At 64.2% G+C, this 57,671-nt stretch carries 42 protein-coding genes and 2 pseudogenes (1 of these 44 only partly in view); 19 read left to right on the forward strand and 25 right to left on the reverse strand.

Annotation, left to right across the window (positions count from 1 at the left end):
- Window positions 1-265, reverse strand: the 5' portion of a protein-coding gene (locus tag AS850_RS16360; RefSeq protein ID WP_123955560.1) for a hypothetical protein. 239 nt of this gene lie to the left of the window's left edge; only the first 265 of its 504 coding nucleotides appear in the window; it begins with the start codon at window positions 263-265; its stop codon lies beyond the left edge, outside the window.
- A gap of 614 nt (window positions 266-879) precedes the next feature.
- On the opposite strand from AS850_RS16360, the gene istA (AS850_RS15945) reads away from it, so the two are divergent.
- Together istA (AS850_RS15945) and istB (AS850_RS15950) are read left to right on the forward strand one after the other, a co-directional pair.
- Complete coding sequence (gene istA / locus AS850_RS15945) at window positions 880-2,190, forward strand: IS21 family transposase (RefSeq protein WP_442856894.1); 1,311 nt, start codon at window positions 880-882, stop codon at window positions 2,188-2,190.
- 12 nt (window positions 2,191-2,202) lie between these two features.
- Window positions 2,203-2,934 (forward strand): annotated as a pseudogene (gene istB / locus AS850_RS15950) (IS21-like element helper ATPase IstB); the annotation flags it as partial.
- 1,041 nt (window positions 2,935-3,975) lie between these two features.
- On the opposite strand, the gene AS850_RS15955 reads toward istB (AS850_RS15950), so the two are convergent.
- The 6 genes from AS850_RS15955 to AS850_RS15980 form a co-directional block, all read right to left on the reverse strand.
- Window positions 3,976-5,808, reverse strand: a complete 1,833-nt coding sequence (locus AS850_RS15955; protein ID WP_119870011.1) for a phosphoenolpyruvate carboxykinase (GTP) — start codon at window positions 5,806-5,808, stop codon at window positions 3,976-3,978.
- A gap of 58 nt (window positions 5,809-5,866) precedes the next feature.
- Complete coding sequence (leuD, locus tag AS850_RS15960; protein ID WP_119870012.1) at window positions 5,867-6,463, reverse strand: 3-isopropylmalate dehydratase small subunit; 597 nt, start codon at window positions 6,461-6,463, stop codon at window positions 5,867-5,869.
- Window positions 6,464-6,493: 30 nt separating this feature from the next.
- A complete protein-coding gene (locus AS850_RS15965; protein WP_119870013.1) occupies window positions 6,494-7,984 on the reverse strand; it encodes an aldehyde dehydrogenase in 1,491 nt (496 codons plus the stop codon).
- 89 nt (window positions 7,985-8,073) lie between these two features.
- The gene (locus AS850_RS15970) at window positions 8,074-9,171 is read right to left on the reverse strand and encodes a zinc-binding dehydrogenase (protein WP_119870014.1); all 1,098 of its coding nucleotides are present in this window, start codon (window positions 9,169-9,171) and stop codon (window positions 8,074-8,076) included.
- A gap of 8 nt (window positions 9,172-9,179) precedes the next feature.
- Entirely contained in the window at window positions 9,180-11,384 is a 2,205-nt protein-coding gene (locus tag AS850_RS15975) for a hydantoinase B/oxoprolinase family protein (protein WP_119870015.1), read from the reverse strand.
- Between the two features lie 12 nt (window positions 11,385-11,396).
- Window positions 11,397-13,475, reverse strand: coding sequence for a hydantoinase/oxoprolinase family protein (locus AS850_RS15980; RefSeq protein WP_119870016.1), 2,079 nt, complete (start codon window positions 13,473-13,475; stop codon window positions 11,397-11,399).
- Between the two features lie 250 nt (window positions 13,476-13,725).
- Between AS850_RS15980 and AS850_RS15985 the strand changes: the two genes are divergently transcribed.
- From AS850_RS15985 to AS850_RS16615, 3 genes are all read left to right on the forward strand, one after another.
- The gene (locus AS850_RS15985; RefSeq protein WP_119870017.1) at window positions 13,726-14,385 is read left to right on the forward strand and encodes a FadR/GntR family transcriptional regulator; all 660 of its coding nucleotides are present in this window, start codon (window positions 13,726-13,728) and stop codon (window positions 14,383-14,385) included.
- Between the two features lie 575 nt (window positions 14,386-14,960).
- Window positions 14,961-15,173 (forward strand): three-helix bundle dimerization domain-containing protein, encoded by a 213-nt coding sequence (locus AS850_RS16365; RefSeq protein ID WP_123955561.1) that lies wholly within the window; start codon window positions 14,961-14,963, stop codon window positions 15,171-15,173.
- Between the two features lie 215 nt (window positions 15,174-15,388).
- Window positions 15,389-15,544, forward strand: coding sequence for a hypothetical protein (locus AS850_RS16615; RefSeq protein ID WP_164088494.1), 156 nt, complete (start codon window positions 15,389-15,391; stop codon window positions 15,542-15,544).
- Window positions 15,545-16,548: 1,004 nt separating this feature from the next.
- Here AS850_RS16615 and AS850_RS15995 read toward each other — a convergent pair.
- The 5 genes from AS850_RS15995 to AS850_RS16015 form a co-directional block, all read right to left on the reverse strand.
- Window positions 16,549-17,487: an AI-2E family transporter gene (locus tag AS850_RS15995; protein WP_236940776.1), complete on the reverse strand. Its 939-nt coding sequence runs from the start codon at window positions 17,485-17,487 to the stop codon at window positions 16,549-16,551.
- Between the two features lie 274 nt (window positions 17,488-17,761).
- Window positions 17,762-19,975, reverse strand: a complete 2,214-nt coding sequence (locus tag AS850_RS16000) for an MMPL family transporter (RefSeq protein ID WP_119870020.1) — start codon at window positions 19,973-19,975, stop codon at window positions 17,762-17,764.
- Between the two features lie 145 nt (window positions 19,976-20,120).
- Entirely contained in the window at window positions 20,121-20,792 is a 672-nt protein-coding gene (locus AS850_RS16005) for a response regulator (RefSeq protein ID WP_119870384.1), read from the reverse strand.
- A complete protein-coding gene (locus AS850_RS16010) occupies window positions 20,789-21,760 on the reverse strand; it encodes a sensor histidine kinase (RefSeq protein WP_164088495.1) in 972 nt (323 codons plus the stop codon). The genes AS850_RS16005 and AS850_RS16010 overlap by 4 nt, the downstream gene beginning before the upstream one ends.
- Before the next feature lie 238 nt (window positions 21,761-21,998).
- A complete protein-coding gene (locus AS850_RS16015; protein ID WP_119870385.1) occupies window positions 21,999-22,991 on the reverse strand; it encodes a LacI family DNA-binding transcriptional regulator in 993 nt (330 codons plus the stop codon).
- Between the two features lie 165 nt (window positions 22,992-23,156).
- Here AS850_RS16015 and AS850_RS16020 point away from each other — a divergent pair, with 165 nt between their 5' ends.
- The 6 genes from AS850_RS16020 to AS850_RS16045 are packed head-to-tail and all read left to right on the forward strand — an operon-like array spanning window position 23,157 to window position 33,979.
- Window positions 23,157-25,649 carry a glycoside hydrolase family 2 TIM barrel-domain containing protein gene (locus tag AS850_RS16020; protein WP_236940777.1) on the forward strand — a complete coding sequence of 831 codons (2,493 nt, stop codon included), beginning with the start codon at window positions 23,157-23,159 and terminating at the stop codon, window positions 25,647-25,649.
- 32 nt (window positions 25,650-25,681) lie between these two features.
- Window positions 25,682-26,992, forward strand: a complete 1,311-nt coding sequence (locus AS850_RS16025; protein WP_119870022.1) for an MFS transporter — start codon at window positions 25,682-25,684, stop codon at window positions 26,990-26,992.
- Between the two features lie 53 nt (window positions 26,993-27,045).
- Entirely contained in the window at window positions 27,046-28,227 is a 1,182-nt protein-coding gene (locus AS850_RS16030) for a glycoside hydrolase family 1 protein (RefSeq protein WP_119870023.1), read from the forward strand.
- Between the two features lie 31 nt (window positions 28,228-28,258).
- Complete coding sequence (locus tag AS850_RS16035; protein WP_119870024.1) at window positions 28,259-30,694, forward strand: glycoside hydrolase family 3 N-terminal domain-containing protein; 2,436 nt, start codon at window positions 28,259-28,261, stop codon at window positions 30,692-30,694.
- Window positions 30,691-31,521, forward strand: coding sequence for an SDR family NAD(P)-dependent oxidoreductase (locus AS850_RS16040; RefSeq protein ID WP_119870025.1), 831 nt, complete (start codon window positions 30,691-30,693; stop codon window positions 31,519-31,521). Before AS850_RS16035 ends, AS850_RS16040 begins: the two co-directional genes overlap by 4 nt.
- A gap of 7 nt (window positions 31,522-31,528) precedes the next feature.
- A complete protein-coding gene (locus AS850_RS16045; protein ID WP_119870026.1) occupies window positions 31,529-33,979 on the forward strand; it encodes a glycoside hydrolase family 2 TIM barrel-domain containing protein in 2,451 nt (816 codons plus the stop codon).
- Window positions 33,980-34,324: 345 nt separating this feature from the next.
- On the opposite strand, the gene AS850_RS16370 is transcribed toward AS850_RS16045, so the two are convergent.
- Window positions 34,325-34,990: a hypothetical protein gene (locus tag AS850_RS16370; protein ID WP_123955562.1), complete on the reverse strand. Its 666-nt coding sequence runs from the start codon at window positions 34,988-34,990 to the stop codon at window positions 34,325-34,327.
- A 221-nt stretch (window positions 34,991-35,211) separates the two neighbouring features.
- On the opposite strand from AS850_RS16370, the gene AS850_RS16050 reads away from it, so the two are divergent.
- Window positions 35,212-35,520 (forward strand): hypothetical protein, encoded by a 309-nt coding sequence (locus AS850_RS16050; protein ID WP_119870027.1) that lies wholly within the window; start codon window positions 35,212-35,214, stop codon window positions 35,518-35,520.
- A gap of 224 nt (window positions 35,521-35,744) precedes the next feature.
- Here the strand turns inward: AS850_RS16050 and istB (AS850_RS16055) are convergent, their stop codons facing one another.
- Complete coding sequence (gene istB / locus AS850_RS16055) at window positions 35,745-36,560, reverse strand: IS21-like element helper ATPase IstB (protein WP_119870028.1); 816 nt, start codon at window positions 36,558-36,560, stop codon at window positions 35,745-35,747.
- Window positions 36,557-38,234 (reverse strand): annotated as a pseudogene (istA, locus tag AS850_RS16060) (IS21 family transposase). Before istA (AS850_RS16060) ends, istB (AS850_RS16055) begins: the two are co-directional and overlap by 4 nt.
- A gap of 315 nt (window positions 38,235-38,549) precedes the next feature.
- Here istA (AS850_RS16060) and AS850_RS16065 point away from each other — a divergent pair.
- Entirely contained in the window at window positions 38,550-40,577 is a 2,028-nt protein-coding gene (locus AS850_RS16065; RefSeq protein WP_164088496.1) for a P-loop NTPase fold protein, read from the forward strand.
- Window positions 40,578-40,943: 366 nt separating this feature from the next.
- On the opposite strand, the gene dnaB is transcribed toward AS850_RS16065, so the two are convergent.
- From dnaB to AS850_RS16095, 6 genes are all read right to left on the reverse strand, one after another.
- Window positions 40,944-42,344 (reverse strand): replicative DNA helicase, encoded by a 1,401-nt coding sequence (gene dnaB, locus AS850_RS16070; protein ID WP_119870387.1) that lies wholly within the window; start codon window positions 42,342-42,344, stop codon window positions 40,944-40,946.
- A 520-nt stretch (window positions 42,345-42,864) separates the two neighbouring features.
- Entirely contained in the window at window positions 42,865-43,317 is a 453-nt protein-coding gene (gene rplI / locus AS850_RS16075) for a 50S ribosomal protein L9 (RefSeq protein ID WP_119870030.1), read from the reverse strand.
- An 18-nt stretch (window positions 43,318-43,335) separates the two neighbouring features.
- A complete protein-coding gene (gene rpsR / locus AS850_RS16080; RefSeq protein ID WP_055964231.1) occupies window positions 43,336-43,596 on the reverse strand; it encodes a 30S ribosomal protein S18 in 261 nt (86 codons plus the stop codon).
- A 40-nt stretch (window positions 43,597-43,636) separates the two neighbouring features.
- Window positions 43,637-44,209 carry a single-stranded DNA-binding protein gene (locus AS850_RS16085; protein WP_119870031.1) on the reverse strand — a complete coding sequence of 191 codons (573 nt, stop codon included), beginning with the start codon at window positions 44,207-44,209 and terminating at the stop codon, window positions 43,637-43,639.
- A 3-nt stretch (window positions 44,210-44,212) separates the two neighbouring features.
- Window positions 44,213-44,623, reverse strand: a complete 411-nt coding sequence (gene rpsF, locus AS850_RS16090) for a 30S ribosomal protein S6 (RefSeq protein ID WP_119870032.1) — start codon at window positions 44,621-44,623, stop codon at window positions 44,213-44,215.
- A 126-nt stretch (window positions 44,624-44,749) separates the two neighbouring features.
- On the reverse strand, window positions 44,750-46,174 hold the full coding sequence (locus AS850_RS16095) for a CCA tRNA nucleotidyltransferase (RefSeq protein ID WP_119870033.1): 1,425 nt from the start codon (window positions 46,172-46,174) through the stop codon (window positions 44,750-44,752).
- A gap of 105 nt (window positions 46,175-46,279) precedes the next feature.
- Here AS850_RS16095 and AS850_RS16620 point away from each other — a divergent pair, with 105 nt between their 5' ends.
- The 6 genes from AS850_RS16620 (at window position 46,280) to AS850_RS16120 (ending at window position 54,184) form a co-directional block, all read left to right on the forward strand.
- Window positions 46,280-48,535, forward strand: coding sequence for a DUF6049 family protein (locus tag AS850_RS16620; protein WP_164088497.1), 2,256 nt, complete (start codon window positions 46,280-46,282; stop codon window positions 48,533-48,535).
- The gene (gene murJ, locus AS850_RS16625; RefSeq protein ID WP_164088498.1) at window positions 48,532-50,229 is read left to right on the forward strand and encodes a murein biosynthesis integral membrane protein MurJ; all 1,698 of its coding nucleotides are present in this window, start codon (window positions 48,532-48,534) and stop codon (window positions 50,227-50,229) included. The genes AS850_RS16620 and murJ overlap by 4 nt, the downstream gene beginning before the upstream one ends.
- A gap of 112 nt (window positions 50,230-50,341) precedes the next feature.
- Window positions 50,342-51,328, forward strand: coding sequence for a thioredoxin-disulfide reductase (gene trxB, locus AS850_RS16105; protein ID WP_119870034.1), 987 nt, complete (start codon window positions 50,342-50,344; stop codon window positions 51,326-51,328).
- Window positions 51,329-51,383: 55 nt separating this feature from the next.
- Entirely contained in the window at window positions 51,384-51,710 is a 327-nt protein-coding gene (trxA, locus tag AS850_RS16110) for a thioredoxin (RefSeq protein WP_119870035.1), read from the forward strand.
- Window positions 51,711-51,811: 101 nt separating this feature from the next.
- Window positions 51,812-53,116: an aminotransferase-like domain-containing protein gene (locus tag AS850_RS16115; RefSeq protein WP_119870036.1), complete on the forward strand. Its 1,305-nt coding sequence runs from the start codon at window positions 51,812-51,814 to the stop codon at window positions 53,114-53,116.
- 90 nt (window positions 53,117-53,206) lie between these two features.
- Entirely contained in the window at window positions 53,207-54,184 is a 978-nt protein-coding gene (locus AS850_RS16120; protein WP_119870037.1) for a D-alanine--D-alanine ligase family protein, read from the forward strand.
- A 250-nt stretch (window positions 54,185-54,434) separates the two neighbouring features.
- Here AS850_RS16120 and AS850_RS16125 read toward each other — a convergent pair whose 3' ends face one another.
- From AS850_RS16125 to AS850_RS16140, 4 genes are all read right to left on the reverse strand, one after another.
- Entirely contained in the window at window positions 54,435-55,388 is a 954-nt protein-coding gene (locus AS850_RS16125) for a ParB/RepB/Spo0J family partition protein (protein ID WP_119870038.1), read from the reverse strand.
- Complete coding sequence (locus AS850_RS16130) at window positions 55,388-56,233, reverse strand: ParA family protein (RefSeq protein WP_173795240.1); 846 nt, start codon at window positions 56,231-56,233, stop codon at window positions 55,388-55,390. The genes AS850_RS16125 and AS850_RS16130 overlap by 1 nt, the downstream gene beginning before the upstream one ends.
- Window positions 56,234-56,424: 191 nt before the next feature.
- Window positions 56,425-57,063 (reverse strand): 16S rRNA (guanine(527)-N(7))-methyltransferase RsmG, encoded by a 639-nt coding sequence (gene rsmG, locus AS850_RS16135; RefSeq protein ID WP_119870040.1) that lies wholly within the window; start codon window positions 57,061-57,063, stop codon window positions 56,425-56,427.
- Between the two features lie 33 nt (window positions 57,064-57,096).
- Window positions 57,097-57,654, reverse strand: a complete 558-nt coding sequence (locus AS850_RS16140) for a Jag family protein (protein ID WP_442856913.1) — start codon at window positions 57,652-57,654, stop codon at window positions 57,097-57,099.
- Window positions 57,655-57,671 lie beyond the last annotated feature (17 nt).

Below are 57,671 nucleotides of genomic sequence, written 5' to 3' on the forward strand. Positions count from 1 at the left end.
GGTGATCGTTGATTCCGGCGTTTTGCAGGTCGACCAGCGTCGCCGGAGGCCTACCTACCGAGCCAGCCCAAGCGTTATAGGCGACCCAGGCTCGCCCCCATGCGATGCGCCTGCTATCGTCTGCCGAGTTTTCGAAGGGCGCTGCCTCCGCGATCCATTGCCAGGGCTCTAACTGGAAGTCATTGCCGCGGGTCGCTTCAAACAAGCTCCATCCATCGCCGTCGAAGTTGGCAACAGCGCGAAAGTCATCAAAGGTCCCCGTCATGTCTCGACCCTACAGACCCAGCTGCTCAGACGAACTGCACCCTGGTCGTTCCGCCTCAGGCTGCAAGAAGTTCACGCGAGGGCCGGTGGAGGTCGACGAGGAGATCGGCAGCGGACTCGGACAGCCCAAGCGAAGGCGCTAGGGCACGAATGGATTTGCCACCGGCCATGGCAGCCCAGAGGTCGTCGATAGCTGACCCTCCGGACATGACTTCACTTAGGCCATCCGGCACTGACGCCGGAAGGGGCGGCTCCCAGAGGACTGGTTCGCCTTGGACGCCGCGCTCGAGGAGAAAATCGAGCGCTATAGAGTCAAGAGCCTTTTGGGTTTCCAGGCTCAGTCGGCGCCGGAGTTGATCGTCGTACTTGCTAGCACGACCCGGTTGTACAGGTTCGATGCCCGTGCCACCTGAAACACGCGCCTTCAAGTACTGCTCCGCCCACCATGCATCCCACAGTGATGGTGCTCACTGAGTTTCCTCAGTTCTGCTCACTGAATTTCCCCACTCCGGGTCGCTTCCGCTCATGAGAGCGGGCCTTTCTCGACGCTGGTGGTCTCTGACCACGCACCAGTACGAGAAAGGCCCTGTTCTCATCATTTCAGAGGAGGACGACGTGGATATCCACGCCTTGAAACGGCAGGGAATGACGATCAGCGAGATCGCCCGCCGCACGAACCACGACCGCAAAACAATCCGCTCGTATTTGACCGGTGATCGCCAGCCCGGGCAACGTGACCGGTCCGCCCCGGACCCGTTCGAGGTGTTCGTCGATTACGTCACGGCGCGGCTGCTGGAGGACCCGCACCTGTGGTCGATGACACTCTTCGACGAGTTGAAGCCACTGGGGTTCTTTCACTCGTATCCGACCCTGACGAGGCAGATCCGGGCCCGTAATCTGCGGCCGGCGTGCACCGCGTGCGCTCACGTCACCGAGCGTCCGAACGCGGTCATCGAGCATCCGCCGGGCGAGGAGACCCAGTTCGACTGGGTCGAGTTGCCGAATGCACCGGTGTCGTGGGGGTTCCCGACAAAGAGAGCGTTCCTGCTCGTGGGGTCCCTGCCGCACTCGGGCTGCTGGCGAGCGGTCCTGTCGCCCTCGATGGAATTGCCGCACCTGCTGGCCGCGATGACCACCGTCGTCCAGGGGCTGGGCGGGGTGAGCAGGGATTGGCGGTTCGACCGGATGACGACGGTCGTGAAAGCGGGCAGCAACGACCTGACCCCGATGTTCGCTGCGTTCGGGAAGCACTACGGCGTCCGGGTGATCGCCTGCCGGCCACGGTCCGGGAACCGGAAAGGGGTCGTGGAGAAAAACAACCACACCATCGCGCAGCGCTGGTGGCGGACCGTCCCCGACGAGGTCACCCTCGAGCAGGCGCAAACAAGCATCGACCTGTTCGCAGCCCAGCAAGATAACCGGCGCCGGAACACCCCGACCGGAACATCGACCGCCGCCGCCATGCGGGCCGCCGAACGGTTGCGCCCGCTGCCCGCTGTCCCGTTCCCGGTGGTCGTGACCGAGGAACGACAAGCGACTAGGCAGGCGCTGATCAGTTGGCGGGGGAACCGTTACTCCGTCCCACCCGAACTCGCTGCCGCGACCGTTGTCGTGTCCTACAGGCTCGGCTCGGACCTCATCGACATCAGCACACCCGGCGGAACGGTCATCGCTCGGCACCGCACCGCCGAACCAGGCCTCGGGGCCACGATCCGTGACACCGGTCACGTCACCGCGCTCGAGCAGATCGCGATGATGTCGGCACCTCCCGGTCGCCCGCACCGACACAAGGAACGCATCCCACCCGGTGTCGACGCCCGCCATGCCGCCGACACCCTCTGCGGCATCCCGGCAGCCCCGTCGACGACCGTCATCGATCTGGCCGCTTACGAGAAAGCCGCGAAGAACAGGAACACCCTCGCATGAACCCGACACCCCGACGCCGCCGACGCTCTCCCGAAGGTCCTTGACCAGGCGCAGGCCGAGGGCTGGTCGCTGACCCAGGCGCTGGAACGGCTCCTCCACGTCGAAGTCACCGCGACCGACATCCGCCGCCTCACCGGAAGACTCCGCTTCGCGAACCTCCCCACCGACGCCCGCCTCACGGACTTCGACCTCGACACAGCCTCCGGCATCGACCGATCACTCGTCACGGAGCTAGGGACCTGCCGGTTCATCACCCCCGCGACGAACGTGCTGTTGATCGGACCACCCGGTGTCGGGAAAACACACCTCGCGACCGGCCTCGCCCGCGCCGCGGTCGAGGCCGGATACCGAACCTACTTCACCTCTGCCGCGGAACTCGCTGCCCGCTGCCACCGGGCCGCGATCGAGGGCCGCTGGTCCACGACCATGCGCTACTACGCCGGCCCCACCCTCCTCGTCATCGACGAGCTCGGCTACCTTCCCTTGCCCGCCGAAGCCGCGTCAGCCCTGTTCCAAGTCATCAACCAGCGCTACCTGAAAACCTCGATCGTGCTCACCACGAACCGGCCCGTCGGCGGCTGGGGAGAGATCCTCGGCGACACGACCGTCGCCGCCGCGATGCTCGACCGGCTCCTGCACCGCTCCGTCGTGATCACCCTCGACGGACCCTCCTACCGGCTCCGCAACCACGCCGCCGCAGCCGACGAACTCCGCCGCATCACAACCGGCACCAACACCCGCTAACCTGACCCCGCGACCCGGGGAAAACCAGCGAGCACAACCGAGGAAAATCGGTGAGCGCCATCACTGCTTCGCGGATGGTTACTGAGCCGGCCCGACATCGTTGGTCGAAGATCGGAGCGCCTTCAGCATCTCATCGACATCGTCGAAGGAGACACCAGTTCCCGCTTCAGACTCTTCGATCGCCGCCCTGATCTCGGGAGTGATCCAAGTGGATTTGTCGCTCGTGTCTCTCGGCATGCCCTGATTTTGAACCACGGCGCGTTGAGCCACAATGCCACCCACGATGAGACGTGAAAGCGGCACTGACGCACGATTTATTCACGGACGGGGCCTGATGGTTTGCAGAGATCGATTCGGATGACTTCTTTGCGGCGCGAGAAGACTTTCGAGCCCTCGGGTTGAAGCTGGCTGCGTGTTTCAACCACCATCGGGAAGTACCGCGCCGACATGCCTCGGCGAACCGTTCTGACCTTTCAGTCTTCGGATGGGCTGTTCATTGTCGAGTCAGAGTTTGCCCTTGAAGCCTCAAACGGTGCCCAGTCGGTCGGGTCCATTCGGACGATCGTTGGGGAGCCGCTTGAGTCGACTCGTCGAGTCGATGTTAGCTCTGCGCCATTATCGCGATGTGCTCGAGCGGGCCGACCTTCGAGCCCGCAACTGGTGCGCAATGACGATCCATGTCGGTGCCGCTTTGACTGCCAACGCTCCGCCCTCTAGACGAGAGTCGGCGCCGTGGCTACTGAATATTGGGGGCATTCCAGATCTTTTCGCATGTCAGTCGGCAAACTAGTCTCGGTCCACTCGCGGGGGAAGTCTTTCTGCTGGCCGTCGAGGTAACGAAAGCTCTGCGGTGGTTCGACGCCGCCGCGGACGCGCAGCTCTCTCAGAGGCATTGCCGTGACCCATCCACGGGGTGCACTCACGTGCGGGATCGTCCGTGCGAGCTTCGAGCGGGGCCAGGACGATCGGGCCATGACACCGGTGGTTATTCCGATCACTTCACACCTCGCGTCGCTCGTTCGGCCGACAAGCAGGGACTGGCTACATAGGCGAGGTCAGGTCGTGGGCGATCGATTCAGAACCGCTAATGTGCCGTTTCAACAGCAGCAGTTCGTCCCGCAGTTGAGTTGGCAGGCGAGTCCCGAAGCCGTCGAAAAAGCTGGAGATTGATCTAGCCTCGTCGTGCCAAGAGCCGAAATCGATGTCGAATAGGCGCGTGAGATCTTCTGCCTGAACGTCTAAACCGTTGAGGTCCAGGTCGTCGGTGCGGGGCAAGGTGCCGAGCGGGCTGCTTAGTCCCGATACAATCCCCTGAATTCGGCGGACGATCCACTCTAGAACCCTTGCATTCTCGCCGAATCCGGGCCAGAGGTAGTTGTCGTCAGCTCCCTTCCGAAACCAGTTGACTTGGAATACGGCAGGTGCTTTCGGGCCCAGGAGAGTGCCAATGTCGAGCCAGTGACGCCAGTAGTCGGCCATGTTGTAGCCGCAGAAAGGCAGCATCGCGAACGGGTCGCGGCGAAGATCACCGATGGTCCCTTCGGCAGCTGCGGTCTGTTCGGAGGAGACCGTAGCCCCCATAAAGACCCCGTGGGACCAGTCGCGTGCCTGCGCGACGAGAGGGACGTTGGTGGCGCGGCGCCCACCGAAGATGATGGCGTCGATAGGCACGCCACGGTCGATGTCGTCCGCCAGCGTGGGGCACTGGTCGATCGGGGTGGTGAAGCGGGAGTTTGGGTGAGCGGCCGGCTTTCCCGAGGTCGGATCCCAGGGGTGCCCTTGCCAGTCAGTGAGTTGTTGCGGCGGGATGTCGGTGAGACCTTCCCACCACACGTCTCCGTCGTCGTCGAGGGCGACGTTGGTAAAGATCGTGTTCGACTTCATGGTTTCGATGGCGACCGGATTCGTCCGGCTACTTGTACCCGGGGCGACTCCGAAGAAGCCGGCCTCTGGGTTGATTGCCCAGAGCCGCCCGTCGTCGCCAGGCTTCAGCCAGGCGATGTCGTCGCCGATTGTTTCAATGCTCCATCCGGGAATCGTGGGTTGGAGCATGGCGAGGTTTGTCTTACCGCACGCGGACGGGAAGGCCCCGGCGACGTGGAATCGGCGGCCTTCAGGCGACGTAATCCTGATGAGGAGCATATGCTCGGCCAGCCACCCCTCTTCCCGGGCCATGACGGACGCGATGCGGAGGGCAAAGCACTTCTTGGCGAGGAGGGCGTTTCCCCCGTAGCCGGATCCGAAGGACCAAATCTGTCGTGCCTCGGGGAAGTGGGCGATGTACTTCGTCTCGTTGCTAGGCCAGGCGACATCGGCACGGGTCTTGCCTGCAGCATCCCTAAGGGGGTAGCCCACGCTGTGAACGCAGGCGACCCAGGGACAGCCTTGGTCGATGAGGCTGCGAATGCGGACATCGAGTCTCGCCATGATGCCCATGCTGAGAACGACGTAAGGCGAGTCGGTGATTTCGACGCCGACCTGCGTGAGGGGCCCGTCGATTACACCAAGGGCAAAAGGAACGACGTACATCGTCCGGCCCTTCATGCTTCCCTCAAAGGCCGTGTCGAGGGTGCGTCTCATGTCCTCGGGTGCGCGCCAGTTGTTAGTGGGGCCGGCGTCGGCCGGGTCGGTAGAGCAGATGAAAGTTCGGTCCTCGACCCGGGCCACGTCCTCAGGTGAGCTTCTGGCCAGAAAGCTGCCAGGTCTTTTTGCTGGATTGAGCCGAATGAGTTTACCTTCGGCGACCATTTGTACCGTCAGTTCTTCGCGCTGCCCGGCATCGCCTTCGTACCAGACGACAGCATCGGGCTTGGTCAAAGCGGCTATCTCCTCGACCCAATTATTCAGATCGTTGGCGATGTGGGATGTCTTCACGGATGCCTCTCGTGGCTTCGACGTCGAGTCGGGGACCAAGGTCGAACGTTCTGCGGGACTAGCGGACGGGCAGCGTGCGAGGGAGCCAAGAACGACGTCCGTGTTCGAACTCCGTGATCGCCGCTTCCTGCTTGAGGGTCAGGTCGATGTCATCGAGCCCCTCCAGCAGCATGTGCCGGGAGTGGTCGTCAATGACGATGGCGCCCTTGAAGTCAGCGAGTGCGAAAGAGCGCTCTTCGAGGTCGACGGTGGCTGCGACACCTGGATTTGCGTGAGCAAGAGCCAGGATTTGGTCGACGTCCTTCGGCTCCATCGTCGCGGCGAGGAGGCCTTGCTTCCCAGCGTTGCCTCGAAAGATGTCAGCGATGGCGGAACTGACGACGACTCGGAAGCCGAAGTCTCGAAGAGCCCAGACTGCGTGCTCCCTGCTTGAGCCGGTGCCGAAATCCGGACCCGCAACCAGAATGGACGAATGCGCATACCTGTCGTCATTCAGGATGAAATCCGGATCCTGGCGCCAGCTCGCAAAGAGGCCGTCCTCGTACCCGGTCTTCGTGACCCGCTTCATGTACGAGGCAGGAATGATCTGGTCGGTGTCTACTGACGCCCTGCCCAGCGGTAGGACGATACCTTCATGGCGGTGGAACGCTTCCATGTTCACTCCTTCTTCGTGGCGCCTCCGCTGTTAGCCCATCTGGAATGGGTCTCGCGTCTGCCCGGTCAGTTCGACGTAGATCGACTTGGTCTCGAGGTACTCGTCAATGGCGTCGACGCCGTTCTCGCGACCGACGCCGCTGTCTTTGAATCCGCCGAACGGCATACCGGGACCAACCACCCTGTAATCGTTGATCCAGACAGAGCCGGCACGAATCTGGCCCGCGACACGGTGGGCGCGATGGACGTTCTCGGTCCAGACGGCGCCCGCCAGCCCGTAACGGGTGTCGTTTGCTAGTTCGACGGCTTCCTCCTCGGTTGAGAACGAGAGGACGGACAGAACCGGGCCGAAGACCTCCTCACGGATGAGTCGTGAGTCGCGCTTGAGGTTGGTGATGACGGTTGGCTTGACGAAATAGGAACCGAGGTCCTCGGCTGGTGCGCCTCCGCAGGCGAACGAGGCTCCTTCCTCCTCGGCGATAGAGAAGTAGCCGGTGACCTTTTCGAACTGGGGCGGATTCGCCAGCGGCCCCATCTCGGTCTCCGGGTCGTTAGGGTCGCCGAGCCGGATGTCAGCGGCACGTCTTGCGAGGCGCTCGATCACGGTGTCGTGGACGGCGTCTTGCACGATCAGTCGAGAACCGGCCATGCAAGTTTGACCGGTCGCCGCGAAGACGCCCGACATGATTCCGTTAACCGCCGCGTCGATGTCCGCATCCTCGAACACCACCTGGGCGCTTTTTCCGCCGAGTTCCAGGGTCGCCTTGTTCACGTTGTTCATGGCCGCCTGAGCGACCTTGATACCCGTCGCGGTGGAGCCCGTGAATGCGATTTTGTCGATCCCAGGGTGCGAGGCGAGAGCTTCGCCAGTGGCTCGGTTCCATCCCGAAACGGCGTTGAAGACGCCATCGGGGAGCCCCGCTTCGGAGAGGACCTGTGCGAAGGCGAGCGTCGATGCCGGGGAGTGCTCAGACGGCTTTACGACGCAGGTGTTGCCGGCCGCCAGGAGCGGGGCCAGTTTAAAAGTCAGCAGGAGCAGCGGGGAGTTCCACGGAGTGATGGCACCGACGACGCCGACGGGTTCGCGGACCGTGAACCCGAAGTACCGACTGGGGTTGATCTGGGGAACGGTACGTCCCTCAATTTTGTCGGCGAGACCTGCGAAGTAGTAGTAGTACTCCGGCAGCGCCTCGAGTTGCGCGCGCATTTCGCGAAGAAGCTTCCCGTTGTCATTGACCTCGAGGCGCGCTAGACGCTCAGAGTTTTTTGCGATGCCGTCTCCGACTGCGCGAAGCACAGCGGCCCGGCGCCACCCCGGCATTTGCCGCCAGCCGCCGTCGAATGCTCTCCGCGCGGCGGCAACGGCGAGGTCGATGTCGTCGGGAGTTCCATCGGAGACCCGAGCCCAGGGCATGCCGGTGTATGGGTTAAGGGAGTCGAAGGTCGCTCCCGAGACCGAGTCAACGGCGTGGCCGTCGATGAAGAGCTGGTACCGCTCCAGGGTAGAGATTTCGGAGGTCATGGGTTCGTTCCTTTCACGGGGCGCGTTTGCGCCGACGTCTCACTTGTGAGGTTGTGGGCCGCTGCTGATCCTCGGGTCGCCCGGGGTGATCAGGGCATCGAGATGACTGCTCGACCGGCGACTTGGTGATTACGAAGGTCGGCGACCGCTTGATCGACGTCATGGAATGAGTACCGGTTAGTCACGAGGGAGTCGACGTCGAGGCGGCCGTCCGTGACGAATTGAACGAGCGTCGGCAGGTCTTGCCGAGTCCGGCCTCCGAATGAGCCCACGATCTGGAGTTTCCGGCGGACCAGGGACAGCACGTCGACCTGTGCCGGGGACGTCGCTCCTACACCGACGACAACTACCCGGCCGCCGTCCTGGACAGCACCAATAGCGGTCTCGACCGTCGCCGCCGATCCGAACGCGTCGAAACACACGTCGACGCCACCATGCGGTGTCGCCTGACGGATCTGTGAGACCGCGTCCGGCAGCCTCGCATCGATCGTGTGGGTGGCGCCGAAATGTGAGGCGAGAGCGAGTTTCTTGGGGTCGATGTCGACGGCCACGATGGGGCCCGCCCCAAAAAGCCGGGCGAGTTGGATGACGTTCAGACCGACGCCGCCGGCACCGATGACGGCGACCGACTGGCCGGCCCGAATCTGGCCAGCGTTCTGGACTGCTCCCAAGGCGGTGAGTCCACTGCAACCCAGAGTCGCAGCGGACTCGAATGGCATCGTGATCGGGATCGGACAGACCGCGGCTGCCGGGAGCACGCACCTCTCGGCGAGTCCCCCCATCGAGTACTGGGCGATTTGCCCGCGGCGCGACGAGCTGAGTCGGCTCGTGCCGTTGTAGAGGACACCGCGCCGACGGTTCAGGGTGAGGAAAAGTTCGCACTGGTCGTCCTCACCCGCCTTGCAGCGCCGGCAGTCGCCGCAGGGCATGATGAACCCCGCAACGACGCGATCGCCGGGCTTCACGTGGGCGACCCCGGCCCCTACCTCGTCGACCGTTCCTGCGACCTCGTGGCCGAGAACGCAGGGGGACGGGAACGGAACTCCGCCCGACATAACATGGAGGTCCGTCTGGCAAAGGCCGCACGCTGCAACCTTCAGGGCGACCTCACCAGCGAGGGGGTGCGGCTCATCGACCTCCTCGAGGCTGAGCCGCCCCTCCTCCGCGGACCAGACGTAGGCGCGCATGCTCGACGTCAACGGCTGCGGACGGTTGCGCCCTCGGCGCCATCGTCAGAGTCGATCAGCACCTGCACACGAGCATCGAGGATGATTCCGCAGCTGGGGCACAGCGCCTGATGCACTTGGATGTGGTTGCCGGTCTTGCCGTTTCTCTCGAGGCGGACACCCTGGGTGGCCAAGAAATCGTGCGCCGGCTCAATCCGGCGGAGGATCCCTGCGGTCCAATCGTCGCCCTGACCGAGTTCGCCCGTGCACACCGGACAGGTCCAAGCGTTCCCAGGGCCTCGACGAGGCACAAGGCTGTCGTGCATCAGGTCCAGAACATCGGGAATCGCGGTGGGCTCCGTCGTGACGTCGAGCGCAGCAAGACGATCTTTCCGGATTTGGAGCCGCCGCCGAATGGTCGATTCGGCGTGAGCGCCCCCGTGACCTTCATCCATAACGACCCCGTAGACATTCGTCGCCTGGGCCACGGTGATGAAGGCATCGGCGACGTCCTGTGCCACAGCCTGGGGGTCGCGGAGAATCGGATCGGCGATACCGCCCCCGCCGCCGATCCAAGAGTGGAAGACGTCGTGGTGGCTGAGGCCGACGTCTTGGGCATTTACGGGCTGCATTTCGGTCTCACCGATGATCAACGTTTCCGTCGACGGGGCCGTTCCCCGGGTGAGGAGATCTTGGATGTTCGTGTCCCGAAGGAATTCGAACCCGCTGCCGCCGCCGGGAAGCCCGCCGGCGAAGCCCCACGGCGGGACAGCGGACACAGGGGTGAAGAGGGTTTCGATGGCGTCGTCTGCTCCCCACAGGGTCCACGCGTAGTCGAGGCCCATGCCACCGCGGCTTGCCCCCGGGCCCGAGCTGTCGATGGCGAGGCGTTTCCAGAGGTAAAGACAGGGGTAGATAAGTTCGTTCATTTCGACGTCGGGCAGCATGTTGCCGACCTGGGTCATCATGCCGGCGGCGTCGTGACCGTCTCGGACAGGCTGTGCTCCAGCTCCCATGCCGCCGCCGTCCATGTTGAACCATACGAAGAATTCGCCGTTGTCACTGCGCGTGCCGGAAGAAATTCCGCCGGTCCATGAGTCGCTCCACTCTCCCTGCACTCGTCGACGCAGGGTGTCGTCGTCGCTCTGGACGAGTGCCTGGTTGAGGAGGCGGGTGACGAGGCGGGTGGCGCGGATACCGGTGGTGAGGTGACCGTTGCTGATAGGGGCCGGCACCATCGGGTTGACGATGCACCCACGGGGAGCCGTGATTTCGAAGGCGGTCATGACGCCTTCGTTGAAGGGGACGTCCCAGCCGAGCATGGGGATGAGCGCAGTGGCGACGCTACCGACGAGTGCACCGTAGGAGCAGTTGACGAAGCCGTCGGTCTGGGGACTGGAACCATCGAAGTCGAAGGTGATCGAGTCGCCGTGGACTGTCATGGTGCAGTGGACGCGGTGCAAGAGGTCGTCGTGGCCATTTCCTTCGACCCATTCATCGCTTTCCCACGTGCCGTCGGGGAGCTTGGCGATACGTTCGCGGAGGACCTGTTCGGCGAGCTGGAAGCTGAGCGCGGTGTAGGCGTTGAACTCCTCATGTCCAAACTCCTCGATTGTCTCGAGCAATCGACGTGCCCCGGTGTTGTTCGAGGCGACCATGCTGCGCACGTCGTTCCAGTGCAAGACCGGGGTTCGGACGTTGTTGGCGATGAGCCGGCGCACAGACTCGACGGGCTCGCCGTTCTCGAAGATCTTCACTCCTGGCGGGAGCCGAAGTGCCTCGCCGAAGCAGTCGGTAGCGGACGGTGCGAAACCGCCGGCGGCCATTCCGCCTACATCGACGAGATGAGCTTGGGATTGAGCAAAGCCGATCAATTGGTCGTCCAAGAAGATGGGCGAAATGACGGTCGTGTCCGGCGGGTGGCTGGATCCGGAGGTGTGCGGGTCGTTGCTGATGAATGCATCTCCCGGTCGGATCTCGTCATGAGCTACGACGGCGAGGAGGTTGCGCACCGCGACTCCGCCGGATCCGATGTGGAGCTGGACGGCATCGGAGTAGGAGTAGATGTGGCCGTCGGCGTCAAAGAGCGCGGTGTTGTAGTCGCGAGCTTCGGTGATGACGGGTGACCCAGAAGATCGGATCATCGCGATGCCCATCTCTTCGACGATGTTGTCGAGGCGCATCCGGACGACTTCGAGGGTGACCGGGTCGTGATCGATAGATGTCGTGGTCATGGTGTCGCTCCTTCAGCTGTGGTCGTGGCGGTGGGTGGGAAGGGTGACGATGACATCGCCCAGATCGCTCATCTCGGCCGTTGCGCCAACGGGCACGAATACCGTGGTGTCTGCCTCCTCGAGGATGCACGGGCCTTCCGCGTGCCGGACGGCCGCGAAGCCGCGATACACCGTTACTTCTAGCGGCGAGCCGGAGAGAGGATCAACAATCTGCCTCTGGTACTGAGCCGCGTCCGCCGGGACTGTCACGACGGCGTTACCTGCGAGGTGGTCGGTGTCCGTCTTGCCAAGGGCTCGAACGCGGGAGTTGATCAGGAGGATTTCGCTCTCGGTCCATGCCGTCCCCTTACCGAACTCGGCCTCGTAGTCCGTGACGAATTGACTACGCATGGCATCCTTCGTGGTCTCTTCGATGACGCCGACAGGCAGTCTCGTTGTGACCTCGAAAATCTGACCCGCAAACTTCATGTCTGCTTCCCGAATGAGTTCCCGACTGGAGTCGGGGATGGACTCGCTCTTGAACCACGTCTCCGCGTTGGCTTCGAGTTCTGCGAAGGAGGCTTCGAGGGCTGCCGCGTCATCGTCAAAGGTCCACGGGGTGGTGCGAACCTGGCTGAACATCGCGTCCGCGTGCATGAGTCCCCACGCGGAGAACACAGCGGCGTTGGCCGGGACGATGACTTCCTGAATACCGACTTCCATGGCCACGGCTGCTGAAAAAAGCCCCATGGCGCCGCCGAAGTTAACCATGGAGAAGCCTCGGGGGTCGTGGCCTCGGTTGACGGTGATTTTCCGGATCGCGTTCGCCATCTGCGAGGCCGCGAGCCGGTACATGCCAAACGCTGTCTCGTCGACGCCTAGTCCGAGAGGTTCGGCCAGCTCCGACTTCATGACGCTTCGGGTCAGGTCGGCGTCGAGGTCGATAGATCCCGCGAGGTAGTAGTCGGGATTGATAAGCCCCATGACAAGGGCGGCGTCCGTCACAGTCGGCACCTTGCCGCCTCGGGCGTAGCAGACAGGGCCAGGGGTCGAGCCGGCACTTCGAGGGCCGACTCGGAGCAAACCGCGACCGTCAATCCAGCCGAGGCTTCCGCCGCCCGCTCCAATCGACTCGATTTCAACGGCGGTCAGGCTGGTGGGGAATTCACCGATCCGGGCGCGAGGAACAATCCGCAGTTCGCCGTCGATGATGGCGGCCGCATCAAGGCTCGTGCCGCCCATGTCGGCTGTGAGGATCTTGTTGCGTCCAACTTTGGTGCTGAGCACCCTTGCTCCCGCGACACCGCCGACTGGTCCCGAGTTGAACATGTTGATCGGAGCCTTGACCGTCTCCTTCACGGAGAGGAAACCGCCGTGGACTTGCATGATCTGTGGATTGACCCGGAGCCCGGCGTCTCTCAGCTGGTCTTCCAGGTGCTGGAAGTGGTTGGCGACAATGGGTTTCACGGCCGCGTCGAGGACTGTCGTCACCATGCGTTCGTACTCGCGGTAGACGGGTGTCAGTTCCGACGACAGAGTGAACGGGACGTCCGGGTAGAGGTCACGGATGACGCCTGCGATGGCGTCTTCATGGTCGGAATTGCGGAACGACCACAGAAGGCAAACTGCGATCGCTTCTACCTCGTGATTTTCGATGAGGTCTCGAACCTGGCGGCGAATGTCTTCGAGGTCAATGGGGATGATGATGTGCCCGCGTGCGTCGACGCGTTCAGTGACTTCGAGGATGTGCTTGCGTTCGACCACCGATGGGTAGGGAGCCAGGTCGTGGGGGTCGCGCTCCTCGCCTCGCGCTGAGCGCGCGATCCGTAGAGTGTCTTTGAAGCCCGCGGTCGTGATGAGGCCGACCCGCGAGAATTTCATCTGATCGATCGCGTTGGTGACGATCGTGTTCCCGAGGACGAAGCGGTCGACGTCGGCGAAGAATTCATCGACCGAGAGTCCAAGACGCTCTTGGAGCACCGCCAGGGCTCCGAAAATCCCGCCAGTAACGTCGGGTGTCGAGAACGATTTACCTCGGACAGAGGTCTGCTCGGTGATGGCGACAGCGTCGGTGAATGTGCCACCGACGTCGATCCCTACGTGGATACTCATTCCGCCCCCACGACCTGCACGGGGCGGTAGGCGAGGAAGGATGGCAATAGGACGCTGTGCCCAGACGCTTCGATCATGGTTTCTCCTTTGAATCCATCAGTGCTACTAGCTGTGACCAATAGCTATCAATCACGACCAATAATTGCTTTGGTCTTGATTGGTGTGATGCTACGCCTCGGGTGACGAGGTCGCAACCCATCGCATGCATATTGGGTCAGCATTGGTATGATTGGTCCCAGGAGGTGAACCAATGGATGACGCGGTCACGCAGTATCTGGCCGAAGCGGTCGACAAGGGCAGACTCCTCCCCGGAGGCCGCCTACCGACCGAGCGAGAATTCACGGAAGTTCTTGACCTTCCGAGAAGCGCGGTTCGACGTGCCCTTGCCGGCCTTGAGCGGGAGGGTCGCGTCGTTCGACACGTTGGACGAGGGACATTTCTGGCAGATGTAACACCCTCGACGACTCCAGCGGAGGCGATGACGTCACCGGGCGAATTCATGAATACTCGGCTGGTCTTCGAACCCGAAGTTGCCTTCCACGCAGCCCGCAATGCCACAACCGCCGACCTCCGTGCCATCGAAGCCGCCATGCTGAAGGGGAGCGGCGCCGACTCCTACGACGAATTCGAAGGCTGGGATTCGATCTTTCATCGCGCAATCGCCGACGCCGTGCACAACCACCTGCTGTCGACGATGTTCGAAACTATGAACGTCGCTCGGGAGTTGCCGATTTGGGGCACGAGCAAGCGTCGTCATGCCACCGCCGAGCGCCGCCGGAGTTACGAGGCACAGCACGAGGAACTGTTCGCGGCGCTAACCGACAGGAACCCAACCGAGGCGCGATCGGCGATGACCCGGCACCTTGAGTCAGTGCGAACGAATCTCCTTGGAACGCCCGACGGGTCCTAGTAAGCCAACGCTCGCAGTCAATCTTGACTGTACCGCCCCAGCGGTGCGCCCCACGAATTTTTCGGCCTGCTGATCGCGACCGACGTGACTTAGGCGTCCACCTTCCCCGAGATGTACATCTCCGAGTTGACCGGGCCTGTGAGTCTTTAACCGCCCCTCCGCCAACTCTATGGAGGCGTCGTTCATTTATAGGGCTGATGCCCTCGCTCACGCGCCGCATCTTTCTCCAGCTAGTCAGGCGCCGTCCACGCAACCCAGATCCAGATCGATCATTCTGGGTCTTGGAGGACGAGAACAAGCGAGGAGATTCAAGATGCTGGTGCAACGACGGACCCGTGACGCCGTACTGGCCAGAATGGCGGCCGAGACTGCTCTTCTGAACACGCCCAGTCTGTCCGATCGGGATCGCGCAAGCCTGAAATTGGACCTGGAGGACAGTCGACGGTCTGTGGAATCCGGTACTCGCACACCCGACCGTGCCGCTCGACAATTCGATGACATCCGCCGCAACCTGACTGGACCGAACTGACCACATCCCGTTTGCAGGGGCAGGCAAATCGCGACAGACTCCGAGCATGGATACCTCCGGAGAAGATCAGTCCGTGGAACAAGTCATCGGACGCCTGAGTGCAAAATTTCCCGCGGTTTCTCGCGAGCACATTCAGGATGTCGTCAACCAGGAGCATCAGATGTTCGCAGGAAATCCGATCCGCGACTTCGTGCCCGTCTTGGTGGAACGTCAGGCCAAAAATCGCCTAAAAAAAGAGTTTGCGAACACTCCCGAGTGATGAACACTAGGCTCACGTGGCGACCCAAGCGGAACGGGAGTCGCGCCTGATCAAAAGGCGAATCACGGCAGCTGCTTCGGTTGGAGGACGATGAGCCGTCGGATGAGGCCGACCAGCAGATTGCCGACAGCGATCGCCAAAGAGAGCGGGAGCAGCCTCAAACCCAGGATGAAGCACGAATGCGCCCGAACCATCTGGCCCCTGCGAGGAGAACCGTGAGCACAGGCACTACAGCCCACGTCAACTTCCGCGGTCAGGCCCGAGAAGCCCTAACCTCCTCCGCGGAGGTCTTCGGCGAAAAGGCGATGACCCCCACCTATGCCGACATCCACCACATCGACGAGTCCGCCCAATCCGACAGCGTCGCCTAGGGACAGGTCGCGGCCGCAGACGGCTTCCGCGTCACGGCCTACGACTTCCAGACCGCCAAACCCTACGACCGAGGGCAGAACGCAGTTCAGCTCGCGCTCTGCGGCACGGACGCAGCCGAAATAGAGCCCCTGGAACAGGCTTAGCGACGGCACGACAATCGTCACCGCATTGGCCGCTGCCGCATTCGCACCCCTTTACGGAATGGTCATCGATCAATTTGGTGCGACCTGGATCGTCGGCGTCGCCGCGCCCTTGAGCGGCGAGATCTCAGCAATCCGTGAAACGGGCTCGGTGGCGTGCGGCTTTCGGTCGGTCGTTTTGCCCTCGAGACGAATTGACGTTCTGCCATCTTCGACCTGCCCGTCGCGCCCAGAGAAACTTCTGTTAGAAGATGTCGAAAAGCTCGAGCGATTCGGTAACTTGCCCCGGTTCGTCGTACATTTCGTAGCGCCTGGACCCAACGACTACATGGAATCTCGTCGCGTTCGGCGCCCTCTCGCAGGCGAAGCTGCTCGACCGACTGGCCGCAGCCCGACGCGGACAGCGGGGCCAAACACGCATTACGCTGCAGCTTTCTCGGCGGGCGCCCGCCGAACGATTTCTGCGAGTCCCGGGTTCGTTCAGGCGGTGGACCAACTTTCTTCTCCCAGCGACTGCCGAATGCACAGAGGGCGCAATCTCTCGCGCCGCAGCTGTAGCCACGTCGTTCGCAGTTGGGCGACTTTCGACTCGTCGACCGCCTCGTCACTCAAGTCGAACGCATGCAAGTGGCGACTCAGAGCCTGACGGCGTTCCGGGCGGTAGCAAGCAGCAAGACCAGCGTGCCAACGACGCGGATGCCCACGGCGGCCATGCTCAGCAAGAACCAGGTGGAGCCGAGCCAGACTCCAAAGGCCGCGCTCCTCATACGGGCCGGAAGGCGAGCGAGAAGCGGACGGGCGGTGCTCGGACTGTGGTTCATAGTTTGGACCTCTCATAGTTCTGTAAATGCAGCTCGTTCCGGCTAGCGCGTCGCCTGACGGGGTTCGACGACGTCCCTGATCAGGACCATCAACGCTGCGGCGATCGGAACAGCCACGACGGCCCCGAGGACCCCGCCCAGCAGCGCACCGGCGGTGACGGCTATGAGGGCTAAAACCCCGGGCACGTGTGCTGCCCGGCCGATAATGCGTGGTCCGATGACGTATCCCTCGAGAGGATGCCAGGTGATGTAAAACAACGCCGCGACCAGTCCCGCCGCCGGTGAGGTAATTAGGCAGACCACGATCATGACAACGCCTGCAGCTATCGTTCCGACGATGGGGATCAGCGCGCCCAGAAACGCCAGGACGCCTAGCAGGAGCGCACCGGGCACCTGCAGGATCAGGAGCATCATCGTGGTTAATGCGGCGGTGAGCGCGGCTACCGACAATTGGCCGGCCACGTAGGCACTGACCGACTCGGTCATTTTGTCGTAAACGCGGCGTGCTCCCGCGGCTCGGGAGCGGGGAACGAGCCGGAAGACGGAGTTTGTAATGGTGGGAAGGACCGCGCAGAAGTAGACGGTAAGGACAAGCACGATGACGGCCGCGACCGCACCGTCGACGATTCCGCTACCCACCCAGAAGAGTCCACCCCCGATGGTTCGGAGCCGGGCAGGGTCGGCGAGGTAGCCCGTAACGGTGTTCACCAGATCGTGGAGGGAAGACCCCAGACCGAGCTGACTGGTGAGGTCGCGAACCCAGCCGATGCCCGTGAGGTGCTCCAGCTCGGAAGGAATTGAATGTGCCAAAAGTGCTACCTGCGCGGAGATGACGGGGATGACCAGCGCGGCGAGTCCGACGAGGAGGCCTACCGCAACGAGCGCGAGGGCAGTAATGGACCAGGCGCGTCGGATGCGACGACGTTCACCGATTCGGATGAGCGGCTCGAAAGTCAGGGCGAAGAAATACGCGATGCCCACGTAGACGATGACCGAGGTAACAGTTCGGAGGGCTAGGAGAAGAGCGAGTGCCCCGCCAGCGCCGAGCACCCACCAGAAGCCGACGAGAAGCGGACTTCGCGCGCCAGTTGGGACGGGCGGTCGAGACGTGCGGCCCATCCTGCTTGTCAGGCGCACTCTGCGGACAACAATCCTGCTCATGGTCTCTTTCGTTTTCTAGGCCTGCGATGGCCGTGTCGCCTCGCCCGCTATCGCTCGGGTGGCGGGCCCGAGCCCGCCACCCGGAGGGGCTTTGTCAGCTTGAGGCGGAGGCGAGGTCCCGGACGCGCTCGTCTTCCTCGTGGTCGTCCTGCTCCAGCGCGTGGCCCTCTGTGTCGAGGTGAGGCAGGATCCGGTCAAGCCATTTGGGGATCCACCAGGCGCCTCGTCCGAACAGCGACAACAGGGCAGGGATGATGATCATGCGCGTGATGAACGCATCTGCGATGACCCCGGCCGCCAACGCAAGCCCGATAGAGGCGACGAACGAGGAAGCGCTGAGGGCGAACCCGCCGAAGACGGCTGCCATGATGCTGGCGGCGGCCACAACGACGACGGACGACCTGCCGAAGCCGTCGAGGATTGCCTCCTTCGCAGGCAACCCCTTGGAATAGGCCTCGTGCATTCGCGACACCAGGAATACCTGGTAGTCCATGGCCAAGCCGAACAAGATGCCAGTCAAGATGATGGGCAGGAGGCTCAGGAGTGGGTTGCCCTGGGGTGAGGAGATGGCGAAGTTGAACCAGCCCCACTGGAAGACGGCGACGCTGACTCCCATTGCAGCTCCGAGCGAGAGCAGGAATCCTGCCGTGGCCGTCAGTGGCACCAGGATCGAGCGGAACATGATGATCAGCAAGATCAGGGACAGGCCGACGATCAGGGCTATGTATTTCACTAGCGCCGATGAGAGCTGCGCGTTGGTGTCCAGGTTCACAGCCGTCGCCCCCGTGACCGAGAGAGTCACTCCCGTGACGTCGGCATCGTGGGAGCGGATGTCCCGCACGAGCTGCTGCGTCTTCGTATCGAGGGGGCCGCTCTTGGGGGTGAGCGAGTAGATCGCGGCATCGCCAGTTTTCGATGTGCCGGCGGGGGTGACCCTGGCGACATCGCTAAGCCCGGAGAGTGTGGCCTCGACCCGCGCATTCGCTGCGGCGACATCCTGGCCCTCCACCAGCACAATCAGTGGGTCCTGGCTCCCCGCGCCGAACTTGTCGGAAACGAGGTTGTACGCGGTGCGTTGCATGGCCTTCGGGTCTTCCCCGCCGGGGACGTTAAGGGTGGTCTTCATCGAGAGCAGCGGGATGGCGACGACCATCAGCACTACGCCGGCGGTGACCGCGGAGATGACGGGTCGGCGCACCACGAACGCTGCCCACCGCTCAAGGAAACTCACTCGGTGTTCCGGACGAACGATCGGCTGGGTGTTGGTAGCGCGGCGTGCGTGCCGCTCCTTCCTCGGCAGCACGCGATGGCCCATCAGAGCCATCATGGCCGGCATCAGCGTAAGGGCCATTGCCACGGCGACCAGGACTGCGAAACCGCCCGCGAGCCCCATCTCGGTGATGAACGGAATGTTTACGACAGCCAAGCCAACGAGCGCAATGACGACAGTGGCGCCAGCGAAGACAACGGAGGAACCCGCTGTGCCGATGGCCCGACCGATAGCGACCTCGATGCCCCTGCCGTCTCTCAGTTCTTGCCGGTACCGAGACAGGATGAACAGCCCGTAGTCGATCCCGACGGCGAGCCCGAGCATGACGGCAAGAATCGGGGTGGTCGATTGGATGGGATGGGCGGCCGATACCGCGAGGACGCCGAGGACGCCAACGCCGACGCCGATCAGCGCACCGAACATGTTGGCCCCGGCAGCGATGAGGGATCCGAACGTCACCAGCAGTACCGTGAAGGCGATGAGAGCACCGATGACTTCGGAGGGGCCGAAGATCTCGGGCACCGCCGTGCCGAGGCTGCCTCCGGTGAGAACCCGTACGTCACCCGTCGAGGCGTGCTCGGAGAAGGTAACCAGCTTCGTGTACACCTCCTGCTGATTGTCGTCAGTAACACCCCTCAGGCTGACTGTGGAAAGTGCGGTGGTTCCGTCGGCCGAGATGTAGGGGCGGGCGGCATCCAGGGGATTCGTCAAACTCGACACGTGGTCGAGGGTTTTTGCATCGGCGAGAACCTTCTGGACCTCGACCTCCATGCTCGCCGATGTGATTTTCGCGCCGTCTTTAGCCTCGAAGACGAGCTGCAGGGTTGAAGATTTCGAACTAGCCGACGGAAACTTCTCGTCGAGGACCTGGAGCGCCTTGCTGGATTCTGTTCCAGGGACGGTGAATCCGCCGGTGGCAAACTTCATGCCGGAGAGGGCGGCGATGGCGATCACGACGATCAGAGCGATCCACCCAATAATGAATGTCAGTTTGTGCCGGGCACTGAATGTTCCCAGCCGATATAGCAAGCGCGCCATTCGACGAAGCCCCTTCTGAAAGTCCCCGTCCTCTGATCAGCCGAGCAGGAGGCGCAGCCAGGAGGGGGTGCTTCCATCCTGAAAGGCACGCTTCGAAGCCGCGTGGTCTCAACGCAGGCTCATCCCTACCGCCAGCGCAGTATCCCTAGGACGGCGGGGGCACCAAGTGGGCACGGTAAGCGAGGATCACCATCTGTGACCTCTCGCTCACCCCGGCCTTCGCCATCGCACGATTCAGGTGCGTCTTCACGGTATAGGGCGATATGAAAAGGGCTGCCGCGATCTGGTCATTCGTCTGCCCGTACGCAACCGCCGTGACAATGTCCCGCTCGCGGTCGGTCAACGACGCAAGTTGGTCGACCGCCGCCGGTTCGGCCGCGGTCGGTGGCTTCGCCGTTCCGATGTGGGTCATGAGCGCGCGTTGTGCCGCCTGCGATAGAGCCGCGTCGCCTCGCGCAACCTCCATCACAGAATCGACCAGGACGTCCGGCTCGACACCTTTACCGAGGAATCCGTCTGCCCCGGCTCGAATTGCCTCGACGACATTTGCGTCCGAGTCGAAGGTAGTCAGCACCAAGATCCGTGTTCGGCTAAGGGCAGGTTCGAGTCGCAGCCTGCGGGTGGTCTCCACGCCGTCGAGTCTCGGCATCCGGAGATCCAGAAGGACGACGTCGGGGACCGTTTCTCGAGCGTACGCAAGGGCCTCTTCGCCGTCGGCGGCTTCGCCGACAACCTCGAGACGGGCATCCGCCCGCAGAATGGCAAGAAGGCCCGACCTGATGACAGCCTGGTCATCGACGACGAGAACCCGGATCATGAACACCCTGCGGCTCGCGCGACGGGGAACGTGACCTCAAGGAGGAACATCGAGGGCCTTTCAGTGACGACGGTCTCCCCTCCTTGGGCTCGGACACGCTCGCGAATCCCGATCAGTCCGAACCCGCTTGAACTGGCTGTCGCACCTTCGCTCCACTGACTGCGGGCGTTTTCGATCTGTAGAACGAGGGCATCATCGGTGAGAGCGAGGCGGACGCGGGCGTGCCCCAAGCCATGCTTATGTGCGTTGGTCAGGCCCTCTTGCAAGACGCGGTAGACGGCGACACCTGTTGCGTTGTCGACCAGGCCCATGGCCTCGATGGTCAGGAGGTCGGACTCGATCGTCAAGCCGAGAAGGTCGAAGCTCCTGAGAAGATCGACGACGGCTCCGAGCCCCGCCGTCCTTTGAACGTCGTCATCGTCATCTTCTTCGCGTCGCAGAATTGCCAAAATTTCCTGAATTTCAACGAGAACGTCTCGGCTGGCGCTGCGGATCACCGCGAGCGACCGCTCCGACTCGACTGGGTTGGTTCGCAGATTCACCTTCGCGGCACCTGCCTGTACGCTGATCGCCGCGATGTTGTGCGCGACAACGTCGTGCAGATCACGCGCGATGCGAAGCCGCTCTTCAACAACACGCAATTCCACTTCGCGCTCCCGGCTCAGGATGAGTTGAGCCGAACGCTCGATCAGGTTTTGGACGTTCCGGCGTTGAGCTTTCACAGCGACTGCACAGCCCGCGACCGCGGCGGTCCAGGTGAGGAGCAGCAGACTCTCGGCGGCGAGGGGGCTCCCCTGGGCCCGGAATACAGTCGTTCCGTAAAGACAAGCGGCGAGAGCGGCTGCTGCTACGGCCGTCGTCCGCCATGGGCGTCGTAACCCGAAGCTGAACAGGCAAACCTGAGCCACAATCCAGACCGGAAGGGCGACGGAACCCTGAAGTGCGGCAATGATGCCCGCAAGGCTCATAACAACCATGGTTGAGACGGTCTGCCACCGCCGGCCGACTAGGGCTGTGGCAGAGATGAGTAGAAGAGCACAGCTCCACACGGTGCCAGAGCCCCCCGACACATCTGTTGCCGCAGCATGCGCGCCGACACCAATGGCCACCATTCCCGTCGCATCGAAGACCAATTCCCAGGGATCGAGCCATGCGTAGCGACCGCGGATGGCGGGGGCGTGAGGGGCGGCCACCGGTTGCTTCACCTCAAGCCGGCGCCGCGGAAACAGACGCAACGAAGGCCCTCGCCGTGCTTCCGCCAATGACGACTTTGAGGCGGTCCTCGACCTGAACGAGGGCATCGTCCGATAGCACGTCCTCTCCATGAACGAGCACGCGCACCATCTGCTTGGCACTGAATTCCAGATCGAAGTCCATCGTGGAGATGGTCGGGCTCGTAAGGCGGGTGATCGAAGAATTGTCGACCCCGATCACGCCGATGTCGTCGGGAATACTGCGCCCCCTACGCTGCGCGGCACTCATCAAGGCGAGAGCGACCTCGTCGTTATAAGCGGCGATACCCACCGGGGTTTTTGGGAGTGCCGAGAGAGCGTCGCGGGCGCCCTGCTCGGTCAACTCGACCAGGACTGTCGGGAGCACCCGCACACCGTTTCGAAGGGCCCAATCGCTCACGCCGGACGCGCGCGGCGGCGCGAAGCGGTGCTCGCGGAAATCGGTAGGAATCGCGGCCACGACGGTTTCGTAGCCTCGCGAGGCGAGGTGCTCGGCTTGGCGTCGGCCGATCGCAACATCCAGATGTTCTTGGATGGCATTGGATTGCTCGATGACGAGCACGCCGTGCCGTTCAAGGACGGCACGCTCGTCTTCATCGACGGGTGAGAGGCTGATGATCGCTCGAGGACGTAGTTCCAGTAGCGCTGCGTCGACACTCACCCGATTAGTGGCGAACCGAAGAAGATTTGTCAGTCCATGAACCGCCAACTCGGTGGTCAGGAGATCAACGAAGTCACGAAGTCTCGCACCGAAGGTGATGTTCGGGATGAGCGTGATCACAACGTCGCTTGTTCCTCGAACCAGCGTCCGGGCGGCCGCCGAGGGGCGATAGCCGAGCATGGCAGCGACGTCCTCCACCCGCGTAACGGTGTCAGAGGTGAAGCGATGTCCGTGCCCATTCAAGATCTGACTCACGGTGGACCGGGAGACGCCTGCGCGTTCCGCCACATCCTTGCTGCTCGCCATCGACAACCTCCTGACCATAGATTAACACCAGTGACCAACCATCTGCGTCGAGGCACTGATTTGTTGCGGCATCGAGGCGCTTAGCTGGATTGACACGAAACAATGAGTGTGATTGTCTAACGGAACGCCACCTAGTGGCATCTCGACGAAGCGACGAAATGGACGATGATGACCGACCAGATGGAGACCTCATCGACCCTCGTCGTGCCGCTGGTCGAATGGAGCTTTCGCCGGAGTGGTGAGCGCGATGCGCGTTTGATTCGCCTGCCCCACGACGCGATGATTTCCGAAAGGCGCGGCTCAGACGCCCCGGCCGGAGCTGACGGCGGGTGGTTCCACGGTGGGCGGTACGTTTATTCGACGCGGTTCCGAGGCGATGCTAGTCGGGCAGGGTCCGAGGTGGAGATCCGTTTCGAGGGGGTCCAAGGAGACGCCGAAGTGTTCGTCAATGATCATTTCGTCGGTCGGGTCCGAAGCGGCTACAGCGAAGCGTCGCTCACGATCACAGACAAGATCCGCTTCGGTGCTGACAATGACGTTCGGATTGAGGTCGACAATAGCCTCCAGCCCAACAGCCGCTGGTATTCGGGCTCCGGGCTTTACCGCGGAGTCTCCGTCCACTTTCTGGTAACTTCCCGGTTTGCTGCCGACGGTCTCCGCATCGTCACTCGGGCCCTCGATGCGAGTCAGGCCCGTGTCGAGGTTGGTTATCAACTTGTGAACGCCAAAGCGGATGACATGGTTGCCGTTGCCCTCTGGGACGCCGATAACCTCATTGCGTCAGGGACCAAGGGCGCGTATCCCGATGGCGGAACTCTGGACCTGATGGTGCCAAATCCCATCCCTTGGTCCGCGGAGCAGCCTCATCGCTATCGCCTCGTCGCCACACTCGAGCGTGACGGGGACTCGTTGGACGTCGTCGAGGAGCGAGTGGGCCTGAGGACCATCGCTGTCAACGCGAAGCAGGGTCTCCTCATCAACGGTCGAACGACCCTGTTGCGTGGAGCGTGCATCCACCATGACAACGGAATTCTTGGCGCGGCCACCCACCGGGGCGCGGATTACCGTCGCGTCCGGATCCTGAAAGACGCGGGATTCAACGCCATTCGAAGCGCGCATAACCCGATGTCCCGGCAGCTGCTCGAAGCCTGCGACGAACTCGGTATGTACGTCCTCGATGAGCTGGCCGACTACTGGTTCGTGAGTAAGACGACCCATGACAGGGCTGACGAGTTTCTGGACACCTGGCGTGACGACGCCGCTTCGATGATCTCGAAGGATCGCAACCACCCCAGCGTGATCATGTACGCGATCGGCAACGAGATCCCTGAGACTGCGACGCCCAAGGGCGCCGACCTCGCCGGTGAGATCACCCGTTTCTTCCATGACCTCGATCCTGATCGCCCCGTGACCGTCGCTGTCAACATCTTTCTCAATGTCATGGTCTCGTTTGGTGTTTCGCCTTACAAGTCCAACGACAAGAAGGCGTCGGCGGATGCGGAGAAGACCTCGATGGCGGGGAGCACCGACGCAAACATCATGGTCAATCAAATCGGCCGGATGATGAACGTGGTCAGTCGACTCCCGCGAGGCGACAAGGCGACAAAAGACGTCTTTTCCAAAGTCGACATCGCCGGGTACAACTACGGGATCGCCCGCTATGCGCACGACACCCGCGCCTATCCTGATCGGGTCATTCTCGGTAGCGAGACCCTCCCCGGAGACGTTGCCCGGGCGTGGCACAGTGTCGAAAAGTACCCTGCGGTCATCGGCGATTTCGTCTGGGCCGGATGGGAATACCTCGGCGAGGCCGGAGTAGGAGTCTGGGTACCCGGTACGAAAGCCGGCCTTAGTAAGCCCTACCCCTATGTCCTCGCCGGTCCGGGTTTCTTCGACCTCATCGGTCGCCCCGATACGTCACTGCGCCTCGCCCAAGCCGCCTGGGGGCGGCTCGACGCCCCTGCAATCGCCGTCCGCCCGATGGACCGCAGTGGTCAGCCCGTCGTGAAATCAGCCTGGCGCAGTACGGACGCGGTCGAGAGTTGGTCGTGGCGCGGCTGCGAGGGTCGCTTGGCGAGCATCGAGGTCTACTCGACTGATGATCAGGTCGAATTGTTCTTGAATGGTCGTTCGCTCGGACGGCGCCGCGCCGGCCGCCGGACGGCCTATCTCACGCGATTCAGGACCCCCTACGAGGCCGGTGAACTTCTTGCCGTCGGCTATCGGGATGGCCGCGCCACCTCCCGCACGACCCTCCGTTCTGCTGAATCCGAACTCACTGTCCAGATCCGAGCCGAGGACGAATTTTTCCAGGCGGACCCGGACGAAATCTCCTACGTGTCAGTGGAAATCGCCGACAGCAACGGTGTCGTCGAAATGCTCGCTGACGAAGCCGTCACCCTCGAAGTCGAAGGGCCAGCCGTCCTTATTGGTTTTGGAACAGCCGATCCTGCACCCTCCGAGGGCTTTACCTCCTCGACTCACCGCACGTTCCGCGGACGAGCCCTCGCGATCCTTCGCTCCACCGGCGAACCCGGGGAAATCACTATCACGGCTACCTCGTCCTCTCACGGTACGACGGTTGCCACGCTTAAATCGGACACTCACGCCGCCGGCGCATCGCTTCGCCAGATGCGTTCCGCAGAACAAACCCGCTAATCCATCGCAGCACTCGACAACGGAGTCACATCATGCCCCTACGCCAGCCGGAAACGCCCGGCCTTGCCGCCGATACCGGCGCCGATCTGCACGACGCCCTTGCCAGCGAGAATGAGGTGAAGGACGACCTTCCTCTCGTCTCGAAAAAATTCATCCTCGTCTTGACGCTGATGACATTCGCGGGCAACTTCGCGATCTTGAGCCCGACCCTATTCAGTGCCGCCTACAAAGTGCAGCTCATCGCTCCCGCCCAAAAGGAGTCCGTCCTCGGTCTGGTTGTCGGCCTCGGCGCCGTTGTGACCATCGTCACCTCACCGATCTTCGGGCTCTTCACCGACCACACGTATCTCCGCTGGGGCAAACGACGCCCATGGATCGCCGTCGGCATCGCCCTCTGCGCAATCGGTGGAATCGGACTCGCTTTCGCGGCAACGATCCCCGTACTCGTGGTCACTTACATGGTGTACATCGCCGGCACCGCCGCGATAATCAACTCCGTCACTCCCGTGATTGCCGATCAGGTCCCTGAGTCCCAGCGCGGTAAGATCGGCGCCTTCGCCGGTGTGTCGGCACAGCTCGCCGGCGTTTTCGGCACCCTTGCTGGGAGCGCTCTCACCGGCAACGTCTTCCTCCTCTTTCTTCTCCCCGTCATTACCGCCGCCGTAATTTTCGCGGTCTATGTCTTCGTCGTCCCCGACGCGCCGGCAGAGCGGAAACCTCGTGAGCCGCTCTCGAAGCTGGCCCAGAACCTCGTCTTCAACCCCCGCCGCTACCCGAACGTCGGCTGGGTATGGCTGGGCCGGTTCCTGCTCTTTGGCGGCATCAACTTCTACTCGACCTACCAGCTGTACTTTCTTCTCGATCGCCTCGGTCTCACGCCCGCCGAAGCAGGCCAGCGCCTCGCCTTGGTCGGAGGCCTTGGCATCCTCGTTGCCTCGGGCTTTGCCGTCCTCGGTGGAATCTTGTCCGATCGACTGCACCGACGGAAAGTCTTCGTCTACCTCGGCATAGTCCTGGTCGCCGGCGGTCTCATTCTTGCCGCGTTCGCGCACGACTTCTGGGCCTACGCTCTCGGATCTCTCATCCTTGTCGCCGGAGCGGGCGTGTTCGGTTCCGTCGATCAGGCTCTCGCCAGCGAAGTTGTCCCGGACCGCTCAGCCTCAGGCCGCTGGATGAGCATCATCGGGACCTCTGGATACGTGCCGACCGCCATCGCACCCCTGTTCGCCCCACTCATCCTTTCGATCGGCGGTGGCTCGAATTACCTCGCGCTGTTCTTGGTCGGTGCGGCCGTCACCGCCGGAGCCGCCATCACAACGATGCGCGTCCGCGGCGTCCGATAGCCACCTCAATTCCACCCGCAGTCAGTAACGCCCACACCGTAGGAGTCAGACGCATGGACCGCACTTTTCCCGCCGAGTTTCTTTGGGGAGCCTCGACCGCCGCACATCAAGTCGAAGGTAACAATCTCAACAGCGACTGGTGGCTCATTGAGCAGGGTCCCTACGGGCTCGAGCCGAGCGGCGACGCCGATGACAGTTACCACCGTTACGCGGAGGACATGCGACTACTCGCCGACGCCGGCCTGAATGCGTACCGGTTCAGTATTGAGTGGGCACGAATCGAACCCTCCCCTGGACGCTTCTCGCGGGCAGAGTTGGCCCATTATCGTTGGATGATCGACACCGCGAAGTCCCTCGGACTCACGCCAGTCGTTACCTTGCACCACTTCACCCACCCGCTTTGGTTCGAGAACCAAGGCGGCTGGCTTGGCGAGGGTGCCGTAGAAGCATTCATCCGGTATGTCGAATTTGTCGCCGAGATCTTGCACGACGTCCACTGGGTCTGCACGATCAACGAACCCAACATGGTCGCTGTCATGCACGGCATGCGTGCGAAAGCTGCCCGTGGCGAGCAATTCGATCCGACTGTCCTCTCCGTGCCAGACGAAGCGATCGGACGCGCGCTCATCCGCGCACACCAAGAAGCCGTCAGTGTCCTTCGCGCAAGAATCGCCGCTCGCGTCGGCCTGACGATCTCTTCGCAGGCTCAGATCGCAGAACCCGGAGCCGAAGCGAAACTTGAAGAAGTCCGCTACCTCTGGGAGGACATGTATCTCGACGGATGCCACGGAGACGATTTCATCGGTATCCAGGCATACGCCACCCAGATGGTCAACGCCGAGGGCCTCGTGCCCCGCACCCCGGGCCCGGACGACACCCTGGTCGGCATGCCGTACACCCCCGAAGCCATCGAAGTCGCCGTCCGTCATTGCCACGAGGTGCTACCTGAAGTGCCCATCCTCATCACTGAGAACGGCATCGCAACTGCCGACGACGAACGCAGGATTGCCTATACCCAAAAAGCTCTGACCCACCTTCACGACGCCATCTCCGACGGGGTGGATGTCCGCGGATACCTGCACTGGTCGGCGCTCGATAACTACGAGTGGGGCCACTGGACCCCAACCTTCGGCCTGATCGCCGTTGACCGGGAGACCTTTGCTCGCAAGCCGAAGCCGAGCCTCGCCTGGCTCGGCAGCGTAGCGACAACCCGCACTGTTTCCGAGCCTCACTGAGCCCCTCGTCGCCCCGAGCACCAGGAAGACCATGACCAGTATCGACCGAATTCTGAAGATCCTCACACTCGATCAGAAGATCGCGCAGATCCAAGGGCTCGCACCCTACGAACTCATCGCGCAGCCCAAGCCAGGTGAGGCCGTGAGTCTCGAAGTCGATCTCTCGGCCGGGATCCCGTATGACTTCTCGCGAATCCCCTCGGCTCGACCGGCAGGCATTGGGCACCTCTCCTTGGCGTGGACCCTCGATGCAGATGCCGGGCGACTTCGAGAGAAGCTCGAGGAGTTCCGGCGCTATGCCGCTGAGGTGAACCCGCTCGGGATCGGGACGCTTATCCACGGCGAGGCCGTCAACGGCCTTGTCCACGACCAGGCCGATCAATTCCCTACGCCATGGGGGCAGGCGGCAACCTGGGCACCCGAGCTGACAACGCAGGTCGCGGAGCACGCCGGTCGGCAAGCTCTCGACTTCGGAATCAGGATGATCTTCTCCCCGGTGCTCGACGTCGCCCGTGACATCAGGTGGGGTCGCATCCACGAGACCTACGGCGAAGACCCAGAACTCATCGCCCGAATGGGGATCGCCTTCATCAGAGGCATTCAGGGCAAGGACGGTCGCTCCGGTCTCGTAGCCACGGGGAAACACTTCCTGGGGTATGCGTCATCCCTCGGCGGGCTCAACCAAGGCGCCACTCAACTCGGGCGCCGCGAATTGCGAGACGTGTACGCCGAGCCATTCCGCCGCGCCATTGCCGACGCCGGCCTTCGCGTCGTCATGAACTCCTACAACGACCTCGACGGGGTCCCCGCAGCCGCGAACTCGTGGCTGCTCAATGACCTCCTCCGAACCGACCTCGGGTTCGACGGTCTCGTCGTGAGCGACTACGACTCGATCAACATGCTCTGGAAAACACAGCGCACTGCCGAGACTCCGGGCGACGCTGCTGTCCAGGCGCTTTCCGCGGGAGTCGACGTGGAATTGCCCGGAAGCGCCACCACCGCCTGGCTTCGCGAGCAGGTGGAGGCGGGCATGATCGCGGAACGGGTGATCGACGAGGCCGTTCGGCGTGTCTTGAACCTCAAGGCAGATCTCGGACTCGTCCCCGACGTCCGGCCCCACTCACCGCTCGCCGCGGCCACTCCGGTCGATCATGCAGCCGCCGCCGCTGTCAGCCAGACAATCGCCGAAAAAGCTCTCACTCTGCTCAGTAACAACGGCATCCTCCCTCTAACGGCAGGACGCGCTCGAGTAGCCGTGACCGGACCGGCCGCCGACTCGGTCCGAATCCACTTCGGGGCCTACTCGTCGGTGTCTAACGCCGAAATGCCACTGGCGATGGGGCAAATCATGGCCGGCGCAATCCCCGGAGTCGAACCGTCCCTCGACGTATTTACCGACCTCTTCCAGGTTCGCCTGCCCGGCATCGACCCGCTCTTCGAAGAGTCCGCGCGCCGCCTGCACCCGAACACGCCTACCCTCGCCTCGGCTCTCCAGGCTGTCGACTCGACTATCCGACACCTCCCGTACGGAGACTTCGAGGACACACCTCTCGATGAAGAAGCCATCTGCTCGTCGTTCACCGAAGTCGACGTCGTCATCGTTGCCGTCGGTGAGCGGACCGGATGGGTTGGTACGCACACAGCGGGCGAAGGACGCACCACCGCCAACCCCACTCTTCCAGGGAACCAGTCCGCCCTCATTCGTCTCCTGAACCAGCTCGGCAAACGCGTCATCACGGTGCTCGTGACGGGCCGACCGCTGCTGGTCGAAGAAGCCCATGAGGCCTCGTCCGCAGTGCTTCTCGCTCCGCTCCTCGGCCCGTCCGCGGGACCCGCCATTGCCCGGGCCGTGTTTGGGCTGGCCGAACCCGCGGGCCGACTTCCGTCCACCTTCCCCCGCTCGCTCGGGCAGATTCCGCTCTTCCACGGGCACCCGACCGGGAGCGGGTACGACCACCCGACCCTGCGTCGCTTCGGCTACACCGACCTAGACAACAGCAGGCCGCTTTTCGCATTCGGCCACGGCCTCGGCTACACCACGTTCGACCTCGATTTCGCGTCGGCTGTCGTGGCGGGAGACACCGTGCACGTCACCGCTCGAGTCAGCAACACGGGCGAGCGGGCGGGAAGCACAGTCGCGCAACTCTACGGTCGTGACGAGCACGCCACGATCGTCCGCCCGGTGCGACAGCTGCTTGACTTTTCCCGCGTCGCCCTTGAGCCGGGCGGAGTCGCAACCGTGGACTTCTCGATTCCGTTGGCCCGCCTCGCGTACACGCTGCCGGATGGCCGCCGCGGCGTCGAGCCCGGAGAGCTGACACTCCTTCTCGGTTTTTCCAGCGACCACATCACCGCGACACGGACGGTGACCACGGCACCCTGGTACGAACCCTCAATTGCCAATAGTCAAAACACCCAGAGTCCACGGGTCGCTATCCACAAACACACCAAGGAGAACGCATCATGAGACTTGCCGACAGTGTCATCGTCGTTACCGGCGGGGGCAACGGAATTGGTAGGCAAGTTGCCTTGCACCTCCTTCGTCTCGGTGCTCGAGTTGCCATCGTCGACCTGAACTCCGACGGACTCGAAGAGACGAAGCGGCTTGCAGGTGCCCCCGCAAAGAACCAGATCAGCACCCACGCGCTGAACGTCACTGACCGCGACGCCGTCGACGCCCTACCTGTTGAGGTCATCGCCCGCCATGGACAGGTCGACGGGGTCATCAACGTCGCCGGCATCATTCACCGCTTTGTCCGAGTTGACGAACTATCAATGAACGAGCTTCACCGCATCGTCGATGTCAACTTCTGGGGAACCGTCAACATCAGCCTTGCTTTCCTACCCCACCTTCGCCAGCGCCCTGAGGCGTCGCTGGTGAATATCTCCAGCCTGTCCGCCCTTCTGCCCTTTGCCGGGCAGACCTTCTACGGGGCGACGAAGGCGGCGATCAAGCTTTTCAGCGAAGGCCTCTACCAGGAGCTGCGCGACACCGGCGTTCGCGTCACGACGGTGTTTCCCGGAAACATCAGCACGAACATCAGCGGCAACTCCGGTGTTACGGCCCTGGAAGTCGGTGACCGCAAGGTCCGCGCGACAACCCCGGAAGAGACAGCTCGCAAGATCGTTGCAGGAATGCAGAGCGGCCGCTTCCGCGTGCTGGTCGGAACCGACGCGATTTTCCTGGACGCACTCAGCCGTGTCTCTCCAAGAGCAACGACAAATTTCATCGCCCGCCAGATGCAAGGGGTCCTTCCCCGCCGCCTCGTCACTGCCCTCCGCCCCAAGAGCTAGAAGAACAATGTCACGCATAGCCTTTCACGATGACTGGACCCTCCAGACCACTGCCGGAAGTACTGAAAGCATCACGCTGCCCCACGACGCCATGATCGGCGAGAAGCGGAGCCCCGGAGCCGTCACGAGCTTTCATGGCGGATTCTTCCCCGGTGGCCGGTACCTGTATTCGAAGACCTGGGCCGTCCCGTCGACCACCAACGGAGACCGCTACCGCCTCCATTTCGAGGGTGTTCAGGGACTGACCTCCGTTCGTATCAACGGGAACGAGACCGCAACCAACGTCGACGGGTATCGCGAGTTCGCAGCTCTCATCCCTGAAATCGAGGCCGGAACCCAGATCCTCATCGAGGTCGACGTCGACAACACGCAACAGCCGAACAGCCGTTGGTACACCGGGTCGGGCATCTATCGACCCGTATGGTTGGAGACCGTGCCCGCCACGCATCTCGCCATCGATGGGGTTGGACTTCGCACGATCGGGACTGGCACATCCACTGGCCTGCGCGCCGACATTGCCGTCTCTCGCGAACTGAGGCGCCCAGGGTTCCTTGAGATCGAGATCGCGGTGCTCGACGGCAGCGACATCGTTGGAGAAGCGACAGCCTCGTTGGACGGCTCTCACGCCCAACTGGACCTGGACATCCGCGAACCGCGCCTCTGGTCGGCGGCCACCCCGTTCCTTTACGACGTTCGTATCCGCCTGTTACGGGAAGGGTTACTCCTGGACGAGCGCACCGAGCGAACCGGCCTGCGCACAGTAAGTGTGGACTCCACTCATGGCCTGCTCGTAAACGGCGCTCCCGTGTTGCTTCGTGGGGCCTGCGTCCACCATGACAATGGAATCCTCGGAGCCGCCACCCTCCGAGTTGCGGAATTCCGTCGTGTCAGGATCCTGAAGGAGAACGGCTTCAACGCCATCCGCAGCGCCCACAATCCCGCCTCCCGCCATCTCCTCGAAGCCTGCGACGAACTCGGAATGTACGTGATGGACGAACTCACGGACTACTGGTACCAGCCCAAGACCGCCCACGATCTCGCCCACCAGTTCGACCGCCTCTGGCGAGACTCGGCCCGGTCAATGGTTGCAAAGGACCGGAACCACCCATCCGTCATCATGTACTCAATCGGAAACGAAGTCGCTGAGACGGCCACGCCCCGAGGCGTCGCCACAACGCGCGAAATCCACAACTTCATCCACGACCTCGACGCGGATAGGCCCACCACTGTCGCCATCAGTCTGACCGGCAACGCATTCGTCAGCTTCGGCGGGAAGCTACCCGGCCCCAAAGACGAGACGAAGACGAAAAGTAGATCAAAAGCAGTCGAAGTCCCACCCGACACCACGCCCTCGAAAGCATCTGACTCGTTCCTCACCAGCACGATGTTCAATGTCATCGCCGATCGCATCGGGCCGATCACTCAACGGATTGCCCGGTCGAAAAGGGCGGGCAAGTACAGCCGTGATGCCTTCGCGGAAGTCGACGTCGCCGGTTACAACTACGCCTGGTCGAGGTACCACCGCGACGCCATTGACCACCCCGACCGCGTGATGGTCGGGTCCGAGTCCCTAGTGACCGACCTTCCCGACATCTGGCGTGAGGCTCAAAAGGTGTCGGCCGTGATCGGTGACTTCCTCTGGACCGGCTGGGAGTACCTCGGCGAAACCGGACTCGGCACATGGACCTACGGGTCCGAACCTCGAATGGGTATTCAGGCTCCCTACCCTCACCTCGCCAGCGGTTCCGGGATGATCGACCTCATCGGCGTGCCGGGCAGTGAAATGCTTTATGCACAGGCGATCTGGGCCGACGATGATTCTCCGCGCATTGCGGTCCGTCCCTTGGATGCGCAAACACAGCGGACGCGAAAAGTGCTGTGGCGCCTAACTGATGCAGTGCCCAGTTGGTCCTGGCGAAACCAGACAGGGTCACCCGCCACCATCGAGATCTATTCCGGTGCTGATGAAGTCGACGTCCTCATCAACGGCACCAGCCTAGGAAGAAAACAAGCAGGGCCGAAGACTCGATTTCTCACCCGCTTTCATGCGCCCTATCAACCGGGCGAAGTCACGGCGATTGCTTACCGGGACGGACGCGAAGTGGGCAGATCGACCCTGACGAGCGCGGAGAAGGGTAAGTTGCGACTTATTCATGAAAGGTCGGACGCTCGAGGTGGGAGTGTCGACGGAATCTTCGTTCGTCTCGAAATCGCCGACGAGCACGGAGTCGTCGAGATGTCAGACGACGACGAAATCACACTCTCTGTCGCCGGACCGGGTCGTTTGTTGGGCTTTGGCTCCGCTGCCGTCACGACAGAATTCAGCTATTCAGAAAACACGCAGCGGACGTATCGCGGCCGAGCACTCGCTGTCATACAAATTGGCCCCGGCAATGAGAGCGTGTCGATTACTGCCAGTAGCACGCGGCACGGATCGGCCACTGCAACTCTCACGTAGCGGGCGAACCAACACAAGAGATTCCAGCAGTTGTGCGGTGACGATCTGAAGGTCGTCCGACTCCACGTGAGATCGCGGAGCTGCGCCGTAAGAGGAATGGAAACGAGTTGCCGAGTCTCTGGTTCCTGCAGGCGACGAGGCGTCGCGTCATTGGCCGAAGGTGCGATCCGCGCTCAAGGTGCAGTTACGGGCTACCCTCGATGCCGCGCGAACCGGGCCAACCCGAGAGACGAGATCGCAGGTAGAAGGCCGTCCTGCACGTTCGAGAGAAGACCTCGGACACTCCCTCGAGAATCAACTAGCCGAATTCCAGCGACCGTACTTTGAGAGCGACTTCACGTGGCCCTACTGCTCATCCTTGGCGCGATCAGCATCTGGTGTCGACCCGGCCGCAAGCGCAACGGACGTGAGGGAACCTGGAGCGATCTCCGTCCGTCCGGCATCTACGATCGCTACTGCGCCCACCTGATCACGCACTTGCTCGAGGTCCTGCCCAGCACGAAAGCGAACGCGAGGAAATTCGGCGGCTGGCAGCATGCCCAAGCGGGTCCACTCGAAGAAGGCGTGAGCCGCCTGAGCTGCGGCCTTCCCCGTCGTCATTTCCAGATCCGCATTTAACCACACTTCGACGTGCCCTGCGTCGGATGTCGGAACTGACTGCAGCCTTGGCAAAGTCGTTCCGGATACCTGCAGGCGGGCTAGCAGCTTTGGTAACTTGTCGTTTGGCATCGGAGTGAATGCCAAGGCTTTGGCCTCTCCGACTACCCGCAACGTTGCTCCCGGGAAGGTGGCTGCCAACTTGGCGAAGCTTTTTCCGTCCGCGCGCCGAACGCTTTTGGCCGTGATTGCTTCGAACCACCGTTTCCAGCCTGGGTTTCCGACATTTGTTGCGTAGGACGCCGCCGATGCGGCAGCTACAGCGGCAATCCCGTCACGATCATCAGCTGGTTCCAGCTTGTCGACAAGCATGGCGATGATCTGGATGTACTCGCCCGAGCTGGTACCAGCCATGTCGGTTCTCCTTGCGTTTGTCTCCTTCAATTCAAGCACCCGACCCCAGGCGCCAAATCGGTGGGCATGATGGCACACGGAGGGTGCGGCGGGCCGCATTGGCTATGGCAGCGTTATCGGGACCCACCAGGGCAGGCAAAACGGGACCCACCTGTTGCTCGCCTCCCTGGAGCTGCGCTGAGCTAGGGATACTTCGGTTGCATTGATGCAACGATTGAGAAGTGAAGTCATCGTTTTCATTCCGCCCGGCGCAGCTTGATGAGATCGTCAAGATTGCGGACTTTCAGTTCGCGTGCTGGCAGGCGGCCTATGTCGACATCTTGTCTGACTCGTTCTTGTCGGGAATGTCGCGGGATCATCGCCGGGAGCAATGGCGTTACCGGCTTTTGAGTGGGAAAAGAAAAATCATGGCCGCGTGGGCTGACGACGACGTTGCAGGTGTTGTGAGCTGGACGGATGGTGACCTGGCGTCCGGCCGTGAGTTGAAGACTCTCTATGTTGGTGCCGACTATCAGAGGAGCGGCTTGTGAAGTGAGCTTCTTCACCAGGCGGTGCGTGATGAGCCGGCTCGCCTGTGGGTATTCGAGGCCAATTGGAGCCCAAATCTTCTATGAGAGACATGGGTTCGCCGCAACAGGCGATTCCAACTTTGACGCGGAAACACGCGCCAAGGAGCTGTTGTTTGCTCGATGAGCTCCTCTCGGGATCGGGGCGAGCACTCGTGCCTCGTTGTCGACGGCGAGAATTCAGCGAGTCAGTCCGTCGTCGCAGCCATCCGTTCGTTGGTGTGGGCGAGGCGGTAGGAATTCGTGCCGGTTTCGATGATGGTCCCGTTGAACGTGAGTCGGTCAACAATCGCGGCGCAAAGCCTCGGGTCGGTGAAGGTCTTCGTCCAGCCGGAAAAGGACTCGTTCGAGGCGATCGCGATGGAGTTGTTCTCCTCCCGCTCGGTGAGGACCTGGAACAGTAGTTCGGCGCCTCGGCGGTCGAGTTCCATGTAGCCGAGTTCGTCGATCATGAGCAGGTCAACCCTGGCGTAGCGGGCGATGGTCCGGGCGAGGTTCTTCTCGTCGGCCGCTTCGACGAGTTCGTTCACGAGCCTGGTGGCGAGGGTATATTTGACCCCGAACCCCTTCTCTGCAGCAGCCGTCCCGAGCCCGATGAGGAGGTGGCTTTTGCCGGTGCCGGAGTCGCCGATCAGACAGAGCGGTTGCCCTCGGCGGACCCAGTCGCCGGTGGCGAGGGTGTTGATGGTGGCGGGGTTGATGTTCGGGTTGGCGTCGAAGTCGACGTCCCCGAGCCACTTGTCCCGAGGGAACCCGGCTGCTTTGACGCGGCGGACCGACGAGCGGCGGTCGCGGTCGTCGCACTCCGCCAGCAGCAAGTCCGCGAGGAACCCCTGGTAACTGAGCTGCTCCTTCTGCGCGACGCCGGTTGCTTCGTTGACGACGGCGCGGATTGTCGGCAGGCGAAGCCTCCGGCAGGCCTGGTCGATAGCCGCGGTCGCGGCTTCCTCCGTCAGGCCCCGCCGTCGGCGGAGGATGGTGGTGATGCTGGTCGTGGTGGTCATGATCCTGTTCCCTTCTCAACAGTCGGAGCGATCTCGGTTGCGCCCCGTTCGGGTAGGCGGAGCAGCTGGTCGTAGGCGGCAACCGACGGCAACGGCCTGGTGTCAGCTGGCAGGCCAGCAATGACAGCGGCAGGATCCGCGAGGCGGCGCTGAGTAAGACTGACAACCCGTCGCTCGGGACCACGACCACGGTCGACGATAGGACGGTCCAATCGGGACCCACCCAGGGCTTCGTGTCGCCGGGCCTCGACCGCGACAACGTCGGCGGTGACCGCTCCGACCGTGAGTGCCGCGGTGATCCCGGCGACGATGTCCTCGGTCGCCATCGACCGGTGCAGCAGGAGAACATCGATCAGCGCGCGGGTGCCGCCGGCGTCACCGTCGGTCTTCCGTGCTGCCGCCCAGAACGCCTCGTGAGCTGCGGTGAAGGCGCCAGATGCTCGAGCGTGGGCGAGAGCCGTCGAGCCGGGGAGGAGAGCCGGGCTTGCGTTGGAGGACCTCGAGGTAGTGGTCGAGGTTCACGTTCTGCCCGTGCGTGGCCACCACCCGCGGGTGCCGGGCGATCTCGTTGCGGCCGTCTAAGACGACCACCTCCGACGCGCGCAGTGACACCCGAACCGGCCTGCCAATGAATCGCGCGGGGACCGAGTAGGAGGCCATGCGCACCCTGACGAGACTCGATCGGCTCACCCGAGGCATCAGCGACAGGCCCGGTTCGAACCGCTCCGCCGTGATCGGCGCTAGCAGCTGGCGTTCCAAAGCGAAGTCTTGAGCGACGGTGCGGATGCGGTCGCCGATCCGGCGGTTCTCATCGTCCAGATCCCACTGACGGACCTTCTGATTCAGTTCCGCGAGCGAGTCGACGACGGGCATCGGGGACAGGTGGGTTCGGCGGAATCGGCCGACGTCGCCCTCGATCCCACCCTTCTCATGAGCGCCCTCAATCCCGGGATGGCAATAGAACGCATCGAACCCGTAGTGCGAACGGAACAGAACCCACCGTTGATTCTCGGTCCACTGGCGGCCACTGCCGTAGATCACCTTCACGACGGCGTCGGTCAGGTTGTCGTAGCGAATGTGCCTGGTCGGGATGCCGCCGATGTCCTCGAACGCGTCGATGTGGCCCTCGAGCAACGCTTCCTGCGCTTGCGTCGGATAGATCCGGTGGATCGCCTTCCCCGAGTGCGAGAGGCGGAAGGCGAACATGTTTCACTTGGTCTTCACCCCGGCCAGCACCACCCAGACCTCACCGAAGTCGACCTCGGCTTCCGCTCCTGGCGCGTGTTCCTGCGGGACGAACACCTCCGGCAGCCGGCCTGCCTCCAGGTCGATCTCCGGGCGGCGTCGACGGACGTAGTCACGGACCGTCGAATACGACAGCTCCGTCGCACCGTGCTCCTCCGCGAGGCGGGCGAAGACGCGCCTGGCCGTGTGGCGTTGCTTGCGAGGCGCGTCGAGGTCCTGGTGGAGCATCTCGTCGATCGCCGACTTGAACACGGCCAACCGTGGCGCGGTCCGGACCCGCGGTTGCCGGGCCGCCGGTTCCGCCTGCGCCAGGGCCTGCCGGACCGTTGGCCGCGCGACACCGTGCCTTCGGGCCAGCTCCCTGATCGAGAGGCCCTCCACCCGCGCATCACGTCGGATCCGCGCGAACAAATCCACCCGAGACTCCATCCGAAACCTCCACCTTGAGCAACGAAAACACGTTGCAATAACGGTGAAGGTGGGCCCGGCTTAGATTGCCCCGGACACCCCGAAACAGCCGAAGTGGGTCCCGCTTAGATTGCCCTGGTGGGTCCCGATAACGCTGCCATAGTCAGTGCATCGAGGATTCCGGCCATCGAAGCGGTTCCCGTATGAGCGGCGTGATCGAGGTTCTGGTCGACAATGATCGGCTTGCTGTCGCTCATGGAGCGCCGGGGCGGACAACCCTGTGACCTTGGGATTTCGCACAAGCGGTGTGACCTATCGCGCTGGTTGACTCTCCGCATGACGGAATCGCAAAGCGGGACATGGTCCGATAGCCCTCAAGCAAAAACAGATATCACCGGACGTACTGCATTCGCGTCGGCAGCGGCTGCCCGCATAAACATGACGCCGCTTGGAAGCCACTCGACTGTCTTCGGGCTGGTGGGGCCATGGGGAAGTGGAAAGACAACACTCCTTCAGGACATCGTCGGTCAGCTTGCCCCACAGACTGTGTGGTTTAGTCCTTGGTCTGCGGCCGACGTGGCCGCCATTACGGCTGAGTTCGTTTCGGCACTTTCAGAGGCCTTTCCGAAGGCCAAGTCCCTCAAGACAAAGCTGCTCGGATACGCACGTTTTGGCGTACCGGCATTGAGGTTCATCCCGAGCGCCGGAGAAGCCATGTCTGGCCTGGCCCAGCAGGTGCTGGACAACGTCGGGGCGCAATCAGCATGGCACTCCGAGTTCAGTGTCATCTCCGACGAGATCGCGGAGCAAGGGGTCCAAGTGGTGGTGGTGGTTGACGACGTCGACCGGCTCGATGCGGGTGAATTGCGAGCACTACTTCGGGTTGTGCGACTCCTCGGCCGCTTCACCAACGTGCACTACCTCCTTGCCTACGACCAGTCCACCATCGATCAACTGCTCGCCGCGAGCTACATGGGTGGACGTAGCTCCGACTTCATGGAGAAGATCGTGCAGTATCCATTCGAAGTGCCACCCGTCCCAATGATTGAGCGGCGACGTTGGAGCCGCGCGATCGTGTCTCTCGTCGTAGCGGAAGACGCACAGCAATCCGACGAACTTAACGGTCCCACAGACGACCTCATTCGCATTCTCGCCGCCGGCATCGAAACTCCAAGAGCCGCCGAGCGTCTCCGCGAACAACTCGGTAGCTTCTCCGACCTCGCAGTCCTGGCCGAACTCGACGGACTCGATTTCGTCGCGATTTCTTGGCTGAGAATCGCCCACCACGATGTCTGGGATTTTCTCCGCACCCATGCGGATGACTTTCAAGGCTGGGTCGACACCGACGACGAGGAGGCACACGTCGACGTGAAGTCAGAAGTCGAAAGGCGCGTGCGAAGGGGGAACGTCAAGGTCGCCTGGGATGCTGTCGACTTCCTTTTCGGCGGCTCGAGCTTTTTCGCTGCAAAGCCCGGTCGCCTGCGGCGAATGCGGCAGGCGCGCTACTTTGACCGTTACTTCCTGCTTGGCCTAGCCGATGACGACGTCAGCGACACTCAAACGCGGAAGGCCGTTGACCAGCTCGTAGCCGGCTCGCTAATAACTCCGGAGGTGGATGCCTTCTCCGACCTCATCATGGCCTCCGATGGTGAACGGGCATCGCTCGCTCTTCAAGTCGGCAGCGAGGCGAGGGAGCGCGACACGGCGAGCTTGCACGTGATCACCTTCCTGTGGGCGAGACGTGCCGAACTCAAGGAGCGGGGTCGGCTTGAGGATTATCGGCAGTCACCCCTGGAGCGGTGGCTCGGCCGTGAGCTTGCGCTGGCGCTGGCCAGCGGCATGCTGTCGACCGAGGACGCCATCGACCGCTTCGGTTACGAATTTCTCGCGGCAAGCGCCTATGGCGTGAGGCGGTCAGAAAGAAAAGAGGCCTCCCTCGTCGCGGACGCGTTTGGGGGCGTCGCGGACCGCTGGATAGCGGCGATCACCAGCGAAGGCCTTGATGAGGTACTAGAGCGGCCCGAGCTGATGGTGATGCTCAGCCTTTGCGCCTGGCTCAAGACGGGTGTGGGAGCTGGAGCCCTCGAACCTTTCATTACCAGCGCCGAAGAACTCCTTCGTGTCGCCGAAGCGTTTGTTGTCTACGGCACGAACTACGGCTACACGATCGAATACAGCGTCGGGTTCAATGATTCACTTTTTCGCTTCGCGATCGGGAATGCCCTGACCGACGAAATCCTGTCGACTCTTCCACTAAGAGACTCAGGCCTCGACTACGAGGTCGAAGACCGAGCCACTCGAGACCTCAGCCCTACCGAATCCCGAGATTTCACGCTGCGCAGCCTCGGCGAACTGAACCTGTAATTGTGTGCTCTATCACTTGCCTCGGATCAGCGCACCGTATTCCTGCGCGAGTCTCTCCACCTCTGCGACGAACGCTTCGCACTGTTCATCGTCGACTGTCATCCCGGCAAGCACGATCTCGGAGCCCGGTTCGCCATGCAATTACTAATGGGAAGGAACCGTACCTCTGGAAGTGGACATGAACTCTGCGAACAGACGTCTCTGCCGGAAATATTCACGGCTATTGGAATAACGCTGGTAAGGGGCCGCGCCTATTGGCGCGGACCAGTCATTCTCGACATCTCAACTCGATTGGCCAAAAGAGCTTTTGGCCAAGTCGGGTGAGAATTGGCCATTCACTCGAAGAGGTCACACAACAACCCGGAACTACGCAGGCATATCCACGAACCGCGAGAACATGCCGTGGAAGGCGACCGTGATCGTGTCGGTGGGGCCGTTTCGGTGCTTGGCGACGATGAAGTCGGCCTCGCCCTGGCGCGGGTTGTCCTTCTCGTAGGCGGACTCGCGGTGGAGCAGGATGACCATGTCGGCGTCCTGCTCGAGGGAGCCGGACTCGCGGAGGTCGGAGATGGCCGGCTTCTTGTCGGCCCGCTGCTCCGGCCCGCGGTTGAGCTGTGAGAGGGCGATGACGGGCACCTGAAGCTCCTTGGCCATCAGCTTGAGCGCGCGGGAGAACTCCGAGACCTCCTGCTGGCGGCTCTCGACCTTCTTACCGGAGGTCATCAGCTGGAGGTAGTCGATGACGACGAGCTTGAGGCCGACCTGCTGCTTGAGGCGACGGCACTTGGCGCGGATCTCGACCAGGGTCATGTTGGGGGAGTCGTCGATGTAGAACGGGGCGTCGTTGATGCGGCCGCGGGTCTGGGCGATGGTGGTCCAGTCGCGGGAGTCGACGGTGCCCTTGCGCATGTTCTGCAGCGGGACGCTCGACTCGGCCGACAGGAGGCGCATCGCGATCTCGCTCCGGCCCATCTCGAGGGAGAAGAAGACCGACGGCTGGTTGTACTTGATCGACGCGGCGCGGCACAGGTCGAGGGCCAGCGTCGACTTACCGAGGGCCGGACGGGCGGCCACGATGATGAGCTGGCCCGGGTGGAGGCCGTTCGTCAGGGCGTCGAGCTGGGCGAAGCCGGTGGGGACACCCGTCATCTGACCGTCGCGGCCCTTGGCGGCCTCGATCTCGTCGATGGCGACCGTGACCGCGTCGGTGAGGGGCACGTAGTCCTCGGTCTGGACGCCACCGGCGACGTTGTAGACCTCGGCCTGGGCGTTGTTGACGAGGTCGATGACCTCGCCCTCGCTGGCGTAACCCATCTGCACGATGCGCGTGCCCGCCTCGACGAGGCGGCGGAGGACGGCCTTCTCGGCCACGATGGAGGCGTAGTAGCCGGCGTTCGCGGCCGTGGGGACGAGACCGGTGAGCGTGTGGAGGTACTCCGCCCCTCCGGCCCTCGTGAGCTCCCCCGACTTCGTGAGCTCGTCGGTGACCGCGATGACGTCGGTGGGCTCGCCGTGCGAGTAGAGGCCCATCAGGGCGTTGAAGATCGTCTCGTGCTTCGGGAGGTAGAAGTCGGCCGCGCGGACCGTCTCGATGACGTCGGCCGTGGCGTCTTTGCTGAGGAGCATGCCGCCGATGGTGGACTGCTCAGCCAGGAGGTCGTGCGGGGGAGTGCGGCGGTCGTAACCGCTGCCGCCGTCGTAGCCCGACGAGTCGCCCCGGGGGGCCGAGGAGTCGGTGGTGGCGAGTCCGAGATGGGCTATCGACACGGTGGCCTCCTGCAAGCGTTGAGTGATGAGTTCGTTCTACCGCCACCCTCCGACACCCTCGACGAGGGAGGTGGGCGAACACGCCGCGACGGCACACGGAAACAGCGCCCTCGGGGTCCCCTGACCGTGCCCGAACGGCTTCTCCGCACCCGTCCGATGGGCGCTGTCACACCCTAGGGACACCACCCCCGAACGGCCAAACGGCCCTGTGGATGAAGGTGTGGACAACGTGGGAGAAACGCCGGGGAAGTCTGGGGATAACTGTGGACAAGACTGTGGACAAGAAAGAAAATTCAGCACCGAAGGTGATTCTGACCGGGCTTTTCTTCGTCCACACCCTCTGTGGGGAAAGTTCGTTGAATCGAGGGTTGAAGGTTGAGTCGCGGAGGTGACACCTGTGTACAAAACACTTGACAGCCACTGCGCAGCGGCAGTAGACGACGCCGTCCACAGCGCCTCCTGCGGGCCTTAAACACCGATAGCGGTGGATGCACGCATCCACCGCTATCGGAAAGGGGTGTTACTTGGCGGAGACCACCAGGAGGGCGATCGTCGCGACGACGTCCTCGCGCAGGCGGACGGTGGCTTCGTGCTCACCGGTCAGCTTGATCGCGGACGTGATCTCGACCTTGCGCTTGTCGATCGTTCCGACGCCCTGCGCCGAGACGGCGTTGGCGACGTCGGCCGGCTTGACGGAGCCGAAGAGGCGTCCGCCGGTGCCGGTCTTGACCGGAAGCGTGATCTTGACGGCCTCGAGGCGGGCCTTCATGTCTTTCGCCTCCTCGATCGTCTTGAGCTCGCGGGCGTTGCGAGCCGAGCGGATCTGCTCGACCTGCTTCTCGCCACCGCGGGACCAGGCGACACCGAATCCCTGGGGGATGAGGTAGTTGCGCGCGTAGCCGTTCTTGACGTCGATGACATCACCGGCGGAGCCGAGGCCGGAGACCTCGTGGATCAGGATTACCTTGGACATTCGCTACTCCCTAGCGGATCAGCGGCCGGAGCCGGCGTAGGGGAGGAGCGCCATCTCACGGGCGTTCTTCACGGCACGGGCGATGAGCCGCTGCTCCTGGACGGAGACACCGGTGATGCGGCGGGCGCGGATCTTTCCACGCTCGGAGATGAACTTGCGGAGGGTCGCGACGTCTTTGTAGTCGATGACGCCGACGCGGATCGCCTTCGCGGGAGCGGCGTTCTTGCCGCCCTTTCCGCGGAGGGGCTTGCGGCGGTCGCCGCTGCTCTTTCCAGCCATTGTTTTCTGCTTTCAGTAAATAAGAAGAGTGGTTCGAGACCTAGAAGGGGGTCTCGTCGTTGTAGGTTCCGCCGCCCGGGGTGTTCCAGACGTCACCGGAGGACGTGTTGCCCCCGGTCGACGCGGGCTGACCCCACGGCTCCTCGGCCTGACCGCCGCCGTTGCCGCTGCCCTGACCGGCACCGGGGCCGACAGGAGCCGACCCGCGGTTGCCGCCGAAGGATCCGGCCGCCCCACCGTCGCGAGACGAGGAGGCGCGGGTGACCTGCGCGGTGGCGTAGCGGAGCGAGGGGCCGATCTCGTCGATCTCGAGCTCCATCGAGGTGCGCTTCTCGCCCTCTTTGGTCTCGTAGGAGCGCTGCTTCAGGCGACCCTGCGCCATGACGCGGGAGCCCTTCGTCAGCGAGGCGGCGACGTGCTCGGCGAACTCGCGCCACACACTGGCACGCAGGAAGAGCGCCTCGCCGTCCTTCCACTCGTTCGACGCGCGGTCGAACGTGCGGGGGGTCGACGCGATCGTGAAGTTCGCGACCGCGAGACCGTTCTGCGTGTAGCGCAGCTCCGGGTCGCTGGTCAGGTTGCCCACGACGGTGATGACGGTTTCGCCGGCCACGGGCTACTCCGCGCTCGTCGCTGCGGGAGCGGCGGCAGGAGCGGCGGCGGGCGCCTTGGCGGGAGCGGCGGCCTTGCGGGCGGCCTTCTCGTCGGCGAGCTTCTTGGCCTTGGCGACCATCTCGATGCCCTCTTCGGCGCGCAGGACCTTCGTGCGCAGCACGGCCTCGGAGAGGCCCAGCTGGCGGTCGAGCTCGACGGTCGCGGCGGGGGTCGCGGTCAGGTTGACGACGGCGTAGATGCCCTCGCTCTTCTTCGCGATCTCGTAGGCGAGGCGGCGGCGGCCCCAGATGTCGACGTTGTCGACGGTGCCGCCATCGTTGCGGATGACGTTGAGGAACTTGTCCAAGCTCGGAGCGACGGTGCGCTCATCGATCTCGGGGTCAAGGATCACCATCAATTCGTACTGATGCATGTCTAACCCACCTCCTTCGGACTTAACGGTCGCAGACGGTCTGCGACAGGAGGGTCGTGGCATCGTGCCCCCGGGAACGCCCGCGGCGAGCGCGAGCTGTGGGAGCAACCTTCCAAGGATACCCGCTCAGCGGGAGGACCACCAGTCCAGGAGGCGACGGGTGGCCTCCTCCTCGCCGAGCGGGCCCTCCTCCGTGCGCAGCTCCAGCAGGAAGCGGTACGCCTCCCCGACCTCGCGCGACGGTCCGATGCCGAGGACGCTCTGGATCTGCACTCCGTCGAGGTCGGGTCGGAGGGAGTCGAGCTGCTCCTGCTCCCGGAGGGTCGCGATGCGCTCCTCGAGGTCGTCGTAGGCGAAGCCCAGGCGGTCGGCCTTGCGGCGGTTGCGCGTCGTGACGTCGGCGCGCGTGAGCATGTGGAGGCGTTCGAGCTGGTCGCCGGCGTCGCGCACGTAGCGGCGGACGGCGGAGTCGGTCCAGGCACCCTCGGTGTAGCCGAAGAACCTCAGGTGCAGCTCGATCAGCCGGTAGACCGACGCGATCGTGTCGTTGTCGAAGCGCAGCGCCTTGAGGCGCTTCTTCGCGAGCTTGGCGCCGACCACGTCGTGGTGGTGGAAAGTAACCACACCACCCGGTTCCAGCCGCCGTGTGGCGGGCTTTCCGCAGTCGTGGAGGAGGGCGGCGAGCCGCAGGATCAGGTCGGGCGCCTCCCCGGGGTGCCGCTCGGCCTCGTAGTCGATCGCCTGGCGGAGCACGGTCAGGCTGTGCTCGTAGACGTCCTTGTGGTGGTGGTGCTCGTCCTTCTCCAGGATCATCGCCGGCAGCTCCGGCAGCACGAGCTCGGCGATACCGGTCTCGACGAGCAGCCGGATGCCCGGGACGGGGTCGCTCGTCTTCAGGAGCTTGGACAGCTCGTCGTTCACCCGTTCGACGCTGACGATCCCGAGCGTCGACGCGCGCTCCGTCATCGCCTCTCGGACCGCGTCGGACACCGTGAACCCGAGCTGGGCGGTGAACCGGGCGGCCCTCATCATGCGGAGGGGATCGTCGCGGAAGGAGTCGACGGCGAGGCCCGGCGTGTCGAGGACGCCGGCCAGGAGGTGCTCGACACCGCCGCGAGGATCGACCAGGACCTTCTCGGGCAGGCGGAGCGCCATGGAGTTGACCGTGAAGTCGCGGCGGACGAGGTCGCCCTCCAGGGTGTCGCCGAACTCGACGACGGGCTTGCGGGTCTCGCCGTCGTAGACGTCGCTGCGGTAGGTGGTGATCTCGACGGTCTCGCGGTCGACGCGCGCGGCGATGGTGCCGAAGGCGCGGCCGACCTCCCAGTGCGAGTCGGCGATCGGCACGACCACTTCCAGGATCTCATCGGGAGTGGCGCTCGTGGTGAAGTCGAGGTCGTTGACGGGCCGACCGAGGAACGCGTCGCGGACCGGGCCGCCGACGAGGGCGAGCTCGTGACCCGCCGCCTGGAAGGCGAGAGCGAGCTTCGAGACGCGGGGAGTGGCCGCCAGCCGGTCGAGCCGCGCGACGGCCGAAGCGACGGTATCCATGACGCATTAGCTTGCCACAGGCCCGGTGCCCAGGCTTCTTCGCCGTCATTCCCTAGACTCGCTATGCCCGGCTCGCGACGACCGTCGTTTCCGCGCCCTTCGCCTATGAGAATCCTTCCCGCGTTCGCCGTCTCCGCCCTGGCCGCCGTCGCCCTCGTCGCCGGCATGCCGGGCGCGGCCGCGACCGCCGCGACCGCCACGCCGTCGCCGAGCTCCTCGTCCGGCTCGACCTCGTCGACGACCGCCGCCGACGCGGTCACCGTCTCGCTCGCTCCGGCGAACAACGGCGTCGTCGCCGAGGGCGCCGACCTCACCACGACGGTCACGATCCGGAACGGCACCGACACGGCCCTCGACGCCGGAGTCGTGCGCCTCTACCTCGACCGCCAGACCTTCTCCAGCCGGTCGCAGCTCGAGGCCTGGTTCGCCCGCCCCGACGACACGACGACCGACGCCCTCGGAGCGTTCATGATCACCACCGAGGTCCCCGCCATCCGGGCCGGCGCCACGAGCACGCCGATCTCCGTCACGATTCCGTCGTCGAGCCTCCAGCTGAACGGCAGCGACTGGGGCGCCAAGGCCTTCGGCGCCCGCTACAGCGTCGCCGGCTCGCCTCTCACGGAGCAGCACTCGAGCGTCGTCTACTACCCGAACGACAGCTTCCAGGCCACGCGCCTCGGCGTCGCCGTGCCCCTCACCGTCCCCGAGAGCACGAGCGGACTCGTCTCGAGCGAGGCGCTCGCCTCCTACACGTCGCGCAACGGCATCCTGACGCAGGAGCTCGAGGCCGTCCGCGGCAAACATGTCGCCATCGGCATAGACCCGATGATCCTCGCCTCCATCCGCATCCTCGGCAACGTGGCGCCGCCCTCGGCCCTCGCGTGGCTGAACCGGCTGGAGCGCGTTCCGAACGAGACCTTCGCCCTGGCGTACGGCGACTCCGACCTCTCGGCGCTGCGCCAGGCGGGAGCCACGCGCATCCCGACCCCGGTCGACTTCTCCGACGCCATCGCCACCCAGCTGAAGGCGGAGCCGGACTCCTACACGCCCGTCACGCCGACGATCGGGCCGAGCGGCGGGGCGACCGCAGGAGCCCCGGGGGCGACCTCCCCGACCCGCTCCGCGACTCCTGCGGCGACTCCCGCACCCACGGGCTCGCCCGCCACGACGGTCCCGACGACCGAGTCGCTCCTGGCGTTCCCGTACACGATCCAGTCCGTCGCCTGGCCTCTCGACGACACGGTGAGCAGCGCCGACCTCCCGGTGTTCGCCTCGAGCGGCGTGAAGACGACGATCCTCTCGAGCGACAACGTGAAGAGCACCGACGGCGCCACCGAGAACGCCTCCGTGCGCATCGGGTCGCAGGCGGCGCTCGTCTCGGACGACACCCTCTCCGACCTGCTCCGCGAGGCCTCCACCGCCGGCACGCCCGACGAGTGGAAGAGCGACGTCGCGGAGCTCTCCGCCCAGCTCGCCACGCTCAGCCACGAGCGTCCCAGCGACGCTCGGACCCTGTTCGCCACCGTGCCGCGCAACTGGGCGACCACGGGCTCCCGCCTCGACGACACGCTCACCGAGCTGGCGAAGCTCCCCTGGGCGTCGAGCGCGACGATGCGGCAGGCCGTGGCCACGAGCCCCACCACGACGACGCTGTCGTCCAAGAAGGCGTCGGCGTCGCGGGTCGAGCTCCTGCGCCCCCTGGTCTCGTCCGACTCCGACCTGACGCGCTTCGCCACGGCGCTCTCCCAGCCGCAGGTCGTCACCAGCCGCGAGAGGCTGCGGATGCTCGCCCTCTCGTCGACGTCGTGGTCCGACAACGGCGACGGGCTCCGCACCGAGATCGCGAAGTTCCAGGCGTCGGTCGCGAAGACCGTCACGCAGGTGCGGGTGGTGCGGGGGAGCGACATCAACGTGCTGGGCGACCGCTCGTCGCTTCCCGTCATGGTGCAGAACGACACCGCCTCCTCGGCCGTCATCTACCTCCGCGTCGTGCCGTCGAACTACAACCTCAACATCGAGAAGAGCGTCATCTCGATCACCGTGCAGCCCAAGTCGCAGCAGCGCATCACCGTGCCGGTGCAGTCCGTGGCCAACGGCAAGGTGAATCTCACGCTGAGCCTGACCAGCAGGACCGGCGAGGCGATCTCCAGCCCTTCGCAGGTCGCGATCAACGTGCGCGCCGGCTGGGAGACCGCGATCACGCTGATCTTCGGCGTGGCCGTGGTGATCATCTTCGGCGGCGGCATCTACCGGAGCCTCCGCCGCCGGCAGCGCTCGCGCAGGGCCGCGGCGGGGGAGAGCGACAGCGACGGCGGCGCGGCGACCGGATCCGGCGGAACCTCGTCGGAGGTCGCGTCGTGACCGTCGTCGATCCCGTCGGAGCCGAGAACCCGGATCCGCCCACCGCCTCCGTCCCCGTGCAGCGGAGCCTCGGCCGAGCGAGCGCCCTGCTGGCGAGCGGCACCGTGGTGTCGCGCGTTCTGGGCTTCGCGAAGACGGCCGTGCTCGCCGCCGCCATCGGACAGGCCTTCAGCGGGGCCGCCGACGCGTTCGCCCTCTCCAACCAGCTCCCCAACAACATCTACGCGCTCGTCGCCGGAGGGCTGCTCAGCGCCGTCCTGGTGCCGCAGATCGTCAAGGCGGCCCGGCACAGCGACGGCGGCCAGCGCTACATCAACAAGGTCGTCACCCTCGGGACCGCCGTGTTCGCGGTGGTAACCCTCGTCGCGGTCATCGGCGCCCCGATCCTGGTCAACGTCTACGCCTCGTCCGCAGGAGCAGGGGGCCGCGGCTTCTCGCCCGGTGCCATCGCCCTCGCCACCGCCTTCGCGTACTGGTGCCTCCCGCAGATCTTCTTCTACGCCGTGTACTCGCTGCTCAGCGAGATCCTCAACGCGCGCCAGATCTTCGGACCTTTCACGTGGGCTCCCGTGATCAACAACGTCGTGTCGATCCTCGGGCTCGTGGTGTTCATGCTGCTGTTCGGGGGAGCGGGCCACAACTCGCTCGTCGCGAACTGGACCCCGGGCCGCATCGTCGTCCTCGCGGGCACGGCCACGCTCGGCGTCGCGGCGCAGGCGGCGTTCCTGCTTCTGTTCTGGAAAAAGGCCGGACTCACCTTCCGCCTCGACTGGAAGTGGCGCGGCGTCGGACTCCGCGACACCGGGCGCGCCGCGGGCTGGATGTTCGCCCTCATCCTGGTGACCCAGCTCGCCGGCATCGTGCAGAGCCGCGTCGCGTCGCTCGGCACCGACATCGGCGCCTCGAACGCCACCCTCGCGAACGCCTGGCTCATCTTCATGCTGCCGCACGGCATCGTGGCGGTGTCCATCGCGACGGCGTACTTCACGAGCATGACGGCGGACGCCGACCGGGGCGACCTGCGCGCCGTCCGGAACAATCTGTCGGAGTCGCTCCGCGCGATCGGCCTCTTCATCGTCTTCTCGGCGGTGGCGCTGGCGGTGGTGGCCTACCCGTTCGCGCGCTTCTATGAAGCCACCTTCTCCGGCGTCGCGGCGATGGCGCACGTGATCCTCGCGTACCTCCCCGGTCTGATCCTCTTCAGCATGCTGTTCGTCCTCCAGCGGGTCTTCTTCGCCTTCCACGAGCAGCGCACGGTCTTCTTCATGCAGCTCGTCCAGTCGGGCGTCGGCGTCGTGGGCATGCTCGTCTGCGCGATCACCGTGCCGCCGCAGCACATCGCGGTCGCCGTCGCCGTGGTCACCTCGATCGCCGGGAGCGCGCAGACCGTCGTCGCCCTCGTGCTGGTCCACCGCCGCATCGGCGGCATCGATGGCCGCTGGGTGGCTCGCCGCCACATCCAGTACCTCGTCTTCTCGCTCGTGGCCGGGGTCGTCGGCATCCTCGTCGTATCCGGTCTGGGAGGTTACGACGCTGAAGGCTTCGGGCTTTCGGGCCGCGTGCCCGCCATCATCACCGTCGTGATCGCTGGAGTCGTCATGGCCGCCGTGTACGTCGTCCTCCTGACGGCCGCGCGGATCCCCGAGCTCTCGGCCATGACGCGACCCGTCCTGCGGCGCCTCCGTCGGAGCTGACGGCGCCCGCCTGGGAACACCCGGGGCGCCAGGAATAAGCGGAAGTTAGGATGTGTTTCACCGCACAGGCAGGCCCGACGGTCCGCCGGACAGTTCTTCAGAAAGGTGCCCCATGCGTCAGGTCATCATCATCGGTTCCGGCCCGGCCGGTTACACCGCTGCGATCTATGCGGGTCGCGCCGGGCTCCGCCCCCTTGTCGTCGCGAGCTCGGTCGAAGCGGGCGGCGAGCTCATGAAGACCACCGAGATCGAGAACTTCCCCGGATTCCCCGACGGCCTCCAGGGCCCGGAGCTCATGTTCAAGATGCAGGAGCAGGCGGAGAAGTTCGGCGCCGAGGTGCTGCTCGACGACGTCGTCAGCGTCGACCTCGCGGGCGACGTCAAGAAGGTCACCCTCGGCAGCGGCGTCGTGGAGGAGGCCCTCACGGTCATCTACGCGACCGGTTCGGCCTACCGCAAGCTCGGCATCGCCGACGAGGAGCGCCTCTCCGGTCGCGGTGTCAGCTGGTGCGCCACCTGCGACGGCTTCTTCTTCAAGCAGAAGGAGATCGCGGTCGTGGGCGGCGGCGACTCGGCGATGGAGGAGGCCACCTTCCTCACGCGCTTCGCCACGAAGGTCTACGTGATCCACCGCGGCGACACCCTGCGCGCGTCCAAGATCATGCAGGACCGCGCTTTCGACAACGAGAAGATCGAGTTCCTCTGGAACAAGACGGTCACGGGTATCACCGGCGACGAGAAGGCGACCGGCGTCGTCCTCACCGACACGGTCGACGGCTCCGAGTCCACTCTCGACCTCGAGGGTCTGTTCATCGCGATCGGCAACGACCCCCGCGTCCACCTGGTCCACGGCCAGCTCGACCTCACCTCGGAGGGCACCGTCGCCGTCGAGGGGCGCTCGTCGAAGACGAACCTCCCCGGTGTGTTCGCCGCGGGAGACGTCATCGACGTGACCTACCGACAGGCCATCACGGCTGCCGGATCAGGAACGGTCGCGGCCCTCGACGCCGAGCACTACCTCGCCGGCCTCGACAAGTCGGTCTTGGACCAGGCCCTGGGCGCCGAGCCGGCCGAGCCCGTCACCGCCTCGGCTCGCTGAGCACCGTCACCACCTCGCTTCACGAACGTCTGACTCTCCACGAAAGGGGAACCCCATGAGCACCGCCACCGCCGTCACCGACGCCACCTTCGAGCAGGATGTCCTGAACTCCGACGAGACGATCCTCGTCGACTTCTGGGCCGAGTGGTGCGGCCCGTGCCGCGCCGTCTCCCCGATCCTCGACCAGATCGCGGCCGAGCACAGCGACAAGATCAAGATCGTCAAGCTCAACGTCGACGACAACCCGCAGACCGCGATGAAGTACCAGATCACCTCCATCCCCGCGATGAAGGTCTACCGCGGTGGCGAGGTCGTCAAGACCGTCATCGGCGCCAAGCCCAAGCCGGCCCTCGAGGCCGACCTGGCGGACTTCCTGGCGTAGACGAACGCATCGAGAGCCCGCCCAGCATCCACGCTGGGCGGGCTTTCTCTGTTAACACGACCTTTTCCCCTACTCTTGAACGAACTTCCGGAAGGCTCCTCATGACCAACCAGGGCACCAACCTCGATCCGTGGTACGACAGCTACGCAGACCGCACGGCAGGCCTCAGCGCCTCCGAGGTGCGGGCCCTGTTCGCCGTCGCCTCGCGTCCCGAGGTCGTCTCCCTGGCCGGGGGGATGCCGTTCGTGTCTGCGCTGCCGCGCGAGATGGTCATGGGCTCGATCGAGAAGGTCATGCACGACAACGGGGCCATGGCCCTCCAGTACGGCTCGGGCCAGGGCACACCCGCGATCCGCGAGCACATCATGCAGATCATGGCGATGGAGGGCATCCGGGGGAGCGCCGACAACGTCGTCGTCACGACCGGCTCGCAGCAGGCCCTCGACCTCGTCACCCGTCTCTTCATCAACCCGGGCGACGTCGTCCTGGCCGAGTCGCCGAGCTACGTCGGGGCCCTGGGGGTCTTCCGGGCCTACCAGGCCGATGTGGCGCACGTCGAGATGGACGACGACGGCCTGATCCCCGAGGCGCTCCGCCAGCGCATAGCCGCCCTCGAGGCGGAGGGGCGGACGATCAAGTTCCTCTACACGATCCCGAATTTCCACAACCCAGCAGGAGTCACGCTCTCCTGGTCCCGTCGGCTCGAGATCCTCGACATCTGCCGCTCCCACGGCATCCTCGTCCTGGAGGACAACCCCTACGGTCTCCTGGCCTTCGACAAGCCGGCGCCCCAGGCGATGCGCTCCGTCGACGACGAGGGTGTCATCTACCTCGGCTCCTTCTCGAAGACCCTCGCGCCCGGGTTCCGCGTCGGCTGGGCTCTCGCCCCGCACGCCATCCGCGAGAAGCTCATCCTGGCCAACGAGTCCGCGACCCTGTCGCCCAACTCGTTCGGGCAGTTCGTCATCACCGAGTACCTCGACCAGGCCGATTGGCGCGGACAGATCGACCGGTTCCGTCTCCTCTACGCCGAGCGCCGCGATGCGATGCTCAGCGCACTGGGGGAGTACCTCCCGTCGCTGTCCTGGACGAAGCCCGACGGTGGCTTCTTCGTGTGGGTCACGCTCCCCGAAGAGCTCGACTCGAAGGCGATGCTCCCCCGCGCCGTGAAGGAGCTCGTGGCCTACACGCCCGGCACCGCCTTCTTCGCCGACGGCGGGGGTCGTCAGAACATGCGTCTCTCGTTCTGCTATCCGACGCCCGAGTTCATCCGCACCGGCATCGCTCGTCTCGCGACCGTCATCAACGGCGAGCTCGATCTGCTGCGGACCTTCTCCGGTGCGGCCCTCACGGCACCGGTACCCACTCGGCCGAGCGTCACCACGCCTCCTCCGAACATCCTCTGATCAGGACTTTTATCTACTTCGTGGACTGAGCGTCGATCTCAGCGCGTCGATCCCACCCTGCACCGACACCGAGAGGGAGCGAAGCTCCAGATGACCTCCATCACGCCCGATTCCGCCGCCGTCCGCTCCGTCGTCGTCCTCGCGGGCGGGATCAGCCACGAGCGCGACGTCTCCCTCCGGTCCGGTCGTCGCGTAGCCGACAGCCTCGTCGCCCACGGCCTCTCGGTCGAGCTCCGCGACCCGGACGCCAGCCTGCTCGGTCACCTGCGCGACACCCAGCCCGACGTCATCTGGCCTGCCCTCCACGGTGCGAGCGGGGAGGACGGCGCACTGCGCGGACTCCTCGAGGCGCTCGACATCCCCTTCGTCGGGTCGCGTGCCACCGCGGCGCGCCTCGCCTGGGACAAGCCGACGGCCAAAGCGCTCGTCGCTCGTGCAGGCATACGAACGCCGCGGAGCATCACCCTCTCGCACGACGCCTTCCGCGAACTCGGAGCGGTCAGTGTCTTGCAGGCCATCTCCGACGAGCACCCGGTCCCGGTCGTCGTGAAGCCCGCCCGCGGCGGGTCCGCCCAGGGCGTCACCGTCGTGGACGACGCGTCCGCACTCCCGCGGGCGATGGTCGACGCCTACACCTACTGCGAGGACGTCATCGTCGAGCAGAAGATCGTCGGCACCGAGGTCGCCGTCGGTGTTCTCGACACCGGCGACGGCCCCGTCGCTCTCCCGGCCGTCGAGATCGTACCGACGTCCGGCTTCTACGGTTTCGAGGCGCGCTACAACGCGGGGGAGACCCGCTTCTTCACTCCGGCGCGCCTCGACGAAACGGTCAGCGCAGGAGTTGCGGAGGCGGCGGTGGCCGCGCACACCGCGCTCGGTCTGCGTCACCTGTCGCGCGTCGACATCATCGTCGACGCCGCCGGCACCCCCTGGTTCCTCGAGGTCAACGTACTTCCCGGACTGACGGAGACGTCTCTGGTGCCGATCGCGCTCGAGGCGGCCGGATACGACCTCGGCTGGGTCTACGCGGAGTTGGCGCAGCGCGCCATCCTCGACCACGAGGCGTAGGTCGCGGCTCCTACGGGCCAGCTTGCTGGGCAACGACGATGTTTCACGTGAAACACGACCGAATCGGCCCTCCGTCGCCATCTGTGGCTCCGTTGCCGATCTCAGAAACGTCCCTCAGCACGCTCAGATCGCTTCTGGGCCCTGCTCTCGCACGTATGACTAGATCAGAGGCCACTTGTGCTGGGGCCCATGACGCAGAAACGGGGCGACGGCTGCCCGAAAGCGTCCCGTCACCCCGTGTCTCCTGCGTTCAGGCGACGCCGAAGGGATCCTGCCCCATCTCGCCCAGAATACGGTTCAGATCACCGATGGAAGCGAAGTCGATCGTGATCGAACCCTTCCGCGCCCCGAGCGTCACCTTGACCCGGGTGTCGAACCGGTCGCCGAGGCGCTCGGCCACGTCGGACAGGTGACCCTGGGTGGCCCCGGACGTCGTCTTGGCGGGCCGTTTGTCTTTCAGGGTGAGGCCCGCGGCAGCCGCCTCGGCCGCCCGGACGGAGAGATCCTCGTTGACGATCTTGTCGGCGAGACGCTCCATACCTGCGGCGTCACCGACGGACAGGATGGCGCGGGCGTGACCGGCCGACAGAACTCCTGAGGCCACGCGACGCTGCACGGGGGAGGGGAGGCGCAGCAAACGCAGGGTGTTGGTCACCTGCGGGCGGCTGCGGCCGATCCGGCCGGCCAGTTCCTCCTGCGTGATGCCGAAATCCGCGAGAAGTTGCTGATAGGCGGAGGCTTCTTCCAGCGGGTTGAGCTGCGCACGGTGAAGGTTCTCCAGCAGGGCGTCGCGGAGCATGGCGTCGTCCGCGGTGTCCTTGACGAGTGCCGGGATCGTGGCGAGGCCGAGCTCCTTGGTGGCGCGCAACCGACGCTCGCCCATGACCAGCTCGTACTGCGGGCCTCCGGCGACGGGCGCCTTGAGGGGACGCACGACGATGGGCTGCAGGAGCCCCACCTCGCGGATGGACGCGACGAGCTCGCTCAGCTCCTCCTCGCGGAACTCCGTGCGGGGCTGGTGCGCATTCGGCACGATGTCGAGGGGATTGAGACTCGCCAGTCTCGCCCCGGGGACGGCGACGAGGTCCTCCGCCGTCTGCTCGCGCGACGGGAAGAAGACGTCCACGGGGCGTCCCTGCGTCTCGTCCTGCACGGGGATGAGGGCGCCGATGCCGCGGCCGAGTCCGGTTCGTTTGGTTGCCATTACTGGGGCGCTCCTCGGTGTGCAAGTTCGGCGGCCGCCTCGAGATACGAGAGCGATCCGGGGGAGTTGGTGTCGTAGCTGATCACGGTCTGCCCGTAGCCCGGCGCCTCGCTAATGCGCACGGACCGCGGGATCATCGTCTTCAGCACCTCCTTGGGGAAGTGCTCGCGCACGTCCGCTGCGACCTGCTGCGAGAGGTTCGTCCGTCCGTCGTACATGGTCAGCAGGATGCTCGACACGGTGAGCACCGGATTGAGGTGCTTCTCGATCAGCTGGATGTTGCGCAGCAGCTGACTCAGACCCTCCAGGGCGTAGTACTCACACTGGATCGGGATCAAAACCTCTTGTGCCGCCACAAAGGCGTTGATGGTCAAGAGCCCGAGGGACGGCGGGCAGTCGATGAAGACGTAGTCGAACCGTTCGTCGCGCTCCGCAGTGGTCTGCAGGAAGAGATCGAGGGCGGTCCGGAGTCGCTGCTCCCGGGCGACGAGCGATACGAGTTCGATCTCGGCGCCGGCGAGATGGATCGTCGACGGCACGCAGTAGAGAGCGTCGAACTCGGGGCTCTTCTGGATCACGTCGGCGATGGCGGATTCGCCCACGACCACGTCGTAGACACTGGCCGTCTCCGCACGGTGTTCGACACCGAGCGCGGTCGAGGCGTTCCCCTGAGGATCGAGATCGATGACGAGCACACGAGCACCGTTGCGAGCCAGGCCGGCTGCCAGATTGACCGTGGAGGTCGTCTTGCCGACGCCACCCTTCTGGTTCGACACGGTGATCACGCGTGTCTTCTCCGGGCGGGGGAGGGAGTCGATGCGCAGTGCCTCGCGGCGCCGCGTCAGGTCGGCGAGTTCGCGGGCAAGGGGAGTGGTCGCGTCGAATGTCGTGGAGGAAGTGGACGAGGCTCCTGCCCCACCCTGAGACCCGTCGACGTCTGAAGGTCTACTCACCGGATACGTCTCCGAATCGCCATGTTTCACGTGAAACGGCCGAGTGGAGCGCTCCTCAGAAAGAAGGTGTCACTCGCCGCAAGTCAATCAACTGTAGCCCGAAAAACCCGAGTGGTTTCGTCGACGAGACCGACGCCGAGCTCAAGGACCTCGACGTTCGTGAGGTGGTTCCGAGCGATCACCTTGCGGGCCGCCGCCACTTCGTCCTCGACACGGGAGCCCTTCAGGAACAGCAACTCGCCACCCGTGCGGACGAGCGGGACCGTCAGCGGAATGAGCTTCGAGAGCGCACTGACGGCTCGAGCAGTTGCCTGATCGAGCCAGGGCGAGATCTCCGCGTCCTCGGCACGTGCACGCAGCACCTCGACGTTGGTGAGACCCAGGCGATCCGCCTCGGACCGCAGCCAGTCGGTGCGACGCTCCATCGGCTCGATCAGGATCAGCATGGCATCGGGCCGGGCCGCCGCGAGGACGAGCCCGGGGAGGCCCGCTCCGGAGCCGATGTCTCCGACCCGCCCAGCCATGAGAAGAGGCGCGAGAAGCCCGCTGTTGATGACGTGGCGCGTCCACAGCCGGGGCAGCTCCAGCGGGCCGATGAGGCCGAGCTCCTCCCCGTACTGGGCGAGGTCGCGGGTGTACTGGCGGACGACGTCGATCCGGTCTCCGAAGAGGGTCGCGGCGGCAGCCGGCTCGACCTCGAGATCAGCGGGGGAGGTGGTCATCGGGCGATATGAAGAATTGACATCCGACGATGACTAAGCGCGACGGACGACCGTGTGACGGTCGCGCCCTTCGCCCTCGGACTCCGACACGAAGCCGCGCTCCGAGACGATGTCGTGCACCAGCTTCCGCTCGTACGACGACATCGGGGGCAGCGCCGCCGCGGTCGAACCCTCTTCGAGCTTCTCGACGGCCCGGTCAACCAGGAGCATCAATTCCTGCTCACGAGTGGCCCGCGAGCCACCGACGTCGAGGATGAGCCGGGAGAACTCACCGGTGCGCGTCTGGACCGCGATACGGGTCAGCTCCTGCAGGGCCGTCACGGTGTCCGGCTTCGACAGGAGGCGGAGGTCGTTCTCCCCGGAGGAGTCGACGGAGATGTAGGAGCGACCGCCCCGCGTCTCGATGTCGATGTCGCCGTCGAGGTCGAGGATGTCGAGGAGCTCCTCGATGTAGTCGGCCGCGATGTCGCCCTCGTCGAGGTCCGACTCGCTGTCGGCATCGGCATCGGGTTCGTCACCGGAAGAGTCCTCGACGGTCGACTCGCCCTCGCCTGCCAGGGGCGCGTTCGTCGTAGAAGACGCGTCGGTCAGGGGCTCCTGCGTCTCGA

Origin of the sequence: Frondihabitans sp. 762G35 (assembly GCF_002074055.1) — a bacterium.
Classification (GTDB): Bacteria; Actinomycetota; Actinomycetes; order Actinomycetales; family Microbacteriaceae; genus Frondihabitans.

Coding starts and splice junctions, on each gene's coding strand:
- AS850_RS16020 (WP_236940777.1), top strand. CDS start 23,157: ATGATGACCGACCAGATGGAGACCTCATCGACCCTCGTCGTGCCGCTG.
- AS850_RS15975 (WP_119870015.1), bottom strand. CDS start 11,384: ATGACCACGACATCTATCGATCACGACCCGGTCACCCTCGAAGTCGTC.
- AS850_RS16365 (WP_123955561.1), top strand. CDS start 14,961: ATGGATACCTCCGGAGAAGATCAGTCCGTGGAACAAGTCATCGGACGC.
- AS850_RS15980 (WP_119870016.1), bottom strand. CDS start 13,475: ATGAGTATCCACGTAGGGATCGACGTCGGTGGCACATTCACCGACGCT.
- AS850_RS16125 (WP_119870038.1), bottom strand. CDS start 55,388: ATGGCAACCAAACGAACCGGACTCGGCCGCGGCATCGGCGCCCTCATC.
- trxB (WP_119870034.1), top strand. CDS start 50,342: ATGCGTCAGGTCATCATCATCGGTTCCGGCCCGGCCGGTTACACCGCT.
- AS850_RS16040 (WP_119870025.1), top strand. CDS start 30,691: ATGAGACTTGCCGACAGTGTCATCGTCGTTACCGGCGGGGGCAACGGA.
- AS850_RS16015 (WP_119870385.1), bottom strand. CDS start 22,991: ATGGCGAGCAGCAAGGATGTGGCGGAACGCGCAGGCGTCTCCCGGTCC.
- AS850_RS16005 (WP_119870384.1), bottom strand. CDS start 20,792: ATGATCCGGGTTCTCGTCGTCGATGACCAGGCTGTCATCAGGTCGGGC.
- AS850_RS15985 (WP_119870017.1), top strand. CDS start 13,726: ATGGATGACGCGGTCACGCAGTATCTGGCCGAAGCGGTCGACAAGGGC.
- AS850_RS16620 (WP_164088497.1), top strand. CDS start 46,280: ATGAGAATCCTTCCCGCGTTCGCCGTCTCCGCCCTGGCCGCCGTCGCC.
- AS850_RS16065 (WP_164088496.1), top strand. CDS start 38,550: ATGACGGAATCGCAAAGCGGGACATGGTCCGATAGCCCTCAAGCAAAA.
- leuD (WP_119870012.1), bottom strand. CDS start 6,463: ATGGAAGCGTTCCACCGCCATGAAGGTATCGTCCTACCGCTGGGCAGG.
- AS850_RS15970 (WP_119870014.1), bottom strand. CDS start 9,171: ATGCGCGCCTACGTCTGGTCCGCGGAGGAGGGGCGGCTCAGCCTCGAG.
- rplI (WP_119870030.1), bottom strand. CDS start 43,317: ATGTCCAAGGTAATCCTGATCCACGAGGTCTCCGGCCTCGGCTCCGCC.
- AS850_RS16000 (WP_119870020.1), bottom strand. CDS start 19,975: ATGGCGCGCTTGCTATATCGGCTGGGAACATTCAGTGCCCGGCACAAA.
- AS850_RS16370 (WP_123955562.1), bottom strand. CDS start 34,990: ATGGCTGGTACCAGCTCGGGCGAGTACATCCAGATCATCGCCATGCTT.
- AS850_RS16030 (WP_119870023.1), top strand. CDS start 27,046: ATGGACCGCACTTTTCCCGCCGAGTTTCTTTGGGGAGCCTCGACCGCC.
- AS850_RS16045 (WP_119870026.1), top strand. CDS start 31,529: ATGTCACGCATAGCCTTTCACGATGACTGGACCCTCCAGACCACTGCC.
- trxA (WP_119870035.1), top strand. CDS start 51,384: ATGAGCACCGCCACCGCCGTCACCGACGCCACCTTCGAGCAGGATGTC.
- rsmG (WP_119870040.1), bottom strand. CDS start 57,063: ATGACCACCTCCCCCGCTGATCTCGAGGTCGAGCCGGCTGCCGCCGCG.
- AS850_RS16035 (WP_119870024.1), top strand. CDS start 28,259: ATGACCAGTATCGACCGAATTCTGAAGATCCTCACACTCGATCAGAAG.
- AS850_RS16115 (WP_119870036.1), top strand. CDS start 51,812: ATGACCAACCAGGGCACCAACCTCGATCCGTGGTACGACAGCTACGCA.
- rpsR (WP_055964231.1), bottom strand. CDS start 43,596: ATGGCTGGAAAGAGCAGCGGCGACCGCCGCAAGCCCCTCCGCGGAAAG.
- AS850_RS16025 (WP_119870022.1), top strand. CDS start 25,682: ATGCCCCTACGCCAGCCGGAAACGCCCGGCCTTGCCGCCGATACCGGC.
- AS850_RS15965 (WP_119870013.1), bottom strand. CDS start 7,984: ATGACCTCCGAAATCTCTACCCTGGAGCGGTACCAGCTCTTCATCGAC.
- rpsF (WP_119870032.1), bottom strand. CDS start 44,623: ATGCATCAGTACGAATTGATGGTGATCCTTGACCCCGAGATCGATGAG.
- istB (WP_119870028.1), bottom strand. CDS start 36,560: ATGACCACCACGACCAGCATCACCACCATCCTCCGCCGACGGCGGGGC.
- AS850_RS16010 (WP_164088495.1), bottom strand. CDS start 21,760: ATGAGCCTTGCGGGCATCATTGCCGCACTTCAGGGTTCCGTCGCCCTT.
- AS850_RS16120 (WP_119870037.1), top strand. CDS start 53,207: ATGACCTCCATCACGCCCGATTCCGCCGCCGTCCGCTCCGTCGTCGTC.
- AS850_RS16095 (WP_119870033.1), bottom strand. CDS start 46,174: ATGGATACCGTCGCTTCGGCCGTCGCGCGGCTCGACCGGCTGGCGGCC.